This is a genomic window from Citrobacter sp. Cb031 (assembly GCF_030336725.1).
GTDB lineage: Bacteria > Pseudomonadota > Gammaproteobacteria > Enterobacterales > Enterobacteriaceae > Citrobacter > Citrobacter braakii.
The window spans coordinates 1-57,671 of the sequence record NZ_JAOWDA010000022.1; the positions used below are offsets into that span (position 1 = coordinate 1).

56 protein-coding genes and 2 pseudogenes (1 of these 58 running past the window's edge) are annotated in these 57,671 nt (G+C 53.1%); 22 read left to right on the forward strand and 36 right to left on the reverse strand.

From position 1 onward, the window contains the following. The 9 genes from tuf to fkpA form a co-directional block, all read right to left on the reverse strand. On the reverse strand, positions 1-1,169 hold a 1,169-nt coding region (gene tuf / locus OGV93_RS07415), incomplete at its 3' end, for an elongation factor Tu (protein ID WP_049014834.1). A gap of 69 nt (positions 1,170-1,238) precedes the next feature. Continuing rightward, positions 1,239-3,353, reverse strand: coding sequence for an elongation factor G (gene fusA, locus OGV93_RS07420; RefSeq protein ID WP_016154762.1), 2,115 nt, complete (start codon positions 3,351-3,353; stop codon positions 1,239-1,241). A 96-nt stretch (positions 3,354-3,449) separates the two neighbouring features. Continuing rightward, entirely contained in the window at positions 3,450-3,920 is a 471-nt protein-coding gene (gene rpsG, locus OGV93_RS07425; RefSeq protein WP_016154763.1) for a 30S ribosomal protein S7, read from the reverse strand. Between the two features lie 95 nt (positions 3,921-4,015). Further along, positions 4,016-4,390: a 30S ribosomal protein S12 gene (gene rpsL, locus OGV93_RS07430; RefSeq protein ID WP_003023654.1), complete on the reverse strand. Its 375-nt coding sequence runs from the start codon at positions 4,388-4,390 to the stop codon at positions 4,016-4,018. Positions 4,391-4,515: 125 nt separating this feature from the next. Further along, positions 4,516-4,803, reverse strand: a complete 288-nt coding sequence (gene tusB / locus OGV93_RS07435; protein WP_016157620.1) for a sulfurtransferase complex subunit TusB — start codon at positions 4,801-4,803, stop codon at positions 4,516-4,518. 7 nt (positions 4,804-4,810) lie between these two features. Beyond that, entirely contained in the window at positions 4,811-5,170 is a 360-nt protein-coding gene (gene tusC / locus OGV93_RS07440; protein WP_153689958.1) for a sulfurtransferase complex subunit TusC, read from the reverse strand. Further along, positions 5,170-5,556, reverse strand: coding sequence for a sulfurtransferase complex subunit TusD (tusD, locus tag OGV93_RS07445; protein WP_137352408.1), 387 nt, complete (start codon positions 5,554-5,556; stop codon positions 5,170-5,172). Before tusD ends, tusC begins: the two co-directional genes overlap by 1 nt. Next, entirely contained in the window at positions 5,556-6,278 is a 723-nt protein-coding gene (locus OGV93_RS07450; protein WP_003023643.1) for a helix-turn-helix transcriptional regulator, read from the reverse strand. Before OGV93_RS07450 ends, tusD begins: the two co-directional genes overlap by 1 nt. Positions 6,279-6,445: 167 nt before the next feature. Beyond that, complete coding sequence (fkpA, locus tag OGV93_RS07455; RefSeq protein ID WP_016154767.1) at positions 6,446-7,264, reverse strand: FKBP-type peptidyl-prolyl cis-trans isomerase; 819 nt, start codon at positions 7,262-7,264, stop codon at positions 6,446-6,448. 232 nt (positions 7,265-7,496) lie between these two features. Between fkpA and OGV93_RS07460 the strand changes: the two genes are divergently transcribed. Further along, positions 7,497-7,715, forward strand: coding sequence for a protein SlyX (locus OGV93_RS07460; protein WP_003023639.1), 219 nt, complete (start codon positions 7,497-7,499; stop codon positions 7,713-7,715). Between the two features lie 49 nt (positions 7,716-7,764). Here the strand turns inward: OGV93_RS07460 and slyD are convergent, their stop codons facing one another. From slyD to kefG, 4 genes are all read right to left on the reverse strand, one after another. After that, on the reverse strand, positions 7,765-8,370 hold the full coding sequence (gene slyD, locus OGV93_RS07465) for a peptidylprolyl isomerase (protein WP_003023634.1): 606 nt from the start codon (positions 8,368-8,370) through the stop codon (positions 7,765-7,767). A 94-nt stretch (positions 8,371-8,464) separates the two neighbouring features. After that, positions 8,465-8,665 (reverse strand): YheV family putative zinc ribbon protein, encoded by a 201-nt coding sequence (locus OGV93_RS07470; RefSeq protein ID WP_016154768.1) that lies wholly within the window; start codon positions 8,663-8,665, stop codon positions 8,465-8,467. An 8-nt stretch (positions 8,666-8,673) separates the two neighbouring features. Continuing rightward, positions 8,674-10,479: a glutathione-regulated potassium-efflux system protein KefB gene (gene kefB / locus OGV93_RS07475; protein ID WP_016154769.1), complete on the reverse strand. Its 1,806-nt coding sequence runs from the start codon at positions 10,477-10,479 to the stop codon at positions 8,674-8,676. Then, a complete protein-coding gene (gene kefG, locus OGV93_RS07480; protein ID WP_287109532.1) occupies positions 10,479-11,030 on the reverse strand; it encodes a glutathione-regulated potassium-efflux system ancillary protein KefG in 552 nt (183 codons plus the stop codon). The genes kefB and kefG overlap by 1 nt, the downstream gene beginning before the upstream one ends. A gap of 132 nt (positions 11,031-11,162) precedes the next feature. Here kefG and OGV93_RS07485 point away from each other — a divergent pair, with 132 nt between their 5' ends. The 4 genes and pseudogenes from OGV93_RS07485 to OGV93_RS07500 all read left to right on the forward strand — a co-directional run bounded on the left by OGV93_RS07485 (position 11,163) and on the right by OGV93_RS07500 (position 15,375). Beyond that, positions 11,163-13,064, forward strand: a complete 1,902-nt coding sequence (locus OGV93_RS07485) for an ABC transporter ATP-binding protein (RefSeq protein ID WP_016154771.1) — start codon at positions 11,163-11,165, stop codon at positions 13,062-13,064. A 104-nt stretch (positions 13,065-13,168) separates the two neighbouring features. Then, a pseudogene (locus OGV93_RS07490) lies at positions 13,169-14,237 on the forward strand (hydrolase). Then, positions 14,234-14,452, forward strand: coding sequence for a YheU family protein (locus OGV93_RS07495; RefSeq protein WP_003023615.1), 219 nt, complete (start codon positions 14,234-14,236; stop codon positions 14,450-14,452). The pseudogene OGV93_RS07490 and the gene OGV93_RS07495 overlap by 4 nt, the downstream one beginning before the upstream one ends. Positions 14,453-14,505: 53 nt before the next feature. Beyond that, positions 14,506-15,375: a phosphoribulokinase gene (locus tag OGV93_RS07500; RefSeq protein WP_003827751.1), complete on the forward strand. Its 870-nt coding sequence runs from the start codon at positions 14,506-14,508 to the stop codon at positions 15,373-15,375. A gap of 93 nt (positions 15,376-15,468) precedes the next feature. Here OGV93_RS07500 and OGV93_RS07505 read toward each other — a convergent pair whose 3' ends face one another. Further along, positions 15,469-15,876 carry an OsmC family protein gene (locus tag OGV93_RS07505; protein ID WP_016154773.1) on the reverse strand — a complete coding sequence of 136 codons (408 nt, stop codon included), beginning with the start codon at positions 15,874-15,876 and terminating at the stop codon, positions 15,469-15,471. A gap of 308 nt (positions 15,877-16,184) precedes the next feature. Here OGV93_RS07505 and crp point away from each other — a divergent pair, with 308 nt between their 5' ends. Together crp and OGV93_RS07515 are read left to right on the forward strand one after the other, a co-directional pair. Then, positions 16,185-16,817 (forward strand): cAMP-activated global transcriptional regulator CRP, encoded by a 633-nt coding sequence (gene crp, locus OGV93_RS07510; protein WP_000242758.1) that lies wholly within the window; start codon positions 16,185-16,187, stop codon positions 16,815-16,817. A 51-nt stretch (positions 16,818-16,868) separates the two neighbouring features. After that, a complete protein-coding gene (locus OGV93_RS07515; RefSeq protein ID WP_016154774.1) occupies positions 16,869-18,956 on the forward strand; it encodes a YccS/YhfK family putative transporter in 2,088 nt (695 codons plus the stop codon). Positions 18,957-18,998: 42 nt separating this feature from the next. Here the strand turns inward: OGV93_RS07515 and argD are convergent, their stop codons facing one another. The 5 genes from argD to ppiA form a co-directional block, all read right to left on the reverse strand. After that, a complete protein-coding gene (argD, locus tag OGV93_RS07520) occupies positions 18,999-20,216 on the reverse strand; it encodes a bifunctional acetylornithine/succinyldiaminopimelate transaminase (protein ID WP_019078160.1) in 1,218 nt (405 codons plus the stop codon). An 85-nt stretch (positions 20,217-20,301) separates the two neighbouring features. Further along, positions 20,302-20,865: an aminodeoxychorismate synthase component 2 gene (gene pabA, locus OGV93_RS07525; RefSeq protein WP_169329712.1), complete on the reverse strand. Its 564-nt coding sequence runs from the start codon at positions 20,863-20,865 to the stop codon at positions 20,302-20,304. A gap of 31 nt (positions 20,866-20,896) precedes the next feature. Further along, a complete protein-coding gene (locus OGV93_RS07530) occupies positions 20,897-21,499 on the reverse strand; it encodes a putative adenosine monophosphate-protein transferase Fic (RefSeq protein ID WP_104652066.1) in 603 nt (200 codons plus the stop codon). Next, positions 21,489-21,656 (reverse strand): FicA/YhfG family antitoxin, encoded by a 168-nt coding sequence (gene ficA, locus OGV93_RS07535; RefSeq protein ID WP_016157626.1) that lies wholly within the window; start codon positions 21,654-21,656, stop codon positions 21,489-21,491. The genes OGV93_RS07530 and ficA overlap by 11 nt, the downstream gene beginning before the upstream one ends. A gap of 106 nt (positions 21,657-21,762) precedes the next feature. Further along, entirely contained in the window at positions 21,763-22,335 is a 573-nt protein-coding gene (gene ppiA, locus OGV93_RS07540) for a peptidylprolyl isomerase A (RefSeq protein ID WP_003023595.1), read from the reverse strand. 264 nt (positions 22,336-22,599) lie between these two features. Between ppiA and tsgA the strand changes: the two genes are divergently transcribed. From tsgA to OGV93_RS07570, 6 genes are all read left to right on the forward strand, one after another. Beyond that, complete coding sequence (tsgA, locus tag OGV93_RS07545; protein ID WP_131380237.1) at positions 22,600-23,781, forward strand: MFS transporter TsgA; 1,182 nt, start codon at positions 22,600-22,602, stop codon at positions 23,779-23,781. 327 nt (positions 23,782-24,108) lie between these two features. Then, complete coding sequence (gene nirB, locus OGV93_RS07550) at positions 24,109-26,652, forward strand: NADPH-nitrite reductase large subunit (RefSeq protein WP_016154779.1); 2,544 nt, start codon at positions 24,109-24,111, stop codon at positions 26,650-26,652. Further along, positions 26,649-26,975, forward strand: a complete 327-nt coding sequence (gene nirD, locus OGV93_RS07555; protein WP_016154780.1) for a nitrite reductase small subunit NirD — start codon at positions 26,649-26,651, stop codon at positions 26,973-26,975. The genes nirB and nirD overlap by 4 nt, the downstream gene beginning before the upstream one ends. A 139-nt stretch (positions 26,976-27,114) precedes the next feature. Further along, positions 27,115-27,924: a nitrite transporter NirC gene (gene nirC, locus OGV93_RS07560; protein ID WP_080859341.1), complete on the forward strand. Its 810-nt coding sequence runs from the start codon at positions 27,115-27,117 to the stop codon at positions 27,922-27,924. 11 nt (positions 27,925-27,935) lie between these two features. Beyond that, positions 27,936-29,309: a siroheme synthase CysG gene (gene cysG / locus OGV93_RS07565; RefSeq protein ID WP_016157628.1), complete on the forward strand. Its 1,374-nt coding sequence runs from the start codon at positions 27,936-27,938 to the stop codon at positions 29,307-29,309. A 307-nt stretch (positions 29,310-29,616) separates the two neighbouring features. Then, positions 29,617-29,787 (forward strand): YhfL family protein, encoded by a 171-nt coding sequence (locus OGV93_RS07570; RefSeq protein ID WP_016154783.1) that lies wholly within the window; start codon positions 29,617-29,619, stop codon positions 29,785-29,787. 77 nt (positions 29,788-29,864) lie between these two features. Here OGV93_RS07570 and OGV93_RS07575 read toward each other — a convergent pair. The 13 genes and pseudogenes from OGV93_RS07575 to OGV93_RS07635 all read right to left on the reverse strand — a co-directional run. Continuing rightward, positions 29,865-29,942, reverse strand: a pseudogene (locus OGV93_RS07575) (hypothetical protein); the annotation flags it as partial. A 158-nt stretch (positions 29,943-30,100) separates the two neighbouring features. Further along, entirely contained in the window at positions 30,101-31,105 is a 1,005-nt protein-coding gene (trpS, locus tag OGV93_RS07580; RefSeq protein WP_016154784.1) for a tryptophan--tRNA ligase, read from the reverse strand. Further along, complete coding sequence (gph, locus tag OGV93_RS07585) at positions 31,098-31,856, reverse strand: phosphoglycolate phosphatase (protein WP_065554366.1); 759 nt, start codon at positions 31,854-31,856, stop codon at positions 31,098-31,100. Before gph ends, trpS begins: the two co-directional genes overlap by 8 nt. Then, positions 31,849-32,526, reverse strand: coding sequence for a ribulose-phosphate 3-epimerase (gene rpe / locus OGV93_RS07590; protein WP_003023561.1), 678 nt, complete (start codon positions 32,524-32,526; stop codon positions 31,849-31,851). Before rpe ends, gph begins: the two co-directional genes overlap by 8 nt. Before the next feature lie 17 nt (positions 32,527-32,543). Further along, positions 32,544-33,380: an adenine-specific DNA-methyltransferase gene (gene dam, locus OGV93_RS07595; RefSeq protein WP_016154786.1), complete on the reverse strand. Its 837-nt coding sequence runs from the start codon at positions 33,378-33,380 to the stop codon at positions 32,544-32,546. 117 nt (positions 33,381-33,497) lie between these two features. Continuing rightward, entirely contained in the window at positions 33,498-34,784 is a 1,287-nt protein-coding gene (damX, locus tag OGV93_RS07600) for a cell division protein DamX (RefSeq protein WP_103766934.1), read from the reverse strand. A gap of 96 nt (positions 34,785-34,880) precedes the next feature. Next, positions 34,881-35,969 carry a 3-dehydroquinate synthase gene (gene aroB, locus OGV93_RS07605; RefSeq protein WP_016154788.1) on the reverse strand — a complete coding sequence of 363 codons (1,089 nt, stop codon included), beginning with the start codon at positions 35,967-35,969 and terminating at the stop codon, positions 34,881-34,883. Positions 35,970-36,026: 57 nt separating this feature from the next. Next, complete coding sequence (gene aroK, locus OGV93_RS07610) at positions 36,027-36,548, reverse strand: shikimate kinase AroK (protein WP_003023552.1); 522 nt, start codon at positions 36,546-36,548, stop codon at positions 36,027-36,029. Positions 36,549-36,952: 404 nt separating this feature from the next. Beyond that, positions 36,953-38,200, reverse strand: coding sequence for a DNA uptake porin HofQ (gene hofQ / locus OGV93_RS07615; RefSeq protein ID WP_279266739.1), 1,248 nt, complete (start codon positions 38,198-38,200; stop codon positions 36,953-36,955). Next, a complete protein-coding gene (locus OGV93_RS07620) occupies positions 38,103-38,516 on the reverse strand; it encodes a HofP DNA utilization family protein (protein ID WP_141875804.1) in 414 nt (137 codons plus the stop codon). Before OGV93_RS07620 ends, hofQ begins: the two co-directional genes overlap by 98 nt. Beyond that, the gene (locus tag OGV93_RS07625; RefSeq protein ID WP_046274530.1) at positions 38,506-38,961 is read right to left on the reverse strand and encodes a HofO family protein; all 456 of its coding nucleotides are present in this window, start codon (positions 38,959-38,961) and stop codon (positions 38,506-38,508) included. Before OGV93_RS07625 ends, OGV93_RS07620 begins: the two co-directional genes overlap by 11 nt. Further along, positions 38,945-39,484, reverse strand: coding sequence for a PilN domain-containing protein (locus OGV93_RS07630; protein WP_049271935.1), 540 nt, complete (start codon positions 39,482-39,484; stop codon positions 38,945-38,947). Before OGV93_RS07630 ends, OGV93_RS07625 begins: the two co-directional genes overlap by 17 nt. Further along, a complete protein-coding gene (locus OGV93_RS07635; RefSeq protein WP_131380243.1) occupies positions 39,484-40,263 on the reverse strand; it encodes a type IV pilus biogenesis protein PilM in 780 nt (259 codons plus the stop codon). The genes OGV93_RS07630 and OGV93_RS07635 overlap by 1 nt, the downstream gene beginning before the upstream one ends. A 120-nt stretch (positions 40,264-40,383) precedes the next feature. Between OGV93_RS07635 and mrcA the strand changes: the two genes are divergently transcribed. Continuing rightward, the gene (mrcA, locus tag OGV93_RS07640) at positions 40,384-42,936 is read left to right on the forward strand and encodes a peptidoglycan glycosyltransferase/peptidoglycan DD-transpeptidase MrcA (protein WP_016157635.1); all 2,553 of its coding nucleotides are present in this window, start codon (positions 40,384-40,386) and stop codon (positions 42,934-42,936) included. A gap of 58 nt (positions 42,937-42,994) precedes the next feature. Here mrcA and nudE read toward each other — a convergent pair whose 3' ends face one another. Next, positions 42,995-43,555: an ADP compounds hydrolase NudE gene (gene nudE / locus OGV93_RS07645; RefSeq protein WP_016157636.1), complete on the reverse strand. Its 561-nt coding sequence runs from the start codon at positions 43,553-43,555 to the stop codon at positions 42,995-42,997. Positions 43,556-43,877: 322 nt separating this feature from the next. Between nudE and igaA the strand changes: the two genes are divergently transcribed. From igaA to hslO, 4 genes are all read left to right on the forward strand, one after another. Next, positions 43,878-46,013 carry an intracellular growth attenuator protein IgaA gene (igaA, locus tag OGV93_RS07650; RefSeq protein WP_287109488.1) on the forward strand — a complete coding sequence of 712 codons (2,136 nt, stop codon included), beginning with the start codon at positions 43,878-43,880 and terminating at the stop codon, positions 46,011-46,013. A gap of 62 nt (positions 46,014-46,075) precedes the next feature. Beyond that, the gene (yrfG, locus tag OGV93_RS07655; protein ID WP_016157638.1) at positions 46,076-46,744 is read left to right on the forward strand and encodes a GMP/IMP nucleotidase; all 669 of its coding nucleotides are present in this window, start codon (positions 46,076-46,078) and stop codon (positions 46,742-46,744) included. A gap of 10 nt (positions 46,745-46,754) precedes the next feature. Beyond that, positions 46,755-47,156 (forward strand): ribosome-associated heat shock protein Hsp15, encoded by a 402-nt coding sequence (gene hslR / locus OGV93_RS07660; RefSeq protein ID WP_016157639.1) that lies wholly within the window; start codon positions 46,755-46,757, stop codon positions 47,154-47,156. Between the two features lie 24 nt (positions 47,157-47,180). Further along, positions 47,181-48,059: an Hsp33 family molecular chaperone HslO gene (gene hslO / locus OGV93_RS07665; protein WP_016157640.1), complete on the forward strand. Its 879-nt coding sequence runs from the start codon at positions 47,181-47,183 to the stop codon at positions 48,057-48,059. Between the two features lie 82 nt (positions 48,060-48,141). On the opposite strand, the gene OGV93_RS07670 is transcribed toward hslO, so the two are convergent. Further along, positions 48,142-49,860 (reverse strand): DUF4153 domain-containing protein, encoded by a 1,719-nt coding sequence (locus OGV93_RS07670; protein WP_103928705.1) that lies wholly within the window; start codon positions 49,858-49,860, stop codon positions 48,142-48,144. A 378-nt stretch (positions 49,861-50,238) separates the two neighbouring features. Between OGV93_RS07670 and pckA the strand changes: the two genes are divergently transcribed. Continuing rightward, a complete protein-coding gene (gene pckA / locus OGV93_RS07675; protein ID WP_016154801.1) occupies positions 50,239-51,861 on the forward strand; it encodes a phosphoenolpyruvate carboxykinase (ATP) in 1,623 nt (540 codons plus the stop codon). A gap of 74 nt (positions 51,862-51,935) precedes the next feature. Here the strand turns inward: pckA and envZ are convergent, their stop codons facing one another. Both envZ and ompR read right to left on the reverse strand, forming a co-directional pair. Then, entirely contained in the window at positions 51,936-53,288 is a 1,353-nt protein-coding gene (gene envZ / locus OGV93_RS07680; protein WP_029139732.1) for a two-component system sensor histidine kinase EnvZ, read from the reverse strand. Next, the gene (ompR, locus tag OGV93_RS07685) at positions 53,285-54,004 is read right to left on the reverse strand and encodes an osmolarity response regulator transcription factor OmpR (protein ID WP_001157751.1); all 720 of its coding nucleotides are present in this window, start codon (positions 54,002-54,004) and stop codon (positions 53,285-53,287) included. Before ompR ends, envZ begins: the two co-directional genes overlap by 4 nt. A gap of 225 nt (positions 54,005-54,229) precedes the next feature. On the opposite strand from ompR, the gene greB reads away from it, so the two are divergent. From greB to feoA, 3 genes are all read left to right on the forward strand, one after another. Further along, positions 54,230-54,703 (forward strand): transcription elongation factor GreB, encoded by a 474-nt coding sequence (greB, locus tag OGV93_RS07690; protein ID WP_016154802.1) that lies wholly within the window; start codon positions 54,230-54,232, stop codon positions 54,701-54,703. A 98-nt stretch (positions 54,704-54,801) separates the two neighbouring features. Beyond that, positions 54,802-57,135, forward strand: a complete 2,334-nt coding sequence (locus tag OGV93_RS07695; RefSeq protein WP_016154803.1) for a Tex family protein — start codon at positions 54,802-54,804, stop codon at positions 57,133-57,135. Positions 57,136-57,566: 431 nt separating this feature from the next. Further along, on the forward strand, positions 57,567-57,671 hold the 5' end (the start) of the coding sequence (feoA, locus tag OGV93_RS07700; protein WP_003023519.1) for a ferrous iron transporter A. It continues 123 nt past the right edge of the window; the window shows 105 of its 228 coding nt (coding positions 1-105); its start codon is at positions 57,567-57,569; its stop codon lies beyond the right edge, outside the window.

Sequence of the window (57,671 nt, forward strand, 5' to 3'; positions counted from 1 at the left end):
GCAACAACGCCCGCACCAACAGTACGGCCGCCTTCACGGATTGCGAAACGCAGACCGTCGTCCATCGCGATTGGGTGGATCAGGGTAACAACCATTTTGATGTTGTCGCCCGGCATTACCATCTCAACGCCTTCCGGCAGTTCGATGGTACCAGTCACGTCAGTAGTACGGAAGTAGAACTGCGGACGGTAGCCTTTGAAGAACGGAGTATGACGGCCGCCTTCGTCTTTGGACAGAATGTACACTTCAGATTCGAACTTGGTGTGCGGCTTGATAGAGCCCGGCTTAGCCAGTACCTGACCACGTTCGATTTCTTCACGTTTGATACCACGCAGCAGAACACCAACGTTCTCACCAGCACGGCCTTCGTCCAGCAGTTTGCGGAACATTTCAACGCCAGTACAGGTAGACTTAGCAGTCTCTTTGATACCAACGATTTCAACTTCTTCACCAACTTTGATGATACCGCGCTCTACACGACCGGTAACAACGGTACCACGACCGGAGATGGAGAATACGTCTTCGATAGGCAGCAGGAACGGCTTGTCAATCGCACGCTCTGGTTCCGGGATGTAAGAATCCAGGAAGCCAGCCAGTTCGATGATTTTCGCTTCCCACTCTGCTTCGCCTTCCAGCGCTTTCAGAGCAGAACCACGAACGATCGGAGTGTCGTCGCCCGGGAAATCGTACTGAGACAGAAGTTCACGAACTTCCATTTCTACCAGTTCCAGCAGCTCTTCGTCATCAACCATGTCGCATTTGTTCAGGAACACGATGATGTACGGAACGCCTACCTGACGACCCAGCAGGATGTGCTCACGAGTCTGCGGCATCGGGCCGTCAGTCGCAGCAACAACCAGGATCGCGCCGTCCATCTGCGCAGCACCGGTGATCATGTTTTTAACATAGTCGGCGTGGCCCGGGCAGTCTACGTGTGCGTAGTGGCGAGTCGGGGTGTCATATTCAACGTGAGAGGTGTTGATGGTGATACCACGAGCTTTTTCTTCCGGCGCGTTATCGATCTGGTCGAATGCACGAGCAGCACCGCCGTAGGTTTTAGCCAGTACGGTGGTGATTGCAGCGGTCAGGGTAGTTTTACCGTGGTCAACGTGGCCGATGGTGCCGACGTTAACGTGCGGTTTTGTACGTTCAAATTTTTCTTTAGACACGGCTATATTCCTTACTATAGTGCTCTCCCCTGGGGAGAGAGCACGGGACTTAGGTTTTAATCCTGTGGCTTATTTACCACGGGCTTCAATAACGGCCTGAGCAACGTTGTTCGGCGCATCGTCGTACTTCAGGAACTCCATGGAGTAAGAAGCACGGCCTTTGGTCAGAGAACGCAGCTGGGTTGCATATCCGAACATTTCAGACAGCGGAACTTCAGCATGGATAACAACGCCAGTGACGTTGGATTCCTGACCACGAAGCATACCACGACGGCGGCTCAAGTCACCGATTACGTCACCGGTGTTCTCTTCCGGAGTCTCTACTTCAACCTTCATGATAGGCTCAAGCAGAACTGGTTTCGCTTTCTTAAAGCCATCTTTGAAGGCGATAGAAGCGGCCAGTTTAAACGCCAGCTCAGAGGAGTCAACGTCATGGTAAGAACCGAAGTGCAGACGCACGCCCAGATCAACAACCGGGTAACCAGCCAGCGGGCCAGATTTCAGCTGTTCCTGGATGCCTTTATCAACGGCCGGGATGTATTCGCCAGGAATTACACCACCTTTGATGTCGTTGATGAACTCGTAGCCTTTCGGGTTTGAACCCGGCTCCAGCGGGTACATGTCGATAACAACATGACCGTACTGACCGCGACCACCAGACTGCTTAGCGTGTTTACCTTCGATATCGGTAACTTTCGCGCGAATCGCTTCACGGTAAGCAACCTGAGGTTTACCGACGTTCGCTTCAACGTTGAATTCACGCTTCATACGGTCAACGATGATGTCGAGGTGCAGCTCACCCATACCGGCGATAATGGTCTGGTTAGATTCTTCGTCAGTCCAAACGCGGAATGACGGGTCTTCTTTAGCCAGACGGCCCAGAGCCAGACCCATTTTTTCCTGGTCAGCTTTGGTTTTCGGTTCTACCGCGATGGAGATTACCGGCTCAGGGAATTCCATACGCTCCAGAATGATCGGGTGATCCGGGTCACACAGAGTGTCACCAGTGGTCACGTCTTTCAGACCGATAGCAGCAGCGATATCGCCCGCGCGAACTTCTTTGATCTCTTCACGTTTGTTAGCGTGCATCTGTACGATACGGCCAAAACGCTCGCGTGCAGTTTTCACTGAGTTCAGGATGGTGTCACCGGAGTTAACTACACCAGAGTACACGCGGAAGAAGGTCAGGTTACCCACGAACGGGTCGGTAGCGATTTTGAATGCCAGAGCAGCAAACGGCTCTTCATCGCTAGCATGACGCTCAGCCGGAGTATCTTTACCGTCGTCCAGAATACCGTTGATCGCAGGTACGTCGACTGGGGATGGCAGGTAATCAATTACCGCATCCAGCATCGCCTGAACACCTTTGTTCTTGAACGCAGAACCACAGGTTACCAGGATGATTTCGTTGTTCAGAACGCGCTGACGCAGAGCTTTTTTGATCTCTTCTTCAGTCAGTTCTTCACCACCCAGGTATTTCTCCATCAGCTCTTCTGAAGCTTCCGCAGCGGACTCGATCAGGTTCTGGTGCCATTCTTCAGCCAGTTCCTGCATGTCAGCCGGGATATCTTCATAAGTGAAGGTTACGCCTGCATCTTCTTCGTTCCAGTTGATGGCTTTCATTTTCACCAGGTCAACAACACCGGTGAACGCTTCTTCAGCGCCAATCGCCAACTGCAGCGGAACAGGGTTCGCGCCCAGACGGGTTTTGATCTGACCAACAACTTTCAGGAAGTTCGCACCCATACGGTCCATTTTGTTAACGAACGCAATGCGTGGAACTTTATATTTGTTTGCCTGACGCCATACGGTTTCAGACTGAGGCTGAACACCACCAACTGCGCAGTAAACCATTACTGCACCATCAAGCACACGCATGGAACGTTCTACTTCGATAGTGAAGTCAACGTGCCCCGGGGTGTCGATGATGTTTACGCGATGCGGTTCATACTGCTTAGCCATACCAGACCAGAATGCAGTAGTCGCTGCGGAGGTGATAGTAATACCACGCTCCTGCTCCTGTTCCATCCAGTCCATGGTGGCTGCGCCGTCATGAACTTCACCGATTTTATGGTTTACACCGGTGTAGAACAGAATACGTTCGGTAGTAGTGGTTTTACCGGCGTCGATGTGCGCACTGATACCGATATTACGGTAGCGCGCGATGGGTGTTGTACGAGCCATTTGATTCCTCGTTTATCTTTTAGGCGTTCAATTTAAGTAGCCCAAAGCGGGCTGCTTACTAGAAGCGCCCGCCTGGTGACTAAAACTCCGAAGGGATTACCAACGGTAGTGTGCGAACGCCTTGTTGGCTTCTGCCATACGGTGAACGTCTTCACGTTTCTTAACTGCAGTACCTTTGTTTTCTGCAGCATCAGAAAGTTCGTTCGCCAGGCGCAGAGCCATGGATTTATCACCGCGTTTACGAGCAGCTTCAACGATCCAACGCATTGCCAGGGCATTACGGCGAACCGGACGGACTTCAACTGGAACCTGATAAGTAGAACCACCAACGCGGCGAGACTTAACTTCGACAGTCGGACGCACGTTTTCAAGGGCTACTTCAAAAGCTTCCAGGCCATCTTTACCAGAACGCTGAGCCAGGGTCTCCAGCGCGCTGTATACGATGGTTTCTGCAGTAGATTTTTTACCATCTACCATCAGGATATTTACAAATTTAGCCAGCAGCTCTGATCCGAACTTAGGATCCGGCAGAATTTTACGCTGACCAATGACGCGACGACGTGGCATGGGAATACTCCGTTGTTAATTCAGGATTGTCCAAAACTCTACGAGTTTAGTTTGACATTAATATAAAACGTTTGGCCTTACTTAACGGAGAACCATTAAGCCTTAGGACGTTTCACGCCATACTTGGAGCGTGATTGCTTACGGTCTTTAACGCCGGAGCAGTCAAGCGCACCGCGAACGGTGTGGTAACGAACACCCGGGAGGTCTTTTACACGACCGCCACGGATCAGGATCACGGAGTGCTCCTGCAGGTTGTGACCTTCACCACCGATGTAGGAAGTCACTTCAAAACCGTTAGTCAAACGCACACGGCATACTTTACGCAGTGCGGAGTTTGGTTTTTTAGGAGTGGTAGTATATACACGAGTACATACGCCACGTTTCTGCGGGCATGCTTCCAGTGCAGGCACGTTGCTCTTTGCAACTTTGCGTGCGCGTGGTTTGCGTACCAGCTGGTTAACTGTTGCCATTAAATAGCTCCTGGTTGTAGCTTTCGCTTCGTAAACACGTAATAAAACGACCTCATACAATATGAGGACGCAGAATTTTAGGTCGGTGTCGAAAAGGTGTCAAGAAATATACAACGATCCCACAATTACCAGGACATCTGGCTGGGATGCTTCACCGTAAGTCTGACGAAGTCAGTATAGCTAACCCTGACGACACTGTCTGAAATTTGACCACCTAAGCCGCGAGCTTTAATGTCTTCTTCCAGTACATAGACCTTAATGGAGGCATTTTGCAGACTTTCAAGGAAACGGCTCCCTTCTATTGCCGCGGTCACGCCATCCTGAAGCAATAAAAGTTCATCGTCTTTATCAATCAGGCGAAGAAGAGAGGAGAAATCGGTAAGCCACGCGGAGCGATGTAATGTGTGCAGCATGAGTATCTCAAAACCTTAAAATGACGTCATAGTTGCCTAGCTCACGGCGTAAATCTTCCGGTTCTAACGCTGTCGCATCGACCACAAAATCCCCCCCCTGCTGGAGGCCCCGCTCGCGTAACGAGGCGGCACAAAGCCAACATTGATCGATATCGTACAACCCTAACAGCTTGAAGGTTGCAATATAGTCGCGAGCCAGCACGACATCCGGCTGTTGTCCCTGGAGGATTTGAAAAACGCCATCGCCGATAAAAAATACGCCGAGGTCTTCCGTTAACGCCGATGTCGCCAGTAAGGCATCTAACCCTTCGCGGCCAGACGAACTGCCATGCGGCACGGTAGAAAAGACAAAAGCAACACGTTTCATTAAAACTGCACCACGCGATCGCAGGTCAGGGATGCCTCAGCCAGCGAACCCAGCCCGCTGAGGTTAAAACCTGATTGTAAATTAGCCCCTGCCAGTCCCAGTCGCTTCGCTTCTGTTTCATCAACGACGCCGCGACGCAGCGCCGCAGCTACGCAGATATTCAGCGTCACGCCATACTGCTGGTTCAGCTGTTGCCAGGCCCGCACCAGATCATATTCATCACTGGCGGGCGAAGTCAGGAAGTTGGCGTTATACACACCTTCACGATAGAAAAAGACGCTGCATAGCTCATGCCCTTCTTTGAGTAACGCATGAGCAAATTGCAACGCGCTGCTCGCCTGCTGCGTGCCATAAGCTGGCCCCGTCACCATAATGGCAAAACGCATTACTTGTCTTGCCCCTGGAAATCGCCGCTTTTGAACTGACGAATATAGAGGTAAACCGTGTGCTTGGAGATGTTCAGCCGATCGGCGACCTGGTTAATGGCATCTTTAATATCGAAGATACCTTTCTCATACAGATTCAGGACAATCTGGCGATTCTTGGCATTGTTGGAAACATTACGATCGGCATTCACTTCTTCAATCGTGAATTCCAACGTTTGGGTAACCAGGTCTTCCACCGAAGAAGCGAAGTTAACGGCAGAACCCACTTCCGGGGTTTCCGGTGGGATAAAGGTATTCATTATCTGCGAGAATGGAACATCAAGGTTCATGTTGATGCACAGCAGACCAATCACGCGATGCTCACGGTTGCGAATGGCAATCGTCACCGACTTCATCAAGACACCGCTTTTCGCACGTGTGAAGTAACACTTCGACACGCTGCTATCCGCACCCGTCATATCATGCAGCATACGCAACGCAAGGTCAGTAATCGGCGAGCCAATTTTGCGGCCCGTGTGTTCACCGTTAGCAATGCGGATGGCCGAGCATTTCAAATCCTGCAAAGAGTGCAATACGATTTCACAATGGGAACCAATGAGCATCGCCAACCCGTCCACAACCGCTTCGTAGGATTTGAGGATATCGAAATCGGTTTGATCGAAAGGACGTTGATCCAGTAAATCTAGCTCACTGGTTTCGTTGGTTAAAAGCGACCTGGACATGAAAAAAAGCACTCCTTTTCAGGAGCCTGTCGTTATGTTGTCAGGGCAGGCTCATCACTATTATAGGGGCATCTAAAGTAATACAGCGCACAAGGCGCTTTCCAGTATTAATTATATCCTGTCGATAATAAAAAACCGCCGCCCTGTGGGCGGCGGTATCTGGTTACTTACTTTTTGCTGCTGTCCGCAGCTTTAGCTGCCGGTGCAGCATCTGGCTGCGCATCGGCCTTCGGTGCCGGTTTGATGTCTAACAGTTCAACATCAAAGACCAGCGTAGAGTTAGCCGGAATGCCCGGTACGCCGGTTTTGCCGTAAGCCAGATCCGGCGGGATAACCAGCTGGATTTTGCCGCCTTTCTTGATGTTTTTCAGGCCTTCGGTCCAGCCTGGGATAACACCGTCAAGACGGAAAGAGAGCGGCTCACCGCGGGTATAAGAGTTATCAAACTCTTTACCATCAATCAGCGTACCTTTGTAGTTGACTACCACGGTATCGCTATCTTTCGGTGCAGCGCCGGTACCTTCTTTCTCTACTTTATAGACCAGGCCAGTAGAAGAGGTTTTAACGCCCTTCTCTTTAGCAAATTTCTCGCGGTAAACTTTACCTTTGGCTTCATTGTCAGCCGCGTCTTTTTCCATTTTCGCCTGAGCGGAGCTCTTCACGCGTGCTTCAAACGCCTGCAGAGTTTGTTCGATTTCCTGGTCAGACAGTTTGCTCTTGTCTGCAAACGCATCCTGAACGCCAGCGATCAGCTGATCTTTATCCAGTTTGATGCCCAGTTTTTCCTGCTCTTTCAGAGAGTTTTCCATATAACGACCCAGGGACGCGCCCAGCGCGTAAGCGGCTTTTTGGTCGTCATTCTTGAATGCTGCTTTGCTGTCAGCAGTAGCGGCTGGTTTCGCAGCGTCAGCAGCGAAGGTGATCGGGGCATGCAGAGCAACAGCCATTGTGGTCGCCAGCAGCGTTACTTTAAACAGTGATTTCATCCATATCTCCAGGGCCGGGGCATCTCACCCCAAGGTTAGCTAACATAAAAATGTACTATAAAGCGTTGCAGAACAAATCAACATACGGGCACGCCCTATTATCACCACTTTTCAGACTCTTTTTGTTTAAATTAGTTTCGTGACCGAAGATTGAGTGCTGTGCAAACAGGCAAAGTTAAGTAGAATTCGCCGCAGTCCGCGATCTGCCGGAGAAAAAAGAAAGAGGTGAATCATGCAGGATACAACAATGGAAACTCGCCTGGCTGAACTGGAAAGTCGCCTGGCATTTCAGGAGATAACCATTGAAGAGCTCAACGTGACGGTGACCGCGCATGAACTGGAAATGGCAAAACTCCGCGACCATCTGCGTTTATTGACGGAGAAGCTCAAGGCAACGCAGCCGTCCCACATCGCGTCGCAGTCTGAAGAGACCCCGCCGCCACATTATTGAGACATAAAAAAAGCGGGATATTCCCGCTTTTTTTTATGCCGTATAACGATTAGTGGCAACCGCAACCGCCGCCGTTACCTTTACCGCCACCGCCGCAGCAGCCTTCGCCACCGTGCTCGTGACCATGGTCGTGACCGTGACCACCGCAGCAACCGTCATGACCGTGGTCATGATCGTGGTCGTGACCGTGCGCACCGTGAACGTGGCCGTGAGCCAGCTCTTCTTCGGTCGCTTCGCGGATAGCGACAACTTCTACGTTGAATTTCAGATTCTGGCCAGCCAGCATGTGGTTACCGTCAACCACAACGTGGTCGTCTTCCACTTCGGTAATTTCTACCGGTACTGGACCCTGGTCAGTTTCAGCCAGGAAACGCATGCCAACCTGAAGTTCGTCAACGCCCATGAAGACGTCTTTAGGAACGCGCTGCACCAGGTTTTCGTCGTACTGACCGTATGCGTCGTTTGCGCCAACAGCAACATCGAATTTGTCGCCAACTTCATGACCGTCCAGCGCTGTTTCCAGGCCAGAAATCAGGGAACCGTGACCATGCAGGTAGTCCAGCGGTGCACTCACCGGAGACTCATCAACCAACACACCGTCTTCTGTACGTACCTGATAGGCCAGGCTGACCACCAGGTCCTTTGCTACTTTCATGATATCTCCTGAGCATGGAAAGAATAGTGGCGCAGATTGTAGCGGAATTCTGCACCCGTGTACCCTCTAGCTTAAAAAAAGCTGCGCCATATCGCTAGTCCGGATGAAAAATCCCGATCACTTGCTCTTCTTTGCGAACGTGCTCGCGCGCCTCTTTATCCGCTTCCCGCATCTGATGACCGCACTTAACACACTCAACAATATCGATATTATTTTCGCGCCACATCGCCAGCGTATCCTGCGCCTGGCAGGACGGACATTTTGCGCCTGCGATAAAACGTTTACGAATTGCCATGGTTACCTCTACTCAAATTCATCCCAGCCATCCAGCTGACGTCGCTCTTGCTGCATCTCTCGTTGGAAAATCTCCTCAAGCTCGCGCCGGGCTTCCCTGGCTCGGGAGATTTGTACCGTATCCGTGTGCATGGGGATCAGTTCCCGCAACATGCGCATATCCAGCCGCCGAAAATGCAGCTGAGCGCGCTGAGCCTGGTGCGGATGCATCCCTAGCGTAACCAGCGTTTTTCGCCCTAACTCCAGCGCACTGGAAAATGTTTCGCGGGAAAACTGCGTCACACCAGCCTGTAATAACTCATGCGCCTCTACACGTCCGCGCGCACGCGCAAGAATATGCAAATGCGGAAAATACTGTTGGCACAGCTCCACCAGCTTCATAGTGTCTTCAGGTTCATTACAGGTAATAACAATAGACTGTGCGGCTTCTGCACCCGCGGAACGCAACAGATCCACCTGCGTGGCATCACCGTAATAGACCTTATAGCCATATTTGCGCATTAAATTCACTGCGCTGATATCTCTTTCCAGGACGGTAATACGCATTTTATTGGCCATCAACAGACGACCAATAACCTGACCAAAGCGCCCGAAACCCACCACAATCACCTGCGGTTTATCATCTTCCACCCAGGGTTTTTCATCTTCTTCATCCGTGCCGTTAAACTGGCGGGAGAGCCATTTATCAATCAACTTCATCACCAGCGGCGTGGTCATCATCGACAGCGTGACGGTCACCAACAACAGCGCCATTTGGTCACCCTGAAACAGCCGTTGGGAAGAGGCCGTTGAAAACAGCACGAAAGCGAATTCACCGCCCTGACTTAAAACCCCGGCAAACTGCATCCGTTCTGAGCTTCTCATGCCGTTAAGACGCGCCAGTACATACAGCACCAGCATTTTTACGACCACCAGCACCATCACGCTCGCCGCCACCCACAAAATATGGGTATAGAGCACGCCAAGGTTAAGCGACATACCTACGGAGATAAAAAACAGGCCAAGCAACAGGCCTTTAAACGGATCGATTGCCGTTTCCAGCTCATGTCGGTATTCGCTTTCCGCCAGCAGAACGCCCGCGATAAAGGTCCCCAGCGCCATCGACAGACCCAGCGCATCCATAAATAAAGCAGAACCCAGCACTAACAGCAGCGTGGCGGCGGTGAACACTTCCCGCACGCCAGAATCCGCAATAAAGCGGAAAACCGGACGCAGCAAATAGCGCCCGCCAATCAGCATGCCGGCAAAGGCCAGCACCTTCATCCCCACTTTGATCCAGTCAAAATGTTCGTCAGCAGACCCCGCCAGCAGCGGAACCAGCGCCAACGCGGGGATCACCGCCAGATCCTGAAACAGCAACACCGAAAAGCCCAGCTGTCCGGATTCACTGCGATTCATGCCCTTTTCGCGCATCAACTGTAGCGCCATAGCAGTCGATGACATCGCCAGACCAATGCCGCCAACCACTGCTGCCTGCCAGGAGAACGCTGTAAGCATCAGTAGCCCTGCCAGCACGACCGCGCTTAGCATCACCTGCGCGGCGCCGACGCCAAAAATTGAACGCCGCAATTGCCACAGTTTGGCTGGATTAAGTTCCAGCCCAATGATGAACATCAGAAAAACTACGCCCAGTTCGGAAAAGTGTAAGATTTCATCCACATCGCTGATGAACCCTAATCCCCATGGGCCGATAGCAATCCCCGCCAGCAAGTAACCCAGCACCGGACCGATACCCAGCTTTGAGGCCAGCGGAACGGCAGCCACCGCCGCGAAGAGGAACAACACGCCGGCAGTCAATAAATCAGAACCTTCCATCAGCGGCCTCCCACAGGGATCGGATTCGCCAGCCAGTCACCATACGCTTTCGCATGGCTGTCCAGCTCCTGTTTCGTTTGCCGTCTGGCCCAGTAGACAATGATAGGGCTCATCCAGTGCATGCGGCACATACCGGCCGTTAGCTCAAAAGGGCGCAGTACATCGCTCATTGGATAACGGTTTAGCGCGTCATAGCGGTAGGCGCTTTCCGGCTCTCCGGTAGTGATAACGCTCCGCCAGTACTTTCCCGCCAGTTGATTCCCCCCGGGGCCGCTGGCAAATCCTCGGCTCAGTACGCGGTCAAGCCACTCCTTTAACAACGCCGGGCAGCTATAGGTGTAGAGCGGATGCTGAAAAACAATCACATCATGCTCGCGCAGCAGCGCCTGCTCATGCGGAATGTCGATAAAAAAGTCAGGATAGTGCGCGTACAGGTCGTGCACGGTAACATTGCTGAGCTGCGTGGCCGGTTTAAGCAGTACCCGGTTCGCGACCGAGTCCTGAGATTCCGGATGGGCATACAGCAGCAAGACTTTCGCTGGCTGGAACATCATCCCCCTCCCGGTTTTGTCTTTTGTCTATTTTCGACGTTTTGGGCTACCATTGCGCCTCGGTGCGGCAAATAGCCCACACATTACATTATCATAATGATAAATTAACATAGTCTGAACATACGGCGCCTTATGATTGTTTTCTCATCGTTACAAATTCGTCGCGGCGTGCGCGTCTTGCTGGAAAATGCCACGGCCACCATTAATCCAGGGCAGAAAGTTGGCCTGGTAGGTAAAAATGGCTGCGGTAAATCTACCCTGCTGGCATTGCTGAAAAATGAACTCAGCGCCGACGCCGGAGGATTTACCTATCCGGGAAACTGGCAGCTCGCGTGGGTTAATCAGGAAACGCCTGCGTTGCCACAGCCGGCGTTGGAGTATGTGATTGACGGCGACCGCGAGTATCGTCAACTGGAAGCACAGTTGAACGATGCCAACGAACGTAACGATGGACACGCCATTGCCACCGTCCATGGCAAGCTGGATGCCATCGACGCCTGGACTGTGCGCTCACGCGCCGCCAGCCTGCTGCATGGCCTCGGCTTCTCCAACGAACAGCTTGAACGTCCCGTCAGCGATTTTTCCGGTGGCTGGCGTATGCGTCTCAACCTGGCTCAGGCGCTGATTTGCCGTTCAGACCTGCTGCTGCTCGATGAACCGACCAACCACCTCGATCTCGACGCGGTGATCTGGCTGGAAAGATGGCTGAAAAGCTATCAGGGCACGCTGATTTTGATCTCCCACGACCGCGACTTCCTCGACCCGGTGGTGGATAAAATTATTCATATCGAACAGCAAACGATGTTCGAGTACACCGGCAACTACAGCGCGTTTGAAATCCAGCGAGCGACCCGCCTCGCACAGCAACAGGCAATGTACGAAAGCCAGCAGGAGCGCGTGGCGCATCTGCAAAGCTATATCGATCGTTTCCGCGCCAAAGCCACCAAAGCAAAGCAGGCGCAGAGCCGTATCAAAATGCTGGAACGTATGGAGCTGATTGCCCCTGCGCACGTGGACAACCCGTTCCACTTCAGCTTCCGCGAGCCGGAAAGCCTGCCGAACCCGCTGTTAAAGATGGAAAAGGTCAGCGCCGGCTACGGCGACCGCGTCATTCTCGATTCGATCAAACTGAATCTGGTACCGGGGTCTCGCATCGGCCTGCTCGGACGCAACGGCGCGGGTAAATCTACGCTGATTAAGCTGCTGGCCGGCGAACTGGCCCCCATCAGCGGCGAGATTGGCCTGGCAAAAGGCATCAAGCTGGGTTACTTCGCACAGCACCAGCTGGAGTTTTTACGCGCCGATGAATCACCGATTCAGCACCTTGCGCGCATGGCGCCGCAGGAGTTGGAGCAGAAACTGCGAGACTACCTCGGCGGATTCGGCTTCCAGGGCGATAAAGTCAGCGAAGAGACTCGCCGCTTCTCCGGAGGTGAAAAAGCGCGTCTGGTGCTGGCATTGATCGTCTGGCAGCGCCCGAACCTGCTGCTGCTTGATGAACCGACCAACCACCTGGATTTGGATATGCGTCAGGCGCTGACCGAAGCGCTGATCGATTTCGAAGGCGCGCTGGTTGTGGTCTCGCACGACCGTCACCTGATTCGCTCTACTACCGATGACCTCTATCTGGTGCACGACAAGAAAGTCGAGCCGTTTGATGGCGATCTTGAGGATTATCAGCAGTGGCTGAGCGATGTGCAAAAACAGGAAAACCAGAGCGACGAACCGGTAAAAGAGAGCGTTAACAGCGCCCAGGCACGTAAAGACCAGAAGCGTCGCGAAGCTGAACTGCGCACCCTGACGCAACCGCTACGTAAAGAGATTACCCGTCTGGAAAAAGAGATGGAGAAACTACACGCACAGTTGGCACAAGCGGAAGAAAAACTCGGCGATAGCGAACTGTACGACCAAAGCCGCAAAGCCGAACTCACGGCATGCTTGCAGCAGCAGGCCAGTGCGAAATCCGGACTGGAAGAGTGCGAGATGGCCTGGCTGGAGGCTCAGGAACAGCTTGAGCAGATGCTGGCCGAGTAATCATGAGTGCCGGATAAGGCGAAGCCGCCATCCGGCACTATAGCCGATGATTGCCTGCTGACTGACTCGCGACAAAATCACATATTGGCTAACCCGCACGCGCTGTGCGCGGTATAGTTATTCTTTCCGATTATTAATTGCTCTGGTGTTATGGTTGAAATCACGTCCACAGAAATAACTCCACCTACCGACGATTCACGAGAATTCCGTCCGATGCGCGGTATTAGTAACCGCCATCTGCAGACGATGCTGCCGCGTTTAATTCGCCGCAAGGTGAAGTTCGACGCCCACTGGCAGCGTCTGGAATTGCCCGACGGTGATTTTGTCGATCTGGCATGGAGTGAAGATCCGCAACAGGCGAAACACAAACCGCGCCTGGTGGTTTTTCACGGTCTGGAAGGCAGTCTGAACAGCCCGTACGCACATGGCCTGATTGAAGCAGCGCAAAAGCGCGGCTGGCTGGGCGTGGTGATGCATTTTCGCGGCTGCAGCGGCGAACCCAATCGTCTGAACCGTATTTATCACTCCGGTGAAACAGAAGATGGCACCTGGTTTTTACACTGGCTGGCACGTGAGTTCGGTCGCGTGCCGACCGCGGCGGTAGGCTATTCGCTCGGTGGAAACATGCTGGCCTGCCTGCTGGCAAAAGAAGGTACTGAGATTCCAATTGATGCCGCGGTTATCGTTTCCGCGCCTTTCGTGCTGGAAGCCTGTAGTTACCATATGGACAAGGGATTCTCCCGGGTCTATCAGCGCTACCTGCTAAACCTGTTGAAAGCCAATGCCTCGCGTAAGCTAGAGGCGTATCCAGGATCGCTGCCGGTGAGTCTGGGCCAGTTGAAATCTCTGCGTCGCATTCGCGATTTTGACGATCTGATCACCGCTAAAATCCACGGTTTCGCCGATGCTATAGACTATTACCGTCAGTGTAGTGCTATGCCGTTGCTCAACCAGATCGCCAAACCCACGCTGATTATCCATGCCAAAGACGATCCGTTTATGGATCATCACGTGATCCCTAAACCGGAAAATCTGCCCTCACAGGTAGAGTATCAACTGACGGAACACGGCGGCCACGTCGGATTCATTGGCGGTACGGTGCGCCGTCCTGAGATGTGGCTGGAATCCAGAATCCCGGACTGGCTGACAACGTATCTGGAGGCATCATCATGATCATCCCCTGGCAAGATATCTCCCCGGACGCGCTGGACAATCTGATTGAAAGCTTTGTCTTGCGCGAAGGCACCGATTATGGTGAACATGAACGCTCGCTCGAACAAAAAGTCGCCGACGTCAAACGCCAACTACAATCTGGTGAAGCCGTGCTGGTATGGTCAGAACTGCATGAAACGGTCAACATTATGCCGAGGAAGCAGATTCACGAGTAATCCGTAACCGACGGCCGACTATAATAAAAATTCAACCTATTCATGGAGTTGTTATGTCTGCCAAACATCCGGTGATTGCGGTAACAGGGTCCAGCGGCGCGGGGACCACCACCACCAGCCTCGCGTTTCGTAAAATTTTCGCGCAGTTAAATCTGCGCGCCGCCGAGGTGGAAGGTGACAGTTTTCATCGTTATACCCGTCCGGAAATGGACATGGCGATTCGCAAAGCGCGTGATGCCGGGCGGCATATCAGCTATTTCGGCCCCGAAGCTAATGACTTCGGTCTGCTGGAGCAAACCTTCATCGAATACGGCCAGACGGGCAAAGGTCAGTCGCGAAAATATCTGCACACCTACGATGAGGCCGTACCGTGGAATCAGGTTCCGGGTACATTTACGCCCTGGCAGCCGCTGCCTGAACCGACGGATGTCCTGTTCTATGAAGGACTGCACGGCGGCGTCGTAACCCCACAGCAAAACGTGGCCCGGCATGTCGATCTGCTGGTTGGCGTAGTGCCGATCGTGAACCTGGAATGGATTCAGAAGCTGACCCGCGATACCAGCGAGCGGGGACACTCGCGCGAAGCGGTGATGGACTCGGTGGTGCGCTCAATGGACGATTACATCAATTACATTACGCCGCAGTTTTCCCGTACGCATATTAACTTCCAGCGCGTACCGACCGTCGATACCTCCAACCCCTTTGCCGCCAAAAGTATTCCATCACTGGATGAAAGCTTTGTCGTGATTCATTTTCGGAACCTGGAAGGGATCGACTTCCCGTGGCTACTGGCCATGCTGCAGGGATCATTCATTTCCCACATCAATACGTTGGTTGTTCCGGGCGGGAAAATGGGTTTGGCGATGGAATTGATTATGCTGCCGCTGGTCCAGCGACTGATGGAAGGCAAAAAGATAGAGTAAGGTGTTATTTTGCCGGATGGCGGCTGATGCCTTATCCGGCCTACGCGTTTATATCCTGTAGGCCTGATAAGTGAAACGCCATCAGGCATGACATCACGAAGCAGCAACCACTTCATAGGAGTGGGTAATGTTCACCGCCTTTTCCAGCATCAGCGCCACAGAGCAATATTTTTCCGCAGAGAGATCGACTGCGCGCGAAACGGACGCATCTTTCAGATCGTTACCCGTTACGATGAAATGCAGGTTAATGTGGGTAAACAGGCGCGGCGCTTCATCACGACGCTCTGAGGTCAGTTTCACTTCGCAGTTGGTCACATCCTGACGACCTTTTTGCAGGATCGAAACCACATCAATTGCGCTGCAACCACCCGCAGCCATTAATACCATTTCCATCGGGCTCGGCGCTTTATCACCGGAGTTACCGTCCATCAAAATTTGGTGACCAGAGGCGGACTCACCGAGGAAGGTTAACCCCTCAACCCACTTTACACGCGCTTGCATATTTCGTAACTCCAATGTTTCAATTTTCCTGACAGATTACGCGTACATAACAATTCTCGCAACGGAAGGCGACCTGCGTCATGCTGAAGCGAGACACCAGGAGACACACGGCGAAAGCTATGCTAAAACAGTCAGGATGCTACAGTAATACATTGACGTACTGCATGTATGCAGAGGACATCACATTACAGGCTGCAGTTAATTTTTGACAGCCCCTTTCCCAGGTAGCGGGAAGCATATTTTTGCAAACCCAGAGGCAGCGTCGTTTTCTGGCTCTGGAGACAGCTTATAACAGAGGATAACCGCGCATGGTGCTTGGCAAACCGCAAACAGACCCGACTCTCGAATGGTTCTTGTCTCATTGCCATATTCATAAGTACCCATCGAAGAGCACGCTGATTCACCAGGGTGAAAAAGCGGAAACGTTGTATTACATCGTTAAAGGCTCAGTGGCAGTGCTGATCAAAGATGAAGAAGGGAAAGAAATGATCCTTTCTTATCTGAATCAGGGCGATTTTATTGGTGAATTAGGCCTCTTCGAAGAAGGTCAGGAACGTAGCGCCTGGGTACGTGCCAAAACCGCATGTGAAGTCGCTGAAATTTCATACAAAAAATTTCGCCAATTAATCCAGGTCAACCCGGATATTCTGATGCGCCTGTCTTCACAGATGGCTCGTCGCCTGCAGGTCACGTCTGAAAAAGTCGGCAACCTAGCCTTCCTCGACGTAACGGGTCGTATCGCGCAGACTCTGCTGAATCTGGCGAAACAGCCTGATGCGATGACCCACCCGGACGGCATGCAGATTAAAATCACCCGTCAGGAAATCGGCCAGATCGTTGGCTGCTCCCGTGAGACCGTTGGTCGTATTCTGAAGATGCTGGAAGATCAGAACCTGATCTCCGCACACGGTAAGACCATCGTCGTCTACGGCACCCGTTAACCCCATCGAAGTGGCGCGTTACTCAGTGATGCGCCACTTTTGTTTACACCGATGTGGCGAAGACTGATATACCACCCAGAGATCAACTACGCACTACGGCAGACGCTGGTGCTATGTTTACCTGTGGCTGTTGGTCTGATCATCGGTCAGCTTCATCTGGGACTCCTCTTCTCCCTGGTCCCTGCCTGCTGCAACATTGCCGGTCTTGATACCCCGCATAAGCGCTTTTTCAAACGTTTAGCTATTGGCGCGTCTTTGTTTGCCGGTTGCAGTCTGATCATGCAGTTGCTGCTGGCACAGGCCATACCGCTGCCGCTTATCCTCACCGGACTGACGCTGATTCTTGGCGTAACCGCCGAGCTCAGCCCTCTACATGCCCGACTGTTACCGGCCTCACTTATCGCCGCGATTTTCACGCTAAGCCTGGTCGGGAACATGCCCGTCTGGGAACCGTTGCTGATCTATGCGCTGGGCACGTTATGGTACGGCCTGTTCAACTGGTTCTGGTTCTGGATGTGGCGCGAGCAGCCGCTCCGTGAATCGCTCAGCTTGTTGTACCGTGAATTAGCCGATTACTGTGAGGCCAAGTACAGCCTGCTGACCCAGCATGCCGATCCGGAAAAAGCGCTGCCTCCCCTGCTGGTTCGCCAGCAGAAAGCGGTGGATCTGATTACCCAGTGCTACCAGCAAATGCATATGCTGTCGGCGCATCGCAACAACGATTACAAGCGCCTGCTGCGTGCCTTTCAGGAGGCGCTGGATTTGCAGGAGCATATTTCCGTCAGCCTTCACCAGCCGGAAGAGGTGCAAAAGCTGGTCGAACGTAGCCACGCCGAACAGGTGATTCGCTGGAATGCGCGCACCGTCGCCGAACGCCTCCGGGTACTGGCTGATGATATTCTGTATCACCGCTTGCCGACCCGTTTCTCGATGGACAAGCAGATTGGCACGCTGGAGAAAATCGCCAACCAGCATCCGGACAATCCGGTGGGACAATTTTGCTACTGGCACTTCAGCCGTATTGCCCGCGTGCTACGCACCCAGCGACCGCTGTACGCCCGAGATTTAATGGCGGACAAGCAGCGTCGGTTGCCGCTGATCCCGGCCCTGAAAAACTATCTGTCGTTGAAATCACCGGCGCTGCGTAATGCCGGGCGCATCAGTGTCATGCTAAGTATCGCCAGCCTGATGGGCAGCGCTTTACACCTGCCAAAGCCTTACTGGATTTTGATGACGATCCTGTTCGTCACGCAAAATGGCTACGGAGCAACCCGGGTACGTATTTTACACCGTTCAGCAGGAACGCTCGTTGGACTGGTCATTGCCGGGGTCACCCTGCACTTTCATATTCAGGAAGGTTACACGCTGGCAGGCATGCTGCTGATTACCCTAGGTAGCTATCTGATCATGCGCAAAAACTACGGCTGGGCTACCGTCGGCTTTACGGTCACGGCGGTATACACCCTGCAACTGCTGACGCTGAACGGAGAACAGTTTATCGTGCCGCGGTTTGTCGATACGGTTATTGGCTGCTTAATCGCCTTTGGCGGTACACTCTGGCTGTGGCCGCAGTGGCAGAGCGGCCTGCTGCGTAAGAACGCCCATGATGCGTTAGAAGCCGATCAGGAGGCCATTCGCCTGATCCTCAGCAACGATCCGCAGGCCACGCCGCTGGCGTATCAACGCATGCGGGTCAATCAGGCGCATAACACGTTGTTCAACTCACTGAACCAGGCGATGCAGGAGCCAGGATTCAACTCGCACTACCTGGCGGACATGAAACTGTGGGTCACGCACAGCCAGTTCATCGTCGAGCACATCAACGCGATGACCACACTGGCAAGGGAACACACAATGCTGACGCCGGATTTAGCGCAGCGGTATCTGGAATCCTGTGAAATTGCGCTCCAGCGCTGTCAGCAGCGGCTGGAATATGACGGACCGGGAAGCTCAGGCGATGTGAATATTCTCGAAGCGCCAGAGATGCTGTCCCACGGTCCGTTAAGCACCCTTGAGCAGCATCTGCAACGGATACTGGGGCATCTGAACACCATGCACACCATTTCGTCGGTAGCATGGCGTCAGCGACCGCACCACGGAATCTGGCTGAGCCGCCGTCTGCGGGACATGAAAGGTTAAGATCGACTGCCGGATGCGCTGTGCTTATCCGGCAACAGGTAATCAGGCAACGACTTTCGCTACCGCTTGTGCGAAACGCTGCATCCCTTCATCGATATCCGCCTGCTCAACTACCAGCGACGGCGCGAAACGCATCACGTCCGGTCCGGCGTTGAGTACCATCACCCCTTCGTGCGCGGCGGCATACAGGAAATCGCGCGCCCGGCCTTTAAACTGCGGCTTCAGCTCGGCGCCAATCAGCAGCCCCATCCCGCGAATATCGCTAAAAATGTCGAACTGTTGATCAATTTTGTGCAAATGCTGGACAAACGTCTGACGTTTGGCCTGAATACCTTCCAACACTTCCGGCGTGTTGATGATATCAAACGCGGCCCCCGCAACTGCGCAGGCCAGCGGATTACCACCGTAAGTGGAACCGTGCGAACCCACATGAAATGCGGAGGCAATCTCTTGGGTGGTCAGCACCGCGCTCACCGGGAAGCCGCCGCCGAGGGCCTTCGCGCTGGTGAGGATATCCGGCGTCACGCCGTAGTGCATATAGGCAAACAGATCGCCGGTACGGCCCATCCCGCTCTGCACTTCATCCAATACCAATAGCGCCTGGTGTTGGTCGCAAAGTTCACGCAAACCTTGCAGGAATTCCGGCGTTGCCGCAGTGACGCCACCCTCCCCCTGAATAGGCTCAACCACCACTGCACAGGTGTGATCGTCCATCACCGCTTTGACCGCATGCAGATCGTTAAACGGTACATGGATGATATCTGCTGGTTTTGGTCCAAAGCCGTCAGAGTATTTCGGCTGCCCGCCGACGGACACGGTAAACAGCGAACGACCGTGAAACGCATTATGGAAGGCAATGATTTTGGTTTTGAACGGGCTATGGCGCACGCAGGCATAGTGGCGCGCCAGCTTAAAGGCGGTTTCGTTAGCTTCGGTACCCGAATTCATGAACAGCACGCGCTCGGCGAAGGTCGCATCAATGATTTTACGGCCCAGGCGCAACGCCGGTTCGTTGGTGAAAACGTTGCTGGTATGCCACAGGGTTTCACCCTGGGTTTTTAACGCCTCCACCAGGGCCGGATGGCAATGCCCTAGTGCAGTAACTGCAATGCCGCCCGCGAAATCAACATACTCTTTGCCCTGTTGATCCCAGACTCGACTCCCTTTCCCTTTTACCGGGATAAACTCAGCCGGTGCATAAATCGGCAGAATCACTTCATCGAATGTCGCGCGCGTAATTGCAGTTTGTTCAGTTGCCATGTCATTGCCACCCTGTTAAGCAGAAATGTTAGTGAAATTATAATCACAAAATATGAATAAAAAATCACTGAATAGCAACCACAAATCACCGATTGAGGAAATTAGCCAGCAGTTGATGCCCCTGCTCGCTGAGAATACTCTCCGGGTGAAACTGCACCCCTTCCATATCGCACTCGCGGTGACGAATGCCCATAATCTCCTGCGTTTCACTCCAGGCCGTCACCTCAAAGCAGTCAGGAAGCGTCGCGGGGGCAACCACCAGAGAATGGTAGCGCGTCACCGTTAATGGGTTGGCGAGCCCCTGAAAAACACCCTGCCCGTTATGCGTAATTGGCGAGGTTTTACCGTGCATCACTTTAGCTGCCCGAACCACTGTCGCGCCAAAGGCCTGCGCCATAGCCTGATGTCCCAGACAAACACCCAGCAGGGGCGTCTTGCCCGCGAAATGACGAATAACATCCAATGAGATACCAGCGTCATCCGGCGTGCAGGGGCCTGGGGATATTACGATTTTTTGCGGGCTTAGCGCGTCGATTTGCGCCAGCGTCAGTTCGTCGTTGCGCCTGACAAGGACATCAGCGCCCAGTTCGCAGAAGTATTGGTACAGGTTCCAGGTAAAAGAATCATAGTTATCGATAAGCAGGATCATGGCGGCTCCGGTACATAAGAACCGCGCTATTCTACTCAGTTTCCGGGGCTTCGCTTACCACTTTACGAAATATCGCCCGAAGCGCAGACAGGTCACCCATCGCCCCACTCTGATTAGCCAGGTTCCACTCCTCAACCGGAATGTCATCCCAGCTCAATATATACCCGGCATGAATCGCTAACTGTTCGAAAAAAATTCGCTGTGCCAGACCGCTGCCAATACGAAACGGATGCAGCACGTTGATTTCGCAATAATAGTGCGCAAGACGATCCACAAACTTATCTTCCGGTAACCCCACCAACCAGGACTCGTCTTCCAGGTCCTGCATCAGCGCATTGCCCTCTTTCTCGATATAAGCGAAATGACAAAAGCGGGTATCGCCCTGATAAATATCCACTTCTCGCAGATGTCCCGCCCAGTCAAAAATATCCCGATACAGTTGGCGATGAATGGCGCACAGATGCGGCAAGCCCCGTTTAAGCGGGCCTAATTCGATAGTGGCCGCACGCAGCGCCGTCAGTTCATACGCCGCCTGCGCCAGGCGCTGTGCCTGATGAATCCCCAGACGGTTACGCATGACATTCAGGCCCGGATACAAATAGGGATCGCGTCCATCACCGAATTTATCGCTCATAGTGCCCCCTCAACTCTTCAAGACGCGCCAGGGCGTCTTCCGTGCTCAAAGTCACCCGTGGAATATCCACGCCTTCCAGCCGCCGACTGGCCTGGAAATTGGCATTTCGCCGTTGTTCCCAGAGTCTGGACTTTTGTTTATCGGTGAGTTTTTTCACGTGACCTCCCTGAATGAGCCGACACTTGCCACAAGTATAAGCGGCAATTTCAGGTTACGCAGAGAAGGGAAAGAACGCGGACAGGAACTGCCCGCGCAAAAGACGTTTACGGCAGGACTTTGGCAGACAGGATAACAATCGGTTTTGACGGGACATTCTGGTAAGGACCAACATCATGGGTCTGCACCTGAGAGATCTTATCCGCGACATCCATACCTTTCACAACTTTACCGAAGACCGCGTACCCAAAGTCGCGCTGGCCGTGATCGAGGAACGCATTGTCTGCAATATTGATAAAGAACTGGCTGGTCGCGCTGTCTTTATCTGCTGTACGCGCCATGGCAATCGTGCCGCGGGTATTACGCAGTCCGTTATCAGCTTCATTCTTGATTGGCGGGTTAGGTTTCTTCTGCTGCATCTGCTCGGTAAAACCGCCGCCCTGCACCATGAAGCCAGGGATCACGCGGTGGAACGTGGTGTTGTTATAGAAACCGCTGTTGACATAATCGACAAAGTTTTGCACTGAAACCGGGGCTTTCTGACTGTTCAGCTCCAGCTCAATGTTACCGGCAGAGGTTGTCAGCAGGACATGCGGGTCACCTTTTGCTGCCAGTGCTGCGGGAGAGAGAGCAGAAAGAGCGAGAACAGCTGCAACAGCCGCCAGAGTCGATTTGAGCATGAGAATTCCTTAACAAGAGCAGAAATGAAGCAAGTGAATTGATTCTAAAGAGCCTTCAAGAACAAGGCCATCCCTTTACTTAATTTTACGTACTTGAAACAAATGTAACCTTATAGCCTCAAGATTCAATGCGATCTAGATCACATAAAAAAATGTAACGTAGCAAGTAATTACCAATAAACATTTAAATGCATCACTAAAGCGCCTAAAATCTGCCCGCTCACGGCGCAGTCAATGCGCCTAACACTTCTATACAGGCCAGTCATGACTAACAGCAATCGCATCAAGCTCACATGGATTAGCTTTCTCTCCTACGCCCTGACAGGCGCGTTGGTAATTGTCACCGGGATGGTGATGGGAAACATCGCAGATTACTTCCATTTGCCCGTTTCCAGTATGAGTAACACCTTCACCTTTCTGAATGCCGGCATTCTGATCTCTATTTTTCTGAATGCTTGGCTGATGGAAATTGTGCCACTGAAAACCCAGTTGCGCTTTGGCTTTATCCTGATGGTTCTGGCGGTCGCCGGACTGATGCTCAGCCATAGCCTGGCCTTGTTCTCAGCCGCCATGTTTGTACTGGGTCTGGTGAGCGGTATCACCATGTCGATTGGTACGTTCCTGGTGACTCAGATGTACGAAGGTCGCCAGCGCGGTTCCCGCCTGCTGTTTACTGACTCCTTCTTCAGCATGGCCGGCATGATTTTCCCGATGGTGGCAGCATTCCTGTTAGCGCGCAGCATCGAATGGTATTGGGTTTATGCCTGCATCGGCCTGGTATACGTCGCCATTTTCCTGCTGACCTTCGGCTGCGAATTCCCGGCGCTGGGTAAACACGCGCAGCAATCGGACGCGCCTGTGGTAAAAGAAAAATGGGGCATTGGCGTGCTGTTCCTGGCGATCGCCGCGCTGTGCTACATCCTCGGTCAGTTGGGCTTTATCTCCTGGGTGCCGGAATACGCCAAAAGTCTGGGCATGAGCCTGAACGACGCAGGTAAACTGGTCAGCGACTTCTGGATGTCTTACATGGTTGGCATGTGGGCATTTAGCTTTATCCTGCGTTTCTTCGATTTGCAGCGCATCCTGACCGTACTGGCTGGTGTGGCTACCGTCCTGATGTATCTGTTTATCACCGGTACGCCGGAGCATATGCCGTGGTTCATTCTGACGTTGGGCTTCTTCTCCAGCGCGATTTATACCACCATCATTACCCTCGGCTCCCAGCAGACGAAGGTCGCATCACCTAAACTGGTTAACTTCGTTCTGACCTGTGGCACCATCGGTACTATGCTCACCTTCGTGGTCACTGGCCCTATCGTGGCGCACAGCGGTCCGCTGGCGGCATTGCAGACGGCTAACGGCTTGTATGCGGTCGTATTCGTGATGTGCTTTATTCTTGGGTTCGTCACGCGTCATCGCCAGCATAACGCACCCGCAACGCATTAATCTGAGTGCCGGATGGCGATGCTAACGCATCTTATCCGGCCTACAAGACAAGCTGTTCGTAGGCCGGATAAGGCGCAGACGCCCTCCGGCCTATTCCCGCGCCCTCTTCTTTCTCTGGTGCTGTAGGCCAATTCTTACAAAAACCCCTTAATTTGTACGCTATTTATACAAACACGAAAAGCCTGTTAATTCCGTAACTTATAAAAATGCAGTTAAATCAGCTATATACCTCTTAAGGAGTATATAAAGGCGAATTTGATTTGCATCAATAAGCGGGGTTGCTGAATCGTTAAGGTAGGCAGTAATAGAAAAGAAATCGAGGCAAAAATGAGCAAAGTCAGACTCGCTATTATCGGTAATGGTATGGTCGGCCATCGCTTTATTGAGGATCTTCTTGATAAATCCGACGCTGCCAATTTTGATATTACCGTCTTCTGTGAAGAACCCCGCAAAGCGTACGACCGTGTCCACCTGTCGTCCTACTTCTCCCACCACACCGCCGAAGAACTTTCTCTGGTGCGTGAAGGATTCTACGAGAAGCATGGCGTTAAGGTGTTAGTGGGCGAGCGCGCAATCACCATCAACCGCCAGGAGAAGGTGATCCACTCCAGCGCGGGTCGTACGGTCTATTACGATAAGCTGATCATGGCGACAGGCTCTTATCCGTGGATCCCACCGATTAAAGGTTCGGAAACCCAAGACTGCTTCGTTTACCGCACCATCGAAGACCTCAACGCCATTGAGTCTTGCGCGCGCCGTAGCAAACGTGGTGCCGTCGTCGGCGGTGGCCTGCTGGGCCTGGAAGCCGCCGGGGCGCTGAAAAGCCTCGGCGTTGAAACCCACGTGATTGAATTTGCCCCGATGCTGATGGCCGAACAGCTGGATCACATGGGTGGCGAGCAGTTACGTCGCAAAATTGAAAGCATGGGCGTACGTGTCCACACCAGCAAAAACACTAAAGAGATCGTCCAGGAAGGCACCGAAGCGCGCAAAACCATGCGTTTTGCCGACGGTAGCGAACTGGAAGTCGATTTCATCGTCTTTTCTACCGGTATTCGCCCACGCGACAAACTGGCCACCCAATGCGGCCTCGACGTTGCGCCGCGCGGTGGTATTGTGATTAACGATACCTGCCAGACTTCTGATCCGGACATCTATGCCATCGGCGAATGCGCCAGCTGGAACAACCGCGTGTATGGTCTGGTCGCTCCAGGCTACAAAATGGCGCAGGTTGCCGTTGACCATATTCTCGAAACCGAAAACGCCTTTGAAGGCGCGGATCTGAGCGCCAAGCTGAAGCTGCTTGGTGTTGACGTCGGCGGGATTGGCGACGCGCATGCGCGCACGCCGGGCGCCCGTAGCTACGTCTATCTCGACGAAAGCAAAGAAGTCTACAAACGCCTCATCGTTAGCGAAGATAACAAAACCCTGCTCGGGGCGGTTTTAGTCGGTGACACCAGCGATTACGGCAACCTGCTGCAGTTGGTGCTGAACGCCATCGAACTGCCGGAAAACCCAGACTCACTGATTCTGCCAGCTCACGCGGGCAGCGGTAAGCCGTCTATCGGTGTCGATAAACTGCCGGACAGCGCGCAGATTTGCTCCTGCTTCGACGTCACCAAAGGCATGCTGATCGCCGCTATCAACAAAGGCTGCCACACCGTTGCGGCGCTGAAAGCTGAAACCAAAGCTGGTACCGGCTGCGGCGGGTGTATCCCGTTGGTAACGCAGGTCCTGAACGCTGAACTGGCGAAACAGGGGATCGAAGTTAACAACAACCTGTGTGAACACTTCCCGTACTCGCGTCAGGAACTGTTCCATCTGATCCGTGTAGAAGGAATTAAAACCTTCGAAGAGCTGCTGGCAAAACACGGGAAAGGCTACGGCTGTGAAGTGTGTAAACCAACCGTAGGTTCCCTGCTGGCCTCCTGCTGGAATGAGTACATCCTCAAACCACAGCACACGCCGCTGCAGGACACTAACGACAACTTCCTGGCGAACATCCAGAAAGACGGTACCTACTCCGTGATCCCGCGCTCTGCGGGCGGAGAAATTACTCCTGAAGGCCTGGTGGCCGTGGGCCGTATCGCGCGTGAATTTAACCTGTATACAAAAATCACCGGTTCTCAGCGTATCGGCCTGTTCGGCGCGCAAAAAGATGACCTGCCGGAAATCTGGCGTCAGCTGATTGAAGCGGGCTTTGAAACCGGTCACGCATACGCCAAAGCGCTGCGTATGGCGAAAACCTGCGTAGGCAGTACCTGGTGTCGTTATGGCGTCGGCGATAGCGTCGGATTCGGCGTGGAGCTGGAAAACCGCTACAAGGGCATTCGTACCCCGCACAAAATGAAATTCGGCGTCTCCGGCTGTACCCGTGAATGTGCGGAAGCTCAAGGCAAAGACGTGGGTATCATCGCCACTGAGAAAGGCTGGAACTTGTACGTTTGCGGTAACGGCGGGATGAAACCTCGTCATGCAGACCTGCTGGCAGCGGATATCGACCGCGAAACGCTGCTCAAATACCTTGATCGTTTCATGATGTTCTACATCCGTACCGCTGACAAACTGACCCGAACCGCACCATGGTTAGACAACCTGGAAGGCGGTATCGAATATCTGAAATCGGTCATCATCGACGACAAACTGGGGCTGAACCAGCACCTGGAAGAAGAGATGGCCCGTCTGCGTGAAGCGGTGGTCTGCGAGTGGACAGAGACGGTTAACACCCCATCCGCACAGGTTCGCTTCAAACACTTTATCAACAGCGATCAACGCGATCCGAATGTCCAGGTTGTGCCTGAACGTGAACAACATCGTCCGGCCACGCCCTATGAGCGTATCCCGGTGACTCTGGTGGAGGAAAACGCATGAGCCAGTGGAAAAACATCTGCAAAATCGATGACATTCTGCCTGCAACAGGCGTCTGCGCCCTGTTAGGTAGCGAGCAAGTTGCGATTTTCCGCCCGTATCACAGCGACCAGGTGTTTGCGATCAGCAACATCGACCCGTTCTTCGAGTCCAGCGTGCTTTCTCGTGGGCTGATTGCTGAACATCAGGGCGAATTGTGGGTCGCCAGCCCGCTGAAAAAACAGCGTTTTCGCTTAAGCGACGGTCTGTGCATGGAAGACGAACAGTTCTCCGTGAAACATTACGAAGCCCGAGTGAAAGACGGCACGGTGCAACTACGCGGTTAATAAATTTTTGGGAGGCGCAACGCCTCCCCTTTTTTGACGTATTTGTAGGTCTTTTATTTGTAGGCCTGATAAGCGTAGCGCCATCAGGCCTACGGTTACGATTTCTTTTTATTGTTTGTACTTCAAGGATAATCAACACATGTTCACAGACACTATTAATAAGTGTGCGGCTAACGCTGCGCGCATCGCACGCCTCTCGGCTAATAACCCGCTCGGATTCTGGGTCAGTTCGGCAATGGCGGGGGCCTACGTCGGTCTCGGCATCATTCTTATTTTCACCCTCGGTAATCTGCTCGACCCGTCCGTTCGTCCTCTGGTAATGGGTGCAACCTTTGGTATCGCTTTAACGCTGGTCATTATTGCCGGTTCGGAACTGTTTACCGGTCACACCATGTTCCTGACGCTTGGCGTTAAAGCGGGCACCATCAGTCACGGTCAGATGTGGGCAATCCTGCCAAAAACCTGGCTGGGTAACCTGGTCGGTTCCGTGTTTGTCGCTCTGCTTTACAGTTGGGGCGGCGGTAGCCTGCTGCCGGTCGATACCAGCATAGTCCATTCGGTAGCGTTGGCAAAAACTACCGCGCCAGCAACGGTGCTGTTCTTTAAAGGCGCACTGTGTAACTGGTTGGTTTGTCTGGCAATCTGGATGGCAATTCGTACCGAGGGCGCAGCAAAATTCCTCGCTATCTGGTGGTGTCTGCTGGCGTTTATCGCTTCCGGTTACGAGCACTCGGTTGCCAACATGACGCTGTTTGCCCTCTCCTGGTTCGGTCACCACAGCGAAGCCTATACCCTGTCAGGAATTGGTCATAACCTGTTGTGGGTGACACTCGGTAATACTTTGTCCGGTGTCGTATTCATGGGATTGGGTTATTGGTATGCTACGCCAAAATCGGAGCGTCCTGTTCCGGCAAAAATCAACCAGCCAGAGGCTACTGCCAATAATTAAGGGGTAATGTCGTGGATCATTTGCCTATATTTTGTCAACTACGTGACCGCGACTGCTTGATCGTCGGCGGTGGTGATGTCGCAGAACGCAAAGCGCGGTTACTGCTGGAAGCGGGCGCCCGTATAACGGTTAATGCGCTGGCGTTTATTCCGCAGTTCACCGTATGGGCAGATGAAGGCATGCTGACGCTGGTTGAGGGACCGTTCGACGAGTCCCTGCTCGACACCTGCTGGCTGGCTATTGCCGCCACCGATGACGATGCCGTCAACCAAAGCGTCAGCACCGCCGCAGAATCACGTCGTATTTTCTGCAACGTGGTCGATGCGCCAAAAGCAGCCAGTTTTATCATGCCCTCCATTATCGACCGCTCGCCGCTGATGGTGGCGGTCTCCTCCGGCGGTACATCGCCGGTGCTTGCCCGTCTGCTACGTGAAAGACTTGAATCTGTGCTGCCTCAGCATCTGGGCCAGGTCGCGCAATATGCAGGCAAGTTACGCGCCCGAGTGAAAGAACAGTTTGCCAGCATGGGTGAACGTCGCCGCTTCTGGGAAAAATTGTTCGTGAATGACCGCCTGGCGCAGTCGCTGGCGAACAGTGACCAGAAAGCCGTCGAGGAAACCACCGAGCAGTTGCTCAGCGAACCGTTGGACCATCGAGGCGAAGTAGTGCTGGTTGGCGCCGGTCCTGGCGATGCCGGGCTGCTGACGCTGAAAGGTCTACAGCAGATCCAGCAAGCGGATGTCGTGGTTTATGACCGTCTGGTATCCGACGACATCATGAACCTAGTACGCCGCGATGCCGACCGGGTGTTCGTCGGTAAACGCGCGGGCTACCACTGCGTACCGCAGGAAGAAATTAACCAGATCCTGCTGCGTGAAGCGCAACAGGGCAAACGCGTCGTGCGCCTGAAAGGTGGCGACCCGTTCATCTTTGGCCGTGGTGGCGAAGAGCTGGAAACCCTGTGTCATGCCGGTATTCCATTCTCCGTTGTGCCAGGTATTACCGCAGCATCCGGTTGTTCCGCCTATTCCGGCATTCCACTGACCCATCGAGATTACGCCCAGAGTGTACGTCTGGTCACCGGGCACCTGAAAACCGGCGGCGAGCTGGACTGGGAAAATCTGGCGGCAGAGAAACAGACGCTGGTGTTCTACATGGGCCTCAATCAGGCGGCTACTATCCAGGAAAAACTGATCGAATTTGGCATGCAACCCGATATGTCTGTCGCGCTGGTAGAAAACGGTACCTCCGTGAAGCAACGCGTTGTTAACGGGGTGCTTTCGCAACTCGGCGAACTGGCGCAGCAGGTTGAAAGCCCGGCGCTGATTATCGTCGGCCGCGTGGTTGGACTACGCGATAAGCTGAACTGGTTCTCGAACCATTAATTTAACGCTGAAAAATGCCCTGATGTTGGACTGCCCCCATAAAGTTGGACAGTTCATATTCAGGGCATTTATTTATCTTCCGATAGAAATAAATAACCGATATACGCTATATACTCGCCTCAGTAGCCCAACCGTTAATCATTAATTAAATGTATTTTTAAAACATTCAAATTCATTGAAAGCATATTTTATATAAAACTTGTTATGTCCTAATCCGGACTACTTTAAGTTTATTTTAGTTGATATCTTAACCGCCGAGAAATGGATTTCATCCATTTAAAAATAGATATCTTACAAGGATTTTAACATGCTGAAATTTGCAAAAATCACTATCGTTGCTGGTGTTCTGGCTACGCTGACCGCGTGTACTGGTCATGTCGATAACAAAAAAGATAACTGCACCTACGATTACTTCCTGCATCCGGCAATTTCTATTTCTAAAATTATTGGTGGCTGTGGCCCAGCTGCAGATCTGTAACAGAAGCGATTGCGCAGATACAAAAAAACCGGGAAATCCCCGGTTTTTATATTTATAGGTTAAATGCTCATTCACACGTTACCGCACTTCTCGCCGAGCAGGTAGCGGGCCAGGGTTGTCAGTCCCTCCTCTCTCTTGATAAATATCCGACGCATTTTATATCTTCAGTAAATTGAATATTTATATCTTCATTAAAGTGATTGATATAAGGAAATATGCAAACGGCGAGGCGCTTCATATTTTTTGAGATTCACCAGCGAACAGGCGAAAAAAAACCGGGTAGAACCCGGTTTCTTCAGCAACGCAGAGCGCATTACGGCTTGGCGACAAAACCAATCGCTTCGTAAACCGCTTTCAGCGTAACAGACGCGCGTGCGCTGGCTTTTTCCGCGCCATCTTTCATCACCTGCTGCAGGAAAGCTTCATCGTTACGGAAACGGTGATAACGCTCCTGAAGCTCGGTCAGCATGCCGGAAACGGCCTCTGCGACTTCACCTTTCAGATGACCATACATCTTGCCTTCAAAGTGCTGTTCCAGCTCCGGAATGCTCTGGCCGGTAACGGCAGAGAGGATATCCAGCAGGTTGGAAACACCCGCTTTATTCTGCACGTCGTAGCGTACAACAGGCGGCTCTTCGGAATCGGTCATCGCACGTTTGATTTTCTTAACCACGGATTTCGGATCTTCCAGCAGGCCGATCACGTTGTTGCGGTTGTCATCCGACTTGGACATTTTCTTCGTCGGCTCCAGCAGCGACATCACGCGCGCACCGGATTTAGGAATGAACGGCTCAGGCACTTTGAAGATGTCGCCATACAGGGCGTTGAAGCGCTGGGCGATATCGCGGCTTAGTTCCAGATGCTGTTTCTGATCTTCGCCAACCGGTACCTGGTTGGTCTGATACAGCAGGATGTCTGCCGCCATCAGCACCGGATAATCAAACAGACCGGCGTTGATGTTCTCCGCATAGCGTGCGGATTTATCTTTGAACTGGGTCATACGGCTCAGCTCGCCGAAATAGGTGTAGCAGTTCAGCGCCCAACCTAACTGCGCGTGTTCCGGTACATGAGACTGGACGAAAATGGTGCTTTTTTCAGGATCGATACCGCATGCCAGATACAGCGCCAGCGTATCGAGCGTTGCTTTACGCAGCTGCTGAGCATCCTGACGAACGGTGATGGCATGTTGGTCAACGATGCAGTAGATGCAATGGTAGTCATCCTGCATGCTCACCCACTGACGCAGCGCACCCATATAGTTGCCAATGGTCAATTCACCTGAGGGCTGTGCGCCACTAAAAACGATGGGCTTAGTCATTTTTTGATTCCTGATTTTCGCTATGCGGAAGCCCGAGAACGGGCAGTAGTTCATTAATACGGTCGTAAATAACGTCGGGTTGGCTCAGCGCGATCGACTCACCGTAGTTGTAGCCATAAGTCAGGCCAACGGACGGACAGCCAGCAGCTTTTGCCGCCTGAATATCATTACGTGAATCCCCTACGAAGAGCAATTGCTCCGGCTTGATGCCAAGCTTGCTTGCTACCAGCAGTAGCGGATCCGGATGCGGTTTTTTATTCTGCACGTCGTCACCACCGATGACCACACTAAAGTATTTGGCGATATCTAACGCCTCAAGCAATGGCGCGACAAACGGGGTCGGTTTGTTGGTCACCAGACCCAGCGGCAATCCTTTCGCATACATCGCGCCCAGCGTGTCGGCAACATCAGGGAACAGGAATGTCCCCTCTTCTGCGACATCGCCGTAGTATCTGTCGAACAGCTTACGCAAAATACGCACCTGTTCTTCGGCAGGGATATCATCATCAACGGGCGGTTTACCCATTGTCTTACGTAGTGTGGCGCGCTCCTGACGCGACCACGCCAGCGCGCGCTCCATCAGTACATCTGCACCGTTGCCAATCCAGGTGATAACGCGTTCTTCACCGGCAATCGGCAGTTCCAGCGCATACAGCGCCATATCCACCGCTGCGGTTAATCCCGGCGCGCTGTCGACCAGCGTACCGTCGAGGTCAAATGCCACGCCCCGAATATCCTGAAACTTATCCATGACTTACCTTCGCCAGTTCATTGCGCATTTCATCAATGACTTTTTTGTAGTCTGGTTGGTCGAAAATAGCAGAGCCTGCGACAAACATATCTGCACCCGCCGCCGCGATTTCACCAATGTTGTTCACCTTGACGCCGCCGTCCACTTCGAGGCGGATATCGTAGCCAGATTCATCAATACGACGACGCACTTCGCGCAGCTTATCCAGCGTTTGTGGGATAAAGGACTGCCCGCCAAAACCTGGGTTAACGGACATCAGCAGGATCACATCGAGCTTATCCATGACGTAGTCCAGATAGCTCAGCGGTGTTGCCGGGTTAAACACCAGGCCCGCTTTACAGCCATGCTCTTTGATCAGCTGTAAAGTGCGATCGACGTGCTCGGAGGCTTCCGGGTGAAAAGTAATGATGCTCGCGCCGGCGGCGGCGAAGTCCGGGACAATACGATCGACCGGTTTCACCATCAGATGAACGTCAATCGGGGCAGTAATGCCATATTTACGCAGCGATTTCAGTACCATCGGGCCGATGGTCAGGTTCGGTACGTAGTGATTGTCCATGACATCGAAGTGTACGACATCGGCACCGGCAGTCAGCGCTCTCGCGGTGTCCTCACCCAGGCGGGCAAAATCAGCCGACAGAATTGAGGGGGCGATCAAATACTGTTTCATCCGCTTCTCCTTGAGAATTATTTCTTCGCAGGCGTTACAACTCCTGGTTTATACAGTGCCAGCAGTTCGTTCACCTTTTTACGCGTGCCGCCATTGCTGCTAATGCTGCGCCGCACTTTGACCTGAAAATGTTTCGCCGATCGGTACCATTCGCGGGTATCGGGCGTGTCATGGTTCGAAATTAACACCGGGATCTGCTTACTGACCAGCTTTTCTGCCATCTCGGCCAGATGCGCCTGCTCTTTTGGGCTAAAGCTGTTGGTATGATACGCGGTGAAATTTGCCGTCGCCGAAAGCGGTGCATAAGGCGGGTCACAATAGACCACAGAGTTGCTATCCGCACGGTCCATACACTCTTCATAGGAGAGACAATGGAACTCCGCATTCTGCGCTTTTTCAGCAAAATGGTACAACTCGGCTTCCGGGAAGTAAGGTTTTTTATAACGACCAAACGGTACATTAAACTCGCCGCGCAGGTTATAACGGCACAATCCGTTGTAACCAAAGCGGTTCAGATACAAGAACAGTACTGCACGGCGGAACGGATCCTGACTGGCATTAAATTCTTCTCTGAACCGATAGTACACCTCAGCCTGATTAGTTTCAGGCATAAACAGCTCACGCGAAGCCTGCACATACTCATCGGTACGTGTCTTCACGATGTTATAGAGACTGATAAGGTCGCTGTTGATATCGGCAAGAATATAACGAGAAAAGTCGGTGTTGAGAAACACCGACCCGGCACCCACGAAAGGTTCAATCAGGCATTCACCCTGAGGTAAATGCCGTTTGATATCATCAAGCAGGGGGTATTTTCCCCCTGCCCATTTCAAAAAAGCGCGATTTTTTTTCATGCTGACTAACTAATTACACCTTCTCCGGCTGTGGAGAAAGCTCCGACAGCATCCTGCGCTTTAGTCTTTGTCCCGCAATTGGGCGAAACAGCAAACCATTGCAGAACATATCCTATCTTACTTCAAATCGGCCTGAACCTGGTGCAGCGGTTTTGCCCACGGATTTTTCGCCTGAATATCGGCGGGTAGCGTAGACACTGCACGTTTCGCATCTTCTTTAGACGCATACACGCCTGTTACCAGAACATACCACGGTTGACCGTTACGCGTCGTCTGATACACCACGTAGTTCTTCAGGTTTTCTTTCTTCGCCCAACCGTTAAGGTTGTCGTAGTTAGAAGAACTGCTGAGCTGCAGCGTGTAATGGCTGGACGGCGCAGATTTTAACGCTCCGACATTTCCTGCACTTTTCGCTCCACCAGCAACAGGTGTTGACGTTGTTGCCGTCGCAGTTGGCGCAGGCGTTGTAGTCGCGGTTGCTTTCGGCTCAACGGTCGCCTTCGGCGTAGCGGTAACCACAGGTGCTTTGGTTGTAGTCGTCGGCGCAGTTGCAGTTGGTTTTGCCTGAGCAACAGGTTTCGGCTCTGTCTGCGTCGCTTTCACCGTAGTTTGCGGTTTGCTCTTCGGCTCAATAACAGCCTGTTTACGTTCCTGGTGTGTCGCAGCAGGGCGTTCAGCCGTTTCCGTTTTCGCAGTCTGGCGCACAGCATTACCATTACGAACTGGCGCAACGGTCGCAGGTTCGGTCGGCAGCGTAGAGTTAACCACTACATTATTAACCTGCTCCTGGCCTTGCGGTTGCGTCAGAGCGTTGTTCAGATCGCCCTGCACTTCAACACGCTGCTGGCCTTCAGTTGCCGCAGGTGTCTGACCTTGAGTTGGGGTAGAGGAAATCGGCGGTAGGGAAACATCCTGCTGGGTATTGCCAGCGGTCTGCTCAGCGCCTGCTGCAGGCGTAGTCGTGCTCGCCTGATCCGTCGCGTTGTTGCCAGAAAGATCAATGCTCTTCTCGCCAGATCCAGCCTGCTCACTGGGAGATGATGAGGGGGCTTTCAGCGCAGAACCGATACCGATGATCAGCAGCAACAGCACCAGGACACCGACACCCATCATCATATACTGACGAGAGGCAGGCTTGCTGGCGGGTTTCTTACGCTTGCGCGGACGGCGTTCTACACGCTCTTCATCCACGTCATCGTCATCAGATTCATACTCTTCTTCAATGTCCCGTTCTTCTTCACGCTCTTTACGTGCGCGCGCAGGACGACGATCGTCAGCATCCAGATCAACATCATCAAAATTGATTTGCGGCTCATTATCGCGTTCAGACGATTGACGAGAACGACCAGTACGACGATCGCTGGGATCGGGTTTCAGCTCGTCTTCTGGTTTGAATTCATCCATTTAACACCCCACTCAAAGGTTAATGCTTACGACTTTGCACATAACCTGAAGCTAAAAGACCTACGTTTCGCAACGCAAGCCAGACCTTTCTTGTTGTTACGCCGGCTGGCAATCAGCAATAGCGTTAAGAACCACCTCGTGCGACACTCCGCCGCGCACTTCACTCTTCCCTAATGCCAGCGGAAGCACTAAACGAATCTCTCCCGCTAACACTTTTTTATCTCGCAGCATGTGCGGCAGATAAGCCTCGCTGGACATTTCACGCGGTCCATTGACCGGCAAGCCCGCTCGCTGCAGCAGCGTAATGATGCGCTGCGTATCAGCGGAGGTAAACTGTCCAAGACGTTCTGACGTACGAGCAGCCATTACCATACCTGCTGCAACGGCTTCACCATGTAACCAATTGCCATAACCCATTTCAGCTTCGATCGCATGGCCAAACGTGTGTCCCAGATTCAGTAAAGCACGTAAGCCCATTTCACGCTCGTCCGCTGCGACAACTTCTGCTTTCAGCTCACAACAACGACGAATACAGTACGCCATCGCCGGACCATCCAGACGCAATAACGCATCCAGATTTTCTTCCAGCCAACTGAAAAATTCACCGTCAAGGATGATGCCGTATTTGATCACTTCCGCCAGCCCCGATGCCAGCTCACGCGCAGGAAGCGTTTTCAGACAATCGAGATCCACCACCACGGACGCCGGTTGGTAAAACGCGCCAATCATGTTTTTACCGAGGGGATGGTTTACGGCGGTTTTGCCGCCAACGGAGGAGTCGACCTGCGACAACAGGGTTGTCGGGACTTGAATAAAACGAACACCACGCTGATAGCTGGCTGCCGCAAAACCGGTCAGATCGCCTATCACGCCGCCGCCAAGTGCGACTAACGTGGTATCACGACCGTGCGGTTTTTGCAGTAACGCAGTGAAAACCGTATCCAGAACCGTCAGGCTTTTATACTGCTCGCCATCGGGAAGGATAACGCTATCAACGTTAACACCCGCCTGTTCAAGTACGCCGCGAACCTTATCGAGATAAAGGGGAGCCAGGGTTTCGTTGGTTACCAACATAACCTGATCGCCCGATTTCAGCGGTAAGAATGAAGCTGGCTCATTAAACAAACCAGCCGCGATGGTGATAGGGTAACTACGTTCCCCGAGAGTGACTGTGATCCTCTCCATTACGCGACATCCACCTTAGTTACTTGTACCCGCAGACGAGTGTGTATTCAGCCAGAATTAGTTGCTTTCCAACATATGAATAATCTGGTTTGCTACGACTTTCGCGCTCTGATCGTCGGTGCGAATGGTCACGTCAGCAATCTCTTCATACAGAGGATTGCGTTCGTCAGCCAACGCTTCCAGAACTTCACGAGGCGGCGATTCTACCTGCAGCAGCGGGCGTTTCTTGTCACGTTGAGTTCGCGCAAGTTGTTTTTCAATTGTCGTTTCAAGATAGACCACGACGCCACGCGCGGAAAGACGGTTACGTGTTTCACGTGATTTAACAGAGCCACCGCCAGTTGCCAGCACAATACCCTGTTTTTCCGTCAACTCGTTGATGACTTTTTCTTCGCGATCACGGAAGCCGTCTTCACCTTCTACATCGAAGACCCAGCCCACATCAGCTCCGGTTCGTTTCTCAATCTCTTGATCAGAATCGTAAAATTCCATATTGAGTTGTTGAGCTAACTGGCGCCCAATAGTGCTTTTTCCGGCACCCATAGGCCCAACCAGAAAGATATTGCGTTTCTCTGCCATTTTTTCGGTACTACTAAGACTATTCGTTAATGGTAAACCCGCTTCGCAGACACTCAGCGCAGCAGGACATGAACTGAAACCTCATAAGATATTGCGAGAGTCAGACTGAAAATTATCTCAATACTCAAGCGGGTTTGGCAACTGAATAAATCACCAAACCTTACGCATTTCTGGTCGTGGCAGGCATGCTACCCTGCAAACATCAGACCTGGCGACGTATCGCGCAGCCAAATGACACCAAATAAGCCTATGACACACCACCAGAAAGGCAAAGCGTATTTACTGCCGCATAAGTAAAGAAAAGTACCGACACTCAAATCGGTACTCCTTGTATGCTAAATACACCCGCACGTCAAATCTCTGAAACGTGTTCAGTGCAAAAACAACGGCTTTTCATGCATAAGTTATTGCGTTGAAACCAGTCTGGGCGTAATAAAAACCACTAATTCACGCCGTTCGTCTTCTTTACCATCATGACGAAAGAGAGAGCCAAGCCAGGGGATGTCGCCCAACAGCGGCACGCTGTCGGCTGCGGATTTATTCTTATGTGAAAAAATCCCGCCCAGCGCAATCGTCTCGCCGCTTTTTACCTCGACCTGAGTTTCAATCTCCTGCTTATCAATAGCCAGAACTTCGCCATCCGCCTGCTGTAGCACCTGCCCGGGAACATTCTGGCTGATATGCAGTTTCAGTCTGATTCGTCCTTTCTGCAATACGGTGGGCGTGACTTCCATCCCTAATACAGCTTCCTTGAACTCGACGGATGTCGCGCCGCTTTCACCGCTGGAGACCTGATAAGGGATCTCACTACCCTGCTTAATACTGGCAGGTTGCAGGTGAGAAGCCAGTAAGCGTGGACTGGCGATGATGTCCAACTGCTGTTTTTGCTCCAGCGCAGACAGCTCCAGCTCGAGTAAACGACCGTTAATACGGCCAATGTTAAATCCCACACGGGATGTGGCTGTGGATACAGAAAGATCGCTGGCAAGCGTTGTGACGTTCCCCACCGCCCCCGATTGCTGTGCGTCAGCCAGCGACCACTTCACCCCCAGCTCACGCAAGCTTTTTTCATTAATCGTCACGATATGCGCCGCCAGTTCGACTTGTGCAACCGGCAGATCCATTTGCGCCACCCACGTTTCCAGTGCGTTAAGCGCAACGCTATTATCACGCAGCAGTAAGCGGTTGGTGCGTTTATCCACCGTCATGCTTCCTTTGGCGCTGAGCAGCTTTTCTCCGGCTTTTGCCAGCTCGGAGGCATCAGCATATTGCAAAATGATACTGAGATGTTCCAACGGCAGGCTGGCCTGAAGCCGTGCCTGCTCATTGTCCTGACGAGCCGCATTTTCACTCTGCCATTGAACAGAATGCACATGCAGAATGTTGCCTTCCTGACGTAATACCAGCCCGGCGCTTTTCACCACCGTTTGCAATGCCTGCTTCCAGGGCACATCCGTCAAATGCAGTGACAGCACACCGCTGACATCCGGTGAAACTACCAGGTTTTTCTTTTCCTGTTCGGCCAGCGCCTGCAATACCTGCACAACCGGCACATCATCGACCACCAGCGTCACGTTTTGCGATTTCGCCGCCAGTACGCTCTGAATCCCGACCACCAGTACGAGTACTATCCATGCCATCCATCGCTTCATTTATCGCTCCTTGTCGTTGCCACTGCCACTGCGACGGCTCGCAGTTTTTCCCTGTGTCGAGGGTTACGCTCTGGGCCGTTATCTGCGTAACCGTCCAACCGTTTTTCAGGACATCATTTCGCTCAACCCGCTGCCATTTTTTCTGGCTATCCTGAACAATGCCAATGGGTCGCGCGCCCTGGCTCAATATTCCCTGATAGCGCCATGCCGACAGCTCAGCAATTTGGCAACGGTCCTCCGGCGGCAGGAAGGGATTACGCATACCGGTGAGTATCAGTACGCTTACGCACGCCAACAGCCAGCGTTCAACCATCATTCAGGCGCTCCAGTTGTAGTGTTAACAGCAGCTCCGCACCTTCTGCGTAAAGAGAAAACCGGCGGACGTTCATCCCTTGCTCCGCCAATTGGTCAAACATCGGCGGGATGACATCCCAGCCTGGCTTCAGCGTCATTTCTCCGCCCTGTGCGGAGGGTTGCCAGTGGATAAGATGTGCAAGAGGAGTCTGAAACAGCAGTGGAGAGAACGGAATCAGCGTCTCTTCAGGCTCTTCTGGCGATGCCACCAGCAGATATAAATTTCGCCATTGTGCCTGAATGGCCGCTCGTTGCTGATTTAGCGCCTCTTGTTGCATAACTCGTTTCTGCGCGGTGGAGCTGAGGCATAACATGACGACGATGAGCAGTCCCAGCATCCAGCCACAGCCGCAGATGAGCCGAAAGCGCGGCGACTGCGCTAACCAGCTATCACAAAGCGTTTTCATGCGCACCGCTCCGCATCAGTCGATAGTGGAATTGCCAGCGTCCCTGCGCATCCTGCTGCGTTTCGCCAGGGCTACCCAATTTAAACAGCGGCAGCTGGCGTAATTGCGCTTCCAGCGCCTTCAGCGCGGCAAAGCTCAGCGTGTTTCCCGTCAGTTCCAGTGTCTCCTGCTGCCAGGTGATTTTTGTTAACCACGCCTGCTCCGGCAGTAATTCCGCCAGCCCTTGCAAAACCCGCTGCCAGCTTCGGGTCTGCTCACGCTGTTTGTTCCGCGCTTGAACCTGTTGCCATCGTTGCTGGCGCTGCTGCACACGCGGCTTTAGCGCCATTAAAGCCTCGGCCCGCGTCTTTTCGGCATCCGCTAACAACAATTCGACCTGGTTTTCTACGCTCAAAACGCTGTAATAGCGCAACAACACGCCGCTACTAAGCAGTAGCGAAGCGCCAAATAAAACACTCCAGAAGCGTAGGCAGGCGCGACGTCGCGCCTGGCGCCAGGGCAGAAGATTGATGGTCGCTATCATCAACATGTGCCTCCCATAGCGAGTCCCAGTGCAATGGTGAAGCGATGGCTTTGCGTTGGAATTGGCGGCTGGCGTACGGACACCACGCTTAAAGGATCGAAGCCGCTGGGATCGCATAGCGCAATGGCTGTCGTGGAAAGCGATAATGTCGCGGCAAGCTCGTCGATACAGCCAATATCGCCCGTTGATTTACGCCCCCATGCCGAACGGGTCGCCCATAGCCACTGGGTGTCATCACGCCATACCAGACACTGATGATGTTCTGGCAGGTAAGGTATAAATCGCTGTAACGCGCTGGCATCCGGCGTAATCGCCGTAACCTGTACCTTCAACGTTTGGATAAGCGTCAGAAGCGCTGAAATCTCTTTGCTTTGCGCGGCAGTGACGTTAAACGCCGGGCTTAACGTGTCTTCGCTATAATCAAAATGCAGCGCATCCGGCGCCATATCCAGTTCACGCGCCATCGAACCGGATAACCATGCTGCTTGCTCCGGCTCGCGCAACATCATTTCCGGACGAGGGTACTTTTTTTGTAACGTCCTGTTGGCAGGAAAAGAGAGATGAATATGGTGTCGGCGAGGAAGCTCCCGGCTCCACGGCAGTAGCGCTGCGACAAGCTGTTCAGGCTCGCGAATGTGGCCATCGACGATAACCTGAGGCGTCAGCGGTATACGCCACCAGCGCTGGAGAAACCAACCGGATGCGTCGTGAACTACGGCGACAGCCAGCGCTTCATGTTGCTGAATATGCAGACCAATTTTCCAAATATTGAAAGCCATTGCTGATGATCTCCTTATCACCCGTTGCTTTAACGGGTATATCAATGCGTCTGGCTTGCCTTTATACTACCGCGCGTTTGTTTATAAACTGCCCAAATGCCACTAAATGGGAAATCTCCAGTGAAGTTCGTAAAGTATTTATTAATCCTTGCAGTATGTTGCATCCTGCTGGGAGCAGGCTCGATTTATGGCCTCTATCGCTATATTGAGCCGCAATTACCTGACGTCGCGACGCTCAAAGATGTGCGTTTACAGATCCCGATGCAGGTTTACAGCGCTGATGGCGAGCTGATCGCGCAATATGGCGAGAAACGTCGAATCCCGGTCACCCTGGATCAGATGCCGCCGGTAATGGTTAAAGCCTTTATCGCTACCGAAGACAGTCGTTTTTATGAGCACCACGGGGTAGACCCGGTGGGGATCTTCCGTGCTGCCAGCGTCGCGCTGTTCTCCGGCCATGCATCGCAAGGGGCCAGCACCATTACCCAACAGTTGGCGAGAAACTTCTTCCTGAGCCCGGAACGTACGCTGATGCGTAAGATCAAAGAAGTGTTCCTGGCGATCCGCATTGAACAACTGCTGAGTAAAGATGAGATCCTCGAACTGTATCTGAACAAGATTTACCTGGGGTATCGCGCTTATGGCGTAGGTGCTGCCGCGCAGGTCTATTTCGGTAAGACAGTTGATCAGCTCAGCTTAAGTGAAATTGCGGTGATTGCCGGTCTGCCAAAAGCGCCGTCAACCTTCAACCCCCTCTATTCGATGGAAAGGGCAACCGCGCGACGTAACGTCGTACTGTCGCGTATGTTGAGCGAAAACTACATCACGCAGGCCCAGTACGATCAGGCGCGCGGCGAAGCCATTGACGCCAACTACCACGCGCCGGAAATCGCCTTCTCCGCGCCGTATCTCTCTGAGATGGTGCGCCAGGAGATGTATAACCGTTATGGTGAGAAAGCCTATGAGGACGGGTATCGCATCACCACCACCATTACGCGCAAAGTACAGCAGGCTGCTCAGCAGGCAGTACGTAACAACGTAATGGATTACGACATGCGCCACGGTTACCGCGGCCCGTCGAACGTGCTGTGGAAAGTGGGCGAAAGCAGTTGGGACAGCAAGAAAATCACCGATACGCTGAAAGCGCTACCGACTTATGGTCCCCTGCTACCGGCGGTTGTTACCAGCGCCAATCCGCAGGAAGCCATTGCCGCGCTGGCGGATGGTACGTCAGTGTCATTACGGATGGATGGCATGCGCTGGGCGCGTCCTTACCGCTCGGATACCCAGCAAGGCCCGACGCCGCGCAAAGTGACTGATGTGGTGCAAACCGGGCAGCAAATCTGGGTACGCCAGGTTGGCGATGCCTGGTGGCTGGCGCAAGTACCGGACGTCAACTCCGCACTGGTCTCCATCAATCCGCAAAACGGCGCGGTGCTGGCGCTGGTCGGTGGTTTTGACTTCAACCAGAGCAAGTTTAACCGTGCAACCCAGGCGTTACGCCAGGTGGGTTCCAACATCAAACCATTCCTGTATACCGCCGCGATGGATAAAGGTCTGACGCTGGCGAGCATGCTCAACGACGTGCCGATCTCCCGCTGGGATGCCGGCGCGGGTTCCGACTGGCAGCCGAAGAACTCACCGCCGCAATACGCCGGTCCTATCCGCTTACGTCAGGGGCTGGGTCAGTCGAAAAACGTGGTGATGGTACGCGCCATGCGCGCGATGGGCGTGGATTACGCGGCAGAGTATCTGCAACGTTTCGGCTTCCCGGCACAGAACATTGTGCACACCGAGTCGCTGGCGCTGGGTTCTGCCTCATTCACGCCGTTGCAGGTGGCGCGCGGTTATGCAGTGATGTCGAACGGCGGCTTCCTGGTCGATCCGTATTTCATCAGTAAAATCGAAAGCGATATGGGCGGCGTTATCTTCGAGGCGAAGCCGAAAATTGCCTGTCCGGAATGCGATATTCCGGTGATTTATGGTGATACCCAGAAATCTAACGTGCTGGAAAACAGTAACGTCGAAGATGTCGCCGTCTCGCAGGAACAGCAGAATGCCGCCGTGCCTATGCCTCAGCTTGAGCAGGCAAACCAGGCGCTGGTCGCGCAAAGCGGAACGCAGGAGTACGCTCCACATGTGATCAACACGCCGCTGGCCTTCCTGATTAAAAGCGCCCTGAACACCAATATCTTTGGTGAGCCGGGCTGGATGGGAACCGGTTGGCGTGCAGGTCGCGATTTACAGCGCCATGATATCGGCGGGAAAACCGGGACCACCAACAGCTCTAAAGATGCATGGTTCTCTGGCTACGGGCCAGGCGTGGTGACGTCGGTATGGATCGGGTTTGATGATCATCGCCGCAATCTCGGACACACGACGGCTTCTGGGGCGATCAAAGACCAGATCTCCGGCTACGAAGGCGGCGCAAAGAGCGCACAGCCTGCCTGGGATGCCTATATGAAGTCCGTGCTGGAAGGCGTGCCTGAGCAGCCGCTGACGCCGCCGCCGGGTATCGTGACGGTCAATATCGATCGCAGCACCGGTCAACTGGCAAGCGGTGGCAACAGCCGCGCAGAATACTTCATTGAAGGCACTCAGCCGACGCAACAGGCGGTGCATGAGGTGGGGACGACCATTATCGATAATGGTGAGACGCACGAACTGTTCTGATCCCTGACCGATCAAAAAAAGGCGCTTCGGCGCCTTTTTTATTATTCGTGAAGAGAAATTAAAGCCGCCCTTGTCCTTTCAGCCATTCGCGCACGAGGAACAGCGCACTCACATTACGCGCTTCGTGAAAATCAGGATCTTCCAGCAGGTCCATCATATGCGCCAGCGGCCAGCGCACCTGCGGTAATGGTTCAGGCTCATCACCTTCCAGCGATTCAGGATATAAGTCCTCCGCCACCACGATGTTCATTTTGCTGGAGAAATAGGACGGCGCCATGCTGAGTTTCTTTAAAAACGTCAGATCTTTTGCGCCAAACCCCACCTCTTCTTTCAGCTCCCGATTCGCCGCTTCGTACACGCTTTCGCCAGGATCGATTAACCCCTTGGAAAAACCCAGTTCGTAAGATTCGGTCCCGACCGCGTATTCGCGGATGAGGATCAGGTGGTCGTCCACAATCGGCACAATCATTACCGCTTCACGCGTGGACGGGCGCATACGTTCATAAACGCGGCGTACGCCATTGCTGAACTCAAGGTCCACGCTTTCGACTTTAAACAGCCGGGATTGGGCGACGGTTTCCACTTTCAAAATCGTGGGTTTCTGTAATGATTTGCTCATTGTGAGGATCTTTGCTGTGAAATCTGGGGTTATTGTGCGATATACCGCACGGTTTCGGCAATGTGAATTGCCGTTTATTTACATTTATGTAACGTACTAAAAGTTAATCCCTATTTCAAATTAAAAGTCAATAGGTTGAAATAACTCCAGGAATTTGCTGATATTCCATTTTTAGTGATTTTGCTATGATTCGCATTTACTGGGCTGTACTTAAAGATGCTCAAGTTCGACTCCACACTTGCCGATAGCCAACCACAGAATCACGAATATTGAACAGGGTGCGACTGACCACGCCTGACAGACTAAGTAAGATGGGGAAAGCATGAGCACCATTCTGATTTTTTTAGCTGCTTTGCTGGCCTGCTCATTGCTTGCAGGATGGCTACTCAGAACGAAATCCAGACGGAAAAATTTACCCTTGAGCAACGTCTTCTCAGACGCCTCGAAGCGTAAACTCACGCCTGAAGAGCGCAGTGCAGTCGAAAACTATCTCGAAAGCCTTAGTCAAATTCAGCAGGTACCTGGTCCAACGGGCGCCAGCTCCGCGCCCGTGTTATTAACGCTGAATGCCCAAAGTAATAGCGTCATCGTACTTACGCACGCGATTACACGTTACGGCATTACTACCGACGATCCTAACAAATGGCGTTACTATCTTGATTCCGTTGAGGTACATCTTCCCCCTTTCTGGGAACAATACATCAATGACGAAAACAGCGTTGAGCTAATCCACACCAATACGATACCGCTGGTTATCTCCCTGAACGGCCATACGCTGCAGGAATATATGCAGGAAGCGCGTGGCTATGCGTTACAGCACACCGCTTCTACCCAGGCGTCCATTCGCGGTGAAGAAAGCGAGCAGATTGAACTGCTGAATATTCGCCAGGAAACCCATGAAGAATATGCGCTCAGCCGCCCGTCGGGATTGCGCGAGGCGTTACTGATTGCTGCATCGTTCCTGCTGTTCTTTTTCTGTTTGATAATCCCGGATACGTTTGTTCCGTGGACAGTTGGTGGCGCGGTGCTGCTACTGGCTGCGGGTCTGTGGGGGCTGTTTGCCCCACCGTCTAAAACCGCCCTGCGGGAAATTCATTGTTTGCGCGGTACGCCGCGTCGCTGGGGGCTGTTTGGCGAAAACGACCAAGAGCAAATTAATAATATCTCGCTAGGTATTATTGATCTGATTTATCCACCGCACTGGCAGCCTTACATCGCACAAGATCTTGGCCAGCAAACGGATATTGATATTTATCTCGATCGCCACGTTGTACGCCAGGGGCGTTTTTTATCGCTGCATGACGAAGTCAAAAACTTCCCGTTACAGCACTGGCTGCGCAACGCCGTCATCGCGGGCGGCTCGTTGCTGGTGCTGCTGATGCTGCTGTTTTGGATCCCGCTGGATATGCCGATAAAGCTTACGCTTTCCTGGATGAAGGGCGCACAAACTATCGAAGCCACCAGCGTTAAACAGCTTGAAAACGCGGGCGTTCGCGTGGGTGACACGCTGCATCTGAGCGGTACGGGTATGTGTAACATTCATACCCAGGGGAGCTGGAATGCGCAGCCTTCCGCGCCGTTTATGCCTTTCGATTGCACGCAAATTATCTGGAATGACGCGCGCGCATTACCGCTGCCTGAGTCCGATCTGGTGAATAAAGCCACCGCGCTCACGCAGGCGGTAAACCGCCAACTGCACCCCAAAGCGGATGATGACTCTCGCGTCAGCGCATCGTTACGCTCGGCAATTCAAAAGTCCGGAATGGTGTTACTGGACGATTTTGGCGAGATTGTCCTGAAAACGGCCGATCTGTGCGCGGCCAAAGATGAATGTGTACGTTTAAAAAATGCACTGGTTAACCTTGGTAACAGTAAAGACTGGACAGCGCTTGTGAAACGGGCGAACGCAGGCAAACTGGATGGCGTGAACGTGCTGCTGCGTCCGGTAAGCGCGGAGTCGTTGGATAATCTGGTGAATACCTCTACGGCGCCGTTTATTTCACGCGAGACTGCGCGAGCGGCCCAGACGCTGAATAGCCCAGCCCCTGGCGGTTTCCTGATTATCAGCGACGAAGGCAGCGATCTGGTCGATCAGCCGTGGCCGACAACCTCGCTATATGACTATCCCCCACAGGAACAGTGGAACGCCTTCCAGCGTCTGGCGCAGATGCTGATGCAGACGCCGTTTCGCGCGGAGGGGATCGTCACCAATATTTCGACCGACGCCAATGGCACCCAGCACATTGGCCTGCACCGTATCCCGGATCGTTCAGGATTATGGCGTTACCTTGGCACGACGCTGCTGATGTTCACCATGCTCGGATGCGCTGTCTACAACAGCATACAGGCCTTCAGACGCTACCAGCGTCACCGCTCCCGCATCACGGAAATTCAGAGCTACTACGAAAGTTGCCTGAATCCAACGCTGATTGACAACCCGGAAAGCCTGATTCGATAACACGCTCGCGCGACAGGATATGCTACCCTGTCGCGCATCATGTTTTCTTCTGGGGAGTTTCCATGCAGATCAATATTGCCTGGCAGGATGTCGATACCGTGTTGTTAGATATGGACGGCACGCTGCTCGACCTGGCATTCGATAACTATTTCTGGCAAAAACTGGTGCCGGAAACCTATGGCGCGAAACAGGGTATCTCTCCCCAGGAAGCCCAGGACTATATTCGTCAGCAGTATCATGCCGTGCAGCATACGCTAAACTGGTACTGCCTGGATTACTGGAGCGAATGCCTGGATCTTGATATTTGCGCCATGACAACGGAACAGGGACCGCGCGCCGTTTTGCGTGAAGATACCGTACCGTTTCTTGATGCCTTAAAAGCCAGCGGCAAGCGCCGTATTTTGCTCACCAACGCGCATCCCCATAACCTGGCGGTGAAGCTGGAGCATACCGGTCTGGCCTCACACCTTGATTTATTACTTTCCACCCACACATTTGGTTATCCCAAAGAGGATCAGCGGTTATGGCACGCTGTGGCTGAAGAAACGGGAATGAGTGCAGAGAAGACGCTGTTTATTGATGACAGCGAACCCATTCTCGACGCCGCTGCTCTGTACGGTATTCGTTACTGCCTCGGCGTGACCAATCCCGACTCAGGCATCGCGGAAAAACAGTACGCACGCCATCCGTCACTGAATGACTACCGCCGACTGATCCCCTCACTGATGTGAAGGAGACGCCATGAAAGAAAAGCCCTCTGCTGAAGTCAGGCTGGATAAATGGCTGTGGGCTGCGCGCTTTTACAAAACGCGTGCGCTAGCCCGCGAAATGGTTGAAGGCGGTAAGGTGCATTACAACGGCCAGCGCAGCAAACCGAGCAAGATTGTCGAGCTGAACGCCACCCTCACCCTGCGCCAGGGAAATGACGAGCGAACGGTCATTATCAAGGCTATTACCGAGCAGCGTCGCCCGGCCACGGAAGCCGTTACGCTGTATGAAGAAACCGCGGAAAGCGTAGAAAAACGCGAAAAAGTGGCGCTGGCGCGTAAACTTAACGCGTTAACCATGCCGCACCCGGACAGGCGACCGGACAAGAAAGAGCGCCGCGACCTGTTACGATTTAAACATGGCGACAGCGAGTGACTGTCACCTGCAAGAGAGATGATTATGCCGCAACATGACCAATTACATCGTTATCTGTTTGAAAACTTTGCCGTGCGCGGCGAGCTGGTGACCGTTTCGGAAACCCTGCAACAGATCCTCGAAAATCATACTTACCCGCAGCCGGTCAAGAACGTACTGGCTGAACTGCTGGTCGCCACCAGCCTGCTCACCGCCACGCTGAAGTTTGCCGGTGATATCACCGTACAGCTGCAGGGCGATGGTCCGCTGAGCCTGGCCGTCATTAACGGCAACAACAATCAGCAGATGCGCGGCGTGGCCCGTATGCAGGGCGATATCCCTGAAGGCGCTGATCTTAAAACGCTGGTAGGCAACGGCTACCTGGTGATCACCATTACCCCAGAAGAAGGGGAGCGCTATCAGGGCGTGGTTGGTCTGGAAGGCGACACGCTGGCCGCCTGTCTGGAAGATTACTTCATGCGTTCTGAACAGTTGCCGACACGTCTGTTTATCCGTACTGGCGACGTCGATGGCAAACCCGCTGCTGGCGGGATGCTTCTGCAGGTAATGCCGGCGCAAAACGCGCAGGCAGATGATTTCGATCACCTGACAGCCCTGACCGAAACCATCAAAACTGAAGAGCTGTTAACGCTCCCGGCCAACGAAGTGCTGTGGCGCTTGTACCACGAAGAAGAGGTTACTCTCTACGATCCGCAGGACGTTGAGTTCAAATGCACCTGTTCACGCGAACGCTGCGCTGGCGCACTGAAAACGCTGCCGGACGAAGAAGTGGACAGCATTCTGGCGGAAGAAGGCGAGATCGATATGCACTGCGATTACTGCGGGAGCCACTATCTGTTTAACGCCATGGACATTGCTGAGATCCGCAGCAACGCTTCCCCGGCGGACCCGCAGGTACATTAATCACCACTGCCTATCCGGCCCACTATCGTCGACCGGATAGGCGTTCGCACCGCCATCCATCAAAACGCTATCTGCAACACGCTCACTCGTTGTAATAATTCATCGGCAATCGGGTGCCACCAATGGTGATATCACGCCAAACTCTGGGGGCTGAATTCAGTTGATGATTCGCCACCGCCTGCAGCAGTTTATCCTTATTGAATCCTGCAGGTAGCTGACCTGATGCGATGAGTTCCCATTTATCCTCTTTCCTGGCAAAGACCAGACTCTCACCATCGCCAAAAGCATACAGCACCTGCTCAGGCTTACCATCAGCATTGAGGTCCTGATCGACCAGGACGCATGCATCCTGCTCAACGCAGGATGTAATGCGGTAGCTCTGCCCTTTGACAAACGCCCAGAAGGTCTCATCGGGTTGCCTGCTACCCGGAGCTATCATCACTTTCGGCGCTAGTTGAGTGATAGTCAGGTTCTGCATGGGATCGCGACGTCCTTGCAGCAGAGAATTTAAGTCGCGCCGACGCTTACTGTCTTGGTTAAACGCCGCATCTTTTTGTAATGCCTCCAACGCCGCACGTCCCGGTTTTCCGCTATTACCCAACATATACAGGCTGACCTGATCCGGCTTAATTTTGCCGCTATGATACAGCCCCATATGGCTGTTGACGCTGATGCGCCAGGCATCAATAACCGGCGACGACAGCAAAATCAACAGCCCCAACGCCAGCAACGACACGCAAAGAATCACCTTCCCCTGAAGCTCAAGCGAATTGCGCCCACGGCGTAAAATACTCGCCAGATAGCCAAACGACCAGAGCAGCAGCACACAGACCACCAGCACGCCATATAAACGCTCGGGCGTCCAACCGTACTGTTGAATTCGCACCCACAGTGACCAACCGGCAATCAGCATATAGATGGGCGCGACAACCAGGGCGCATTTGATCAGGTAGCGTAACGCGGCTGGATAGGGAAGCGCCTCTTTCTGCGGCTCGCGAACGATAGCCATCAACAACAGCAGGAGCAGCGCCAGCGTTGACATCAACCCAGCCGCAGATACCCGCTGCGAGATAGCCTCCAGGCCGGTGAAGGGCAAGGTCAGCACAAACATCAGCGCCAGCAGCGCGACCAGGGGTAACAGACCGGTGGCGATCAAAGTCAGTAACTTTTGGACCGCCGCAACCAGACGCGACTGCGTGCGGGTCAGTACCACCGCCAGTGCGGTAACCAGGCCAAAGGCCACGTAGCCAAACCAGTCGGTATCAAAGAAAAGCGTGTCGAAGAAGGTAATACCAACGAGCTTAAACATCTCGCTCCATAGCAGGAGCACCATCCAGAACAAACCGTTGGCGACAAAGACAATCAGTAACGTCAGCGCATTAAGCCACAAACTCGTATAAAACTGCGCATAGCGCGCCTGCTGGCGGGATGCGTGGAGCGAGTACTGAATCCATGGCAATGCCAGCATCGCCATCAGCAGTAAGCGCCAGCCGTACAACATAAAAATATCATTTTGCCGCCACTTATCGCTGCCCTCGACTTGCCACTTTAGCCAGACGCTCATCGCCAGCACGACAACAAAGATCAGCGCCATCCAGTACCACAGCGCACGTTGTTTGAAAGAGACAACGGTGAGTAAAAGCGCCGAGGAGAGAGCAATTGTCGCGGGCATGCCATAGAACAGCCAGCCGTCATTATGCGGCACCAGATATGTCATCAGCAGGTAGCACAATATCCCCTGTAACAGGCCGATAGATATCATGCCCCAGCGAGTAGTACGTGAAAGTTCAACACTATCCATGTCGTCACCCAGAATGAAGAGAAAAGGTAATTATCGCATCAACTTCACAATTTTGAGCATTGATAGGCCGATCCCGGACCACTGCGGCGGGAAGTGAATCGATATTGTTTATGTATGAGTTACGTTATTTTCTTACGTGAATGCGATTACACTCACAAGTTTCCCGCCAAAAACACTCTCTATTAACGTTTTAAGAACATTTTCCACAACAAAAAAGGGTTTCCTGCCATAATATCCGCCTCTTTGTGACAGGAGTCGCAGCGCATTCGGTTATCCGTGATTTTCCCGGATGCGTAAATCTATGAGCCTTGTCGCGGTTAGCAATCCCTAAAAAACCTTACTATTCCAGGTAATACATATTGGCTAAGGAGCAGTGAAATGCGTGTGAACAACAGTTTAACCCCGCAAGATCTCAAGGCTTATGGTATCAATGACGTTCAGGATATCGTTTACAATCCAGACTACGACACGCTTTTCCAGGAGGAACTTGATCCAAACCTGGAAGGTTATGAGCGTGGCGTGTTAACAAACCTGGGCGCCGTTGCCGTTGATACCGGTATCTTTACCGGACGTTCGCCAAAGGATAAGTATATTGTCCGTGACGACACCACGCGCGACACGCTCTGGTGGTCCGACAAAGGTAAAGGTAAGAACGACAACAAACCGCTCTCCCCGGAAACCTGGCAGCATCTGAAAGGATTAGTCACCCAGCAGCTTTCCGGCAAGCGTCTGTTTATCATTGATGCATTCTGCGGCGCTAACGCCGATACCCGCCTTTCCGTACGCTTCATTACCGAAGTAGCCTGGCAGGCGCATTTTGTTAAAAACATGTTCATCCGCCCAAGCGACGAAGAGCTGGTTGATTTCAAACCTGATTTCATCGTGATGAACGGCGCTAAATGCACTAACCCGCAGTGGAAAGAGCAGGGTCTGAACTCCGAAAACTTCGTGGCTTTCAATCTGACTGAGCGTATCCAGTTGATTGGTGGCACCTGGTACGGCGGCGAAATGAAGAAAGGTATGTTCTCCGTAATGAACTACCTGCTGCCGCTGAAAGGCATTGCCTCCATGCACTGCTCGGCAAACGTCGGGGAAAAAGGTGATGTGGCAGTCTTCTTTGGCCTGTCCGGTACAGGAAAAACAACGCTGTCCACCGATCCGAAACGCCGCCTGATTGGCGATGACGAACACGGCTGGGATGACGACGGCGTGTTTAACTTTGAAGGCGGTTGCTACGCGAAGACCATCAAACTGTCTAAAGATGCCGAGCCGGAAATCTACAACGCAATCCGTCGTGACGCGCTGCTGGAAAACGTCACCGTGCGCGCAGATGGTTCCATCGACTTCGACGACGGTTCCAAAACCGAAAACACCCGCGTGTCCTACCCGATTTATCACATCGATAACATCGTTAAGCCGGTGTCAAAAGCGGGTCACGCCACCAAAGTGATCTTCCTGACCGCCGACGCGTTTGGCGTGCTGCCGCCGGTCTCTCGTCTGACGGCAGACCAAACCCAGTACCACTTCCTGTCTGGCTTCACCGCCAAACTGGCCGGTACCGAACGTGGCGTCACCGAACCGACCCCAACCTTCTCAGCCTGCTTTGGCGCAGCATTCCTGTCACTGCACCCAACGCAGTACGCAGAAGTACTGGTGAAACGTATGCAGGCGGCAGGTGCGCAGGCATATCTGGTTAACACCGGCTGGAACGGTACCGGCAAGCGTATCTCTATCAAAGATACTCGCGCGATTATCGACGCTATCCTGAACGGTTCGCTGGATGACGCAGAAACGTTCCGTCTGCCGATGTTTGACCTGGCTATCCCAACCGAGCTGCCGGGCGTGGATACTCGCATTCTCGATCCGCGTAATACCTATGCTTCTCCGGAGCAGTGGCAGGAAAAAGCCAACGCACTGGCGAAACTGTTTATAGAGAACTTCGAGAAATACACCGATACCCCTGCGGGTGAAGCGCTGGTTAGCGCCGGACCGAAGCTGTAACGAAGAGTGCCGTATGGCGGTTTCGCCTTATCCGGCCTACAGCAACAAAAAGGGAGGCATTTCGCCTCCCTTTCTTATGCGTCTTTCGTGATGCCCTGCGCGCGAGTGAAGGGAACCGGAAGCCAGGCGCGGATCGACAACCCTCCTCGTTCACTGGTGCCAATTTCCAGCATACCGTTATGGTTATCGATAATACGCTGCACAATCGCCAGACCCAGGCCCGTGCCGCTGGTACTACGCGCGCTGTCGCCGCGGACAAACGGCTGGAACAGGTGTTTACGCTGCTCCGGCTTGATGCCCGGACCATCATCTTCTACCTGGAACCAGGCGCGATGCGTCTCCGTACCGCTGCTGACCTTAATCCAGCCGTTGCCGTAACGGGCGGCGTTAACCACCATATTGGCAACCGCACGCTTGATCGACAGCGGGTGCATTTTCACCTGAATGCTACCCGGCAGCAGCGCAGTTTCGATTTCACGTTCATAGCCGCTTTCCGCTGCGACCACTTCGCCTAACACCGAGTTCAGATCCGCCATCTCCATCGGCATCTCCTGACCGGTACGCAGATAATCGATAAACTGCTCGATAATGGCATTACACTCTTCGATGTCCTTATTGATGGATTCCGCGAGATAACCATCCTCTTCGCCCATCATTTCGGTCGCCAGACGAATACGCGTCAGCGGAGTACGTAAATCGTGGCTCACGCCCGCCATTAACAGCGTACGGTCATCGGCCAGTTGCTTCACCCCCGCGGCCATATGGTTAAAGGCTCGGGTAACGGAGCGCACCTCTGAAGCGCCATACTCACGCAGCGGCGGCGGAATAATACCTTTCCCCACCTGCAGCGCCGCATGTTCAAGATCCACCAGAGGCCGGTTCTGGATACGGATAAACAGCCACGCGCCACCGATAGCCAACAGCATAATCGCCAGCGTGTAGCGGAACAGCGGTGAGAAATCGCCCTGATGGATCTCCGTCAGCGGCACGCGTACCCAGATATTGGGCGACAGCCAGGTTTTCAGCCATACGACCGGCGAGCTTTTGTTCACCTCAACGCGGACTTCCGTCGGACCGCCCAGTTGCTGCGCCATCTGATGGCTTAAGAATTCATAGTGTTGCGCCCAACGCAGTCCAGCTTCTTCAGCGGCCTCGTTGGAATAGAGGGAAATACCCAGCTCACGATAAATTTCCCGGCGGAATGCGGGCGGCACCACCAGTTGCGTACCGTCCTCCAGCTGCAGTTTATCGGTCATCAGCATACGAACTTCGTAGGCCAGGACCTTATTAAACTGCTGGAGGCTCGGCAGTATCGCGAAGTTCAGCACTACCAGGTAAGTCGTCACCAGGCTGGCAAACAGCAAGGTGACGATGAGCAATAACGTGCGGGCAAACGAACTTCGTGGCGAGAAGCGCATTCGCCTCATGCTTTAGAACCGTCCGGAACAAAGACGTAGCCGAGACCCCACACGGTCTGAATGTAACGCGGATGCGCCGGGTCCTCTTCCACCATACGGCGCAGACGAGAAATCTGGACATCGATAGAACGCTCCATCGCCGAATATTCACGACCACGGGCCAGGTTCATCAGCTTATCGCGGGACAGCGGCTCGCGCGGGTGGCTTACCAGCGCTTTCAGTACCGCAAATTCCCCACTGGTGAGCGGCATTGGCTCATCTTCACGGAACATTTCACGCGTACCGAGGTTCAGTTTAAACTTACCAAAAGCAATGACCGCTTCTTCCTGAGAAGGCGCGCCCGGCAGTTCGTTCGCCTGACGACGGAGTACAGCGCGAATACGGGCCAGCAGTTCTCGCGGGTTAAACGGTTTCGGAATGTAATCGTCAGCGCCGATTTCCAGCCCAACGATACGATCGACTTCTTCACCCTTCGCCGTGACCATAATGATCGGCATCGGGTTGCTTTGACTGCGCAGGCGACGGCAAATAGACAGGCCATCTTCTCCCGGCAGCATTAAATCCAGCACCATCAGGTGAAAGGACTCACGGGTCAGCAGACGATCCATCTGCTCAGCGTTAGCGACGCTTCGAACCTGGAAGCCCTGCTCGGTCAGATAACGCTCCAGAAGCGCACGCAAGCGCATGTCGTCATCGACCACCAGAATCTTATAGTTCTCTTGCATTGTTATTACTCCCAAAGGTTCGCAACAATTAAGTGTATATTCTTAAGAAAGCTAACGTGAGTCACCAGCGAATTCTGGTATGAATTCCAGGCTAAATTGTTACAAAGCATATTAAACAGCAGCTTAAGTATACAATGTTTCTCGCAATACATTATTTATTCTGTTGATATGCTCGCGTAATACTAATTGTGCGCATCATCACAGAGTCGAAGGTAAAACAATAAGATGAAAACGCCCCTGATAACCCGCGAAGGGTATGAAAAACTCAAACAAGAGCTGAATTACCTCTGGCGTGAAGAGCGCCCGGAAGTCACTAAAAAGGTTACCTGGGCCGCAAGTCTGGGTGACCGCAGCGAAAATGCCGACTACCAGTATAATAAAAAGCGTCTGCGTGAGATCGACCGCCGTGTCCGTTATTTGACCAAGTGCATGGAGAATTTGAAAATCGTCGATTACTCCCCGCAGCAAGAGGGCAAAGTCTTCTTTGGCGCGTGGGTCGAGATTGAAAATGACGATGGCGACATCCGTAAATTCCGTATTGTCGGCTACGATGAGATCTTCGGTCGTAAAGATTACATTTCTATCGACTCACCGATGGCGCGGGCGCTGCTGAAAAAAGAGGTCGGCGATCTCGCGATAGTCAACACCCCTGGTGGTGAAGCCAGCTGGTACGTGAACGAAATTGAATATGTTAAGTGAGACCGGAACAATCCGAAGCCCCGGTAGATGACTGGCATTTTTGCCAGTCAATCCGTATAACTATCCCCTGATTTTTTATCCTATAGACGAAGCTATCCATGATGAATGATTCTTTCTGCCGCATTATCGCAGGTGAAATTCAGGCTCGTGCTGAACAGGTAGAAGCTGCCGTTCGCCTGCTTGACGAAGGGAACACCGTGCCGTTTATCGCACGTTATCGTAAGGAAATCACCGGCGGTCTGGACGATACGCAACTGCGTAATCTGGAGACCCGTCTGGGATATCTGCGTGAACTGGAAGACCGCCGTCAGGCAATCCTGAAATCTATCGGCGAGCAAGGCAAACTGACCGACGATCTGGCGAACGCGATCAACGGCACGTTAAGTAAGACCGAACTCGAAGATCTCTATCTGCCGTACAAACCTAAGCGCCGCACCCGTGGGCAGATAGCCATTGAGGCCGGACTGGAGCCGCTGGCAGATCTGCTGTGGAACGAACCGTCCCATGACCCGGAAACCGAAGCTGCAAAATATCTCAACGCCGAAAACGGCGTGGCCGATACCAAAGCCGCCCTCGATGGCGCACGCTACATTCTGATGGAGCGCTTCGCCGAAGACGCTGCGCTGCTGGCAAAAGTGCGTGATTATTTGTGGAAAAACGCCCATCTGGTTGCCGCCGTGGTTAGTGGCAAAGAAGAGGAAGGCGCTAAGTTCCGCGATTACTTCGATCACCACGAACCTATTTCTACCGTTCCATCCCACCGTGCGCTGGCCATGTTCCGTGGTCGTAACGAAGGCGTGTTGCAGCTTTCACTAAATGCCGATCCGCAATTCGATGAGCCGCCAAAAGAGAGCCATGGCGAGCAGATTATCCAGGATCACCTGGGACTGCGCCTGAACAACGCCCCCGCTGACAGCTGGCGTAAAGGTGTTGTTAGCTGGACGTGGCGCATCAAAGTGCTGATGCACCTTGAAACTGAGCTGATGGGTACCGTGCGTGAACGTGCAGAAGATGAAGCGATCAACGTCTTTGCCCGTAACCTGCATGACCTGCTGATGGCCGCCCCGGCCGGGCTGCGCGCCACAATGGGTCTCGATCCGGGACTGCGTACCGGCGTAAAAGTGGCGGTGGTTGACGGTACCGGCAAGCTGGTCGCGACCGACACTATTTATCCGCATACCGGCCAGGCAGCCAAAGCCGCCGTTGCCGTGGCGGCGTTGTGTGAAAAATACAACGTTGAGCTGGTCGCGATTGGTAACGGTACGGCGTCGCGCGAAACCGAGCGTTTCTTCCTCGACGTGCAGAAACAATTCCCGAAAGTGACCGCGCAGAAGGTGATCGTCAGCGAAGCCGGGGCATCGGTTTACTCTGCTTCCGAACTGGCGGCGCTGGAGTTCCCGGATCTCGATGTTTCGCTGCGTGGCGCGGTGTCTATCGCCCGTCGTTTGCAGGATCCGCTGGCGGAGCTGGTGAAAATCGATCCGAAATCTATCGGCGTGGGCCAGTATCAGCACGATGTAAGCCAGACGCAGCTGGCGCGCAAGCTGGATGCGGTGGTGGAAGACTGCGTGAATGCCGTCGGCGTCGATCTGAATACCGCTTCCGTGCCGCTGCTGACCCGCGTTGCTGGCCTGACGCGCATGATGGCGCAAAACATCGTCGCCTGGCGCGATGAGAACGGTCAGTTTCAGAACCGTCAGCAACTGCTAAAAGTTAGCCGCCTGGGGCCAAAAGCCTTTGAACAGTGCGCGGGCTTCCTGCGTATCAACCATGGCGATAACCCACTGGATGCTTCTACCGTTCACCCGGAAGCTTATCCGATTGTGGAACGCATTCTGGCCGCAACCGAGCAATCGCTGCGTGACCTGATGGGCAACAGCAACGAACTACGCAATCTGAAAGCAGCCGATTTTACCGACGAACGCTTCGGGGTGCCGACCGTCACCGACATCATCAAAGAGCTGGAAAAACCGGGCCGCGACCCGCGTCCTGAATTTAAAACCGCGCAGTTTGCTGATGGCGTAGAAACCATGAACGATCTGCTGCCGGGAATGATTCTGGAAGGGGCAGTCACTAACGTCACGAACTTCGGCGCGTTTGTTGATATTGGCGTTCATCAGGATGGTCTGGTGCATATCTCTTCATTGTCGAATAAGTTCGTCGAAGATCCACACACCGTGGTGAAAGCGGGCGACATTGTGAAAGTGAAAGTGCTGGAAGTTGACCTGCAACGTAAGCGTATCGCACTGACCATGCGTCTGGACGAGCAGCCGGGTGAAACCAATGCGCGTCGCGGCGGCGGGAATAACGATCGTACTCAAAGCAATCGCCCGGCGCCAAAAGCCGCGAAACCTCGTGGTCGTGACGCACAGCCTGCGGGTAACAGCGCCATGATGGATGCGCTGGCGGCGGCAATGGGTAAAAAACGCTAGTGTGACTTTTGTGCCGGATGGGGGGATAACCTCCTTATCCGGCTGACTTGTCGCAATTAATTTGTAAGCCGGATAACACGCGTGAGCATCGCCATCCGGCATATTTAGTCTATTTCCCGCTTTCTACCGCCATATATTTATCACTTCATTAACAGATGAAACCTTAATTAAACATTAAGATCCTCACTAATTATTTCCGTGAATCATTCGTTCTCAACCAGAATAAATATTGAGGAATATCAAAATTGGCGCAAATTATTATCCAATTGTACATTCCGTCACATTTATTCTATTGATGATAGAAACCATTCTCATTATCATTGATCTGTTGATTATTTACTCTTTCCTTACGTTGGCTAATCATCTGGCCTCATGCCGCCTTGCCGCCCCATGAGGTAATCATCCAGTTAGCGAGATATAAGTAGGTCCCTATGCAATTCACTCCTGACAGTGCGTGGAAAATTACCGGTTTTGCCCGTGAAATCAGCCCGGCTTATCGTCAGAAACTGTTGTCACTTGGCATGCTACCCGGCTCC

Excerpts from the sequence above, each read along its gene's own strand:
- OGV93_RS07500 (WP_003827751.1), top strand. The coding sequence starts at position 14,506 with ATGTCTGCCAAACATCCGGTGATTGCGGTAACAGGGTCCAGCGGCGCG.
- OGV93_RS07460 (WP_003023639.1), top strand. The coding sequence starts at position 7,497 with ATGCAGGATACAACAATGGAAACTCGCCTGGCTGAACTGGAAAGTCGC.
- OGV93_RS07485 (WP_016154771.1), top strand. The coding sequence starts at position 11,163 with ATGATTGTTTTCTCATCGTTACAAATTCGTCGCGGCGTGCGCGTCTTG.
- OGV93_RS07530 (WP_104652066.1), bottom strand. The coding sequence starts at position 21,499 with ATGAGCGATAAATTCGGTGATGGACGCGATCCCTATTTGTATCCGGGC.
- OGV93_RS07470 (WP_016154768.1), bottom strand. The coding sequence starts at position 8,665 with ATGGCAATTCGTAAACGTTTTATCGCAGGCGCAAAATGTCCGTCCTGC.
- OGV93_RS07635 (WP_131380243.1), bottom strand. The coding sequence starts at position 40,263 with ATGGCTTTCAATATTTGGAAAATTGGTCTGCATATTCAGCAACATGAA.
- rpsG (WP_016154763.1), bottom strand. The coding sequence starts at position 3,920 with ATGCCACGTCGTCGCGTCATTGGTCAGCGTAAAATTCTGCCGGATCCT.
- hofQ (WP_279266739.1), bottom strand. The coding sequence starts at position 38,200 with ATGAAGCGATGGATGGCATGGATAGTACTCGTACTGGTGGTCGGGATT.
- OGV93_RS07695 (WP_016154803.1), top strand. The coding sequence starts at position 54,802 with ATGATGAATGATTCTTTCTGCCGCATTATCGCAGGTGAAATTCAGGCT.
- OGV93_RS07515 (WP_016154774.1), top strand. The coding sequence starts at position 16,869 with ATGTGGCGAAGACTGATATACCACCCAGAGATCAACTACGCACTACGG.
- nudE (WP_016157636.1), bottom strand. The coding sequence starts at position 43,555 with ATGAGCAAATCATTACAGAAACCCACGATTTTGAAAGTGGAAACCGTC.
- hslO (WP_016157640.1), top strand. The coding sequence starts at position 47,181 with ATGCCGCAACATGACCAATTACATCGTTATCTGTTTGAAAACTTTGCC.
- rpe (WP_003023561.1), bottom strand. The coding sequence starts at position 32,526 with ATGAAACAGTATTTGATCGCCCCCTCAATTCTGTCGGCTGATTTTGCC.
- pckA (WP_016154801.1), top strand. The coding sequence starts at position 50,239 with ATGCGTGTGAACAACAGTTTAACCCCGCAAGATCTCAAGGCTTATGGT.
- rpsL (WP_003023654.1), bottom strand. The coding sequence starts at position 4,390 with ATGGCAACAGTTAACCAGCTGGTACGCAAACCACGCGCACGCAAAGTT.
- slyD (WP_003023634.1), bottom strand. The coding sequence starts at position 8,370 with ATGAAAGTAGCAAAGGACCTGGTGGTCAGCCTGGCCTATCAGGTACGT.
- igaA (WP_287109488.1), top strand. The coding sequence starts at position 43,878 with ATGAGCACCATTCTGATTTTTTTAGCTGCTTTGCTGGCCTGCTCATTG.
- tusD (WP_137352408.1), bottom strand. The coding sequence starts at position 5,556 with ATGCGTTTTGCCATTATGGTGACGGGGCCAGCTTATGGCACGCAGCAG.
- nirD (WP_016154780.1), top strand. The coding sequence starts at position 26,649 with ATGAGCCAGTGGAAAAACATCTGCAAAATCGATGACATTCTGCCTGCA.
- hslR (WP_016157639.1), top strand. The coding sequence starts at position 46,755 with ATGAAAGAAAAGCCCTCTGCTGAAGTCAGGCTGGATAAATGGCTGTGG.
- damX (WP_103766934.1), bottom strand. The coding sequence starts at position 34,784 with ATGGATGAATTCAAACCAGAAGACGAGCTGAAACCCGATCCCAGCGAT.
- envZ (WP_029139732.1), bottom strand. The coding sequence starts at position 53,288 with ATGAGGCGAATGCGCTTCTCGCCACGAAGTTCGTTTGCCCGCACGTTA.
- OGV93_RS07450 (WP_003023643.1), bottom strand. The coding sequence starts at position 6,278 with ATGTCCAGGTCGCTTTTAACCAACGAAACCAGTGAGCTAGATTTACTG.
- ompR (WP_001157751.1), bottom strand. The coding sequence starts at position 54,004 with ATGCAAGAGAACTATAAGATTCTGGTGGTCGATGACGACATGCGCTTG.
- aroK (WP_003023552.1), bottom strand. The coding sequence starts at position 36,548 with ATGGCAGAGAAACGCAATATCTTTCTGGTTGGGCCTATGGGTGCCGGA.
- ppiA (WP_003023595.1), bottom strand. The coding sequence starts at position 22,335 with ATGCTCAAATCGACTCTGGCGGCTGTTGCAGCTGTTCTCGCTCTTTCT.
- tusC (WP_153689958.1), bottom strand. The coding sequence starts at position 5,170 with ATGAAACGTGTTGCTTTTGTCTTTTCTACCGTGCCGCATGGCAGTTCG.
- OGV93_RS07625 (WP_046274530.1), bottom strand. The coding sequence starts at position 38,961 with ATGAAAACGCTTTGTGATAGCTGGTTAGCGCAGTCGCCGCGCTTTCGG.
- trpS (WP_016154784.1), bottom strand. The coding sequence starts at position 31,105 with ATGACTAAGCCCATCGTTTTTAGTGGCGCACAGCCCTCAGGTGAATTG.
- dam (WP_016154786.1), bottom strand. The coding sequence starts at position 33,380 with ATGAAAAAAAATCGCGCTTTTTTGAAATGGGCAGGGGGAAAATACCCC.
- nirB (WP_016154779.1), top strand. The coding sequence starts at position 24,109 with ATGAGCAAAGTCAGACTCGCTATTATCGGTAATGGTATGGTCGGCCAT.
- aroB (WP_016154788.1), bottom strand. The coding sequence starts at position 35,969 with ATGGAGAGGATCACAGTCACTCTCGGGGAACGTAGTTACCCTATCACC.
- kefB (WP_016154769.1), bottom strand. The coding sequence starts at position 10,479 with ATGGAAGGTTCTGATTTATTGACTGCCGGCGTGTTGTTCCTCTTCGCG.
- fkpA (WP_016154767.1), bottom strand. The coding sequence starts at position 7,264 with ATGAAATCACTGTTTAAAGTAACGCTGCTGGCGACCACAATGGCTGTT.
- kefG (WP_287109532.1), bottom strand. The coding sequence starts at position 11,030 with ATGTTCCAGCCAGCGAAAGTCTTGCTGCTGTATGCCCATCCGGAATCT.
- yrfG (WP_016157638.1), top strand. The coding sequence starts at position 46,076 with ATGCAGATCAATATTGCCTGGCAGGATGTCGATACCGTGTTGTTAGAT.
- OGV93_RS07570 (WP_016154783.1), top strand. The coding sequence starts at position 29,617 with ATGCTGAAATTTGCAAAAATCACTATCGTTGCTGGTGTTCTGGCTACG.
- OGV93_RS07630 (WP_049271935.1), bottom strand. The coding sequence starts at position 39,484 with ATGATAGCGACCATCAATCTTCTGCCCTGGCGCCAGGCGCGACGTCGC.
- fusA (WP_016154762.1), bottom strand. The coding sequence starts at position 3,353 with ATGGCTCGTACAACACCCATCGCGCGCTACCGTAATATCGGTATCAGT.
- argD (WP_019078160.1), bottom strand. The coding sequence starts at position 20,216 with ATGGCAACTGAACAAACTGCAATTACGCGCGCGACATTCGATGAAGTG.
- nirC (WP_080859341.1), top strand. The coding sequence starts at position 27,115 with ATGTTCACAGACACTATTAATAAGTGTGCGGCTAACGCTGCGCGCATC.
- OGV93_RS07505 (WP_016154773.1), bottom strand. The coding sequence starts at position 15,876 with ATGCAAGCGCGTGTAAAGTGGGTTGAGGGGTTAACCTTCCTCGGTGAG.
- pabA (WP_169329712.1), bottom strand. The coding sequence starts at position 20,865 with ATGATCCTGCTTATCGATAACTATGATTCTTTTACCTGGAACCTGTAC.
- crp (WP_000242758.1), top strand. The coding sequence starts at position 16,185 with ATGGTGCTTGGCAAACCGCAAACAGACCCGACTCTCGAATGGTTCTTG.
- OGV93_RS07620 (WP_141875804.1), bottom strand. The coding sequence starts at position 38,516 with ATGATGGTTGAACGCTGGCTGTTGGCGTGCGTAAGCGTACTGATACTC.
- tusB (WP_016157620.1), bottom strand. The coding sequence starts at position 4,803 with ATGCTGCACACATTACATCGCTCCGCGTGGCTTACCGATTTCTCCTCT.
- gph (WP_065554366.1), bottom strand. The coding sequence starts at position 31,856 with ATGGATAAGTTTCAGGATATTCGGGGCGTGGCATTTGACCTCGACGGT.
- OGV93_RS07670 (WP_103928705.1), bottom strand. The coding sequence starts at position 49,860 with ATGGATAGTGTTGAACTTTCACGTACTACTCGCTGGGGCATGATATCT.
- OGV93_RS07495 (WP_003023615.1), top strand. The coding sequence starts at position 14,234 with ATGATCATCCCCTGGCAAGATATCTCCCCGGACGCGCTGGACAATCTG.
- greB (WP_016154802.1), top strand. The coding sequence starts at position 54,230 with ATGAAAACGCCCCTGATAACCCGCGAAGGGTATGAAAAACTCAAACAA.
- tsgA (WP_131380237.1), top strand. The coding sequence starts at position 22,600 with ATGACTAACAGCAATCGCATCAAGCTCACATGGATTAGCTTTCTCTCC.